Annotated in this window: 67 protein-coding genes and 2 pseudogenes (2 of these 69 cut by a window edge); 40 read left to right on the top strand and 29 right to left on the bottom strand. The window is 56.0% G+C overall.

Annotation, left to right across the window (positions count from 1 at the left end):
- The 5 genes from GVK32_RS15520 to GVK32_RS15500 form a co-directional block, all read right to left on the bottom strand.
- On the bottom strand, nucleotides 1–25 hold the 5' portion of the coding sequence (locus tag GVK32_RS15520; protein ID WP_159869453.1) for a gas vesicle protein. Its footprint begins 389 nt before the window's first position; the window shows 25 of its 414 coding nt (coding positions 1–25); its start codon is at nucleotides 23–25; the stop codon falls past the left edge of the window.
- A 92-nt stretch (nucleotides 26–117) separates the two neighbouring features.
- Nucleotides 118–402 carry a hypothetical protein gene (locus tag GVK32_RS15515; protein WP_159869450.1) on the bottom strand — a complete coding sequence of 95 codons (285 nt, stop codon included), beginning with the start codon at nucleotides 400–402 and terminating at the stop codon, nucleotides 118–120.
- Between the two features lie 63 nt (nucleotides 403–465).
- Complete coding sequence (locus tag GVK32_RS15510; RefSeq protein ID WP_255429360.1) at nucleotides 466–978, bottom strand: DUF2514 domain-containing protein; 513 nt, start codon at nucleotides 976–978, stop codon at nucleotides 466–468.
- On the bottom strand, nucleotides 975–1,514 hold the full coding sequence (locus GVK32_RS15505; RefSeq protein WP_159869447.1) for a lysozyme: 540 nt from the start codon (nucleotides 1,512–1,514) through the stop codon (nucleotides 975–977). The genes GVK32_RS15510 and GVK32_RS15505 overlap by 4 nt, the downstream gene beginning before the upstream one ends.
- Before the next feature lies 1 nt (nucleotide 1,515).
- Complete coding sequence (locus tag GVK32_RS15500) at nucleotides 1,516–1,764, bottom strand: phage holin (protein ID WP_159869445.1); 249 nt, start codon at nucleotides 1,762–1,764, stop codon at nucleotides 1,516–1,518.
- Between the two features lie 518 nt (nucleotides 1,765–2,282).
- Here GVK32_RS15500 and GVK32_RS15495 point away from each other — a divergent pair.
- A complete protein-coding gene (locus GVK32_RS15495) occupies nucleotides 2,283–2,420 on the top strand; it encodes a hypothetical protein (RefSeq protein ID WP_159869442.1) in 138 nt (45 codons plus the stop codon).
- Between the two features lie 20 nt (nucleotides 2,421–2,440).
- Here the strand turns inward: GVK32_RS15495 and GVK32_RS15490 are convergent, their stop codons facing one another.
- On the bottom strand, nucleotides 2,441–3,286 hold the full coding sequence (locus GVK32_RS15490) for a TAXI family TRAP transporter solute-binding subunit (protein ID WP_200842889.1): 846 nt from the start codon (nucleotides 3,284–3,286) through the stop codon (nucleotides 2,441–2,443).
- A gap of 854 nt (nucleotides 3,287–4,140) precedes the next feature.
- Here GVK32_RS15490 and GVK32_RS15485 point away from each other — a divergent pair.
- Together GVK32_RS15485 and GVK32_RS29195 are read left to right on the top strand one after the other, a co-directional pair.
- On the top strand, nucleotides 4,141–5,067 hold the full coding sequence (locus GVK32_RS15485; protein WP_159869439.1) for a hypothetical protein: 927 nt from the start codon (nucleotides 4,141–4,143) through the stop codon (nucleotides 5,065–5,067).
- Nucleotides 5,054–5,593 carry a hypothetical protein gene (locus GVK32_RS29195; protein WP_227697833.1) on the top strand — a complete coding sequence of 180 codons (540 nt, stop codon included), beginning with the start codon at nucleotides 5,054–5,056 and terminating at the stop codon, nucleotides 5,591–5,593. The genes GVK32_RS15485 and GVK32_RS29195 overlap by 14 nt, the downstream gene beginning before the upstream one ends.
- A 23-nt stretch (nucleotides 5,594–5,616) precedes the next feature.
- Here the strand turns inward: GVK32_RS29195 and GVK32_RS15480 are convergent, their stop codons facing one another.
- The 8 genes and pseudogenes from GVK32_RS15480 to GVK32_RS29185 form a co-directional block, all read right to left on the bottom strand.
- Nucleotides 5,617–5,961, bottom strand: a complete 345-nt coding sequence (locus tag GVK32_RS15480) for an antiterminator Q family protein (RefSeq protein WP_159869436.1) — start codon at nucleotides 5,959–5,961, stop codon at nucleotides 5,617–5,619.
- 4 nt (nucleotides 5,962–5,965) lie between these two features.
- Nucleotides 5,966–6,046: pseudogene (locus GVK32_RS29190) on the bottom strand (antitermination protein); the annotation flags it as partial.
- A complete protein-coding gene (locus GVK32_RS15475) occupies nucleotides 6,043–6,411 on the bottom strand; it encodes a RusA family crossover junction endodeoxyribonuclease (protein WP_159869433.1) in 369 nt (122 codons plus the stop codon). The gene GVK32_RS15475 and the pseudogene GVK32_RS29190, both read right to left, overlap by 4 nt.
- Nucleotides 6,398–7,777: a replicative DNA helicase gene (locus GVK32_RS15470; RefSeq protein ID WP_159869430.1), complete on the bottom strand. Its 1,380-nt coding sequence runs from the start codon at nucleotides 7,775–7,777 to the stop codon at nucleotides 6,398–6,400. Before GVK32_RS15470 ends, GVK32_RS15475 begins: the two co-directional genes overlap by 14 nt.
- Nucleotides 7,774–8,652, bottom strand: coding sequence for an ATP-binding protein (locus GVK32_RS15465; protein ID WP_159869427.1), 879 nt, complete (start codon nucleotides 8,650–8,652; stop codon nucleotides 7,774–7,776). Before GVK32_RS15465 ends, GVK32_RS15470 begins: the two co-directional genes overlap by 4 nt.
- 15 nt (nucleotides 8,653–8,667) lie before the next feature.
- Nucleotides 8,668–9,483, bottom strand: a complete 816-nt coding sequence (locus tag GVK32_RS15460; protein WP_159869424.1) for a helix-turn-helix domain-containing protein — start codon at nucleotides 9,481–9,483, stop codon at nucleotides 8,668–8,670.
- The gene (locus GVK32_RS15455) at nucleotides 9,480–9,668 is read right to left on the bottom strand and encodes a DUF4222 domain-containing protein (protein WP_159869421.1); all 189 of its coding nucleotides are present in this window, start codon (nucleotides 9,666–9,668) and stop codon (nucleotides 9,480–9,482) included. Before GVK32_RS15455 ends, GVK32_RS15460 begins: the two co-directional genes overlap by 4 nt.
- A 368-nt stretch (nucleotides 9,669–10,036) precedes the next feature.
- Nucleotides 10,037–10,246, bottom strand: a complete 210-nt coding sequence (locus tag GVK32_RS29185) for a hypothetical protein (protein ID WP_072060157.1) — start codon at nucleotides 10,244–10,246, stop codon at nucleotides 10,037–10,039.
- Nucleotides 10,247–10,350: 104 nt separating this feature from the next.
- Between GVK32_RS29185 and GVK32_RS15450 the strand changes: the two genes are divergently transcribed.
- The 16 genes and pseudogenes from GVK32_RS15450 to GVK32_RS15385 all read left to right on the top strand — a co-directional run bounded on the left by GVK32_RS15450 (nucleotide 10,351) and on the right by GVK32_RS15385 (nucleotide 16,136).
- Complete coding sequence (locus GVK32_RS15450) at nucleotides 10,351–11,052, top strand: LexA family transcriptional regulator (protein WP_047934972.1); 702 nt, start codon at nucleotides 10,351–10,353, stop codon at nucleotides 11,050–11,052.
- A 140-nt stretch (nucleotides 11,053–11,192) separates the two neighbouring features.
- The gene (locus GVK32_RS15445) at nucleotides 11,193–11,393 is read left to right on the top strand and encodes a hypothetical protein (protein WP_132731349.1); all 201 of its coding nucleotides are present in this window, start codon (nucleotides 11,193–11,195) and stop codon (nucleotides 11,391–11,393) included.
- Nucleotides 11,390–11,596, top strand: coding sequence for a hypothetical protein (locus GVK32_RS15440; RefSeq protein ID WP_159869418.1), 207 nt, complete (start codon nucleotides 11,390–11,392; stop codon nucleotides 11,594–11,596). Before GVK32_RS15445 ends, GVK32_RS15440 begins: the two co-directional genes overlap by 4 nt.
- Entirely contained in the window at nucleotides 11,593–11,946 is a 354-nt protein-coding gene (locus GVK32_RS28915) for a hypothetical protein (RefSeq protein WP_064385952.1), read from the top strand. The genes GVK32_RS15440 and GVK32_RS28915 overlap by 4 nt, the downstream gene beginning before the upstream one ends.
- A 242-nt stretch (nucleotides 11,947–12,188) precedes the next feature.
- Nucleotides 12,189–12,413: a hypothetical protein gene (locus tag GVK32_RS15430; RefSeq protein WP_227697832.1), complete on the top strand. Its 225-nt coding sequence runs from the start codon at nucleotides 12,189–12,191 to the stop codon at nucleotides 12,411–12,413.
- Nucleotides 12,370–12,750 (top strand): hypothetical protein, encoded by a 381-nt coding sequence (locus GVK32_RS15425; protein ID WP_159869415.1) that lies wholly within the window; start codon nucleotides 12,370–12,372, stop codon nucleotides 12,748–12,750. The genes GVK32_RS15430 and GVK32_RS15425 overlap by 44 nt, the downstream gene beginning before the upstream one ends.
- A 46-nt stretch (nucleotides 12,751–12,796) precedes the next feature.
- Nucleotides 12,797–12,961 carry a hypothetical protein gene (locus tag GVK32_RS28910; RefSeq protein WP_200842888.1) on the top strand — a complete coding sequence of 55 codons (165 nt, stop codon included), beginning with the start codon at nucleotides 12,797–12,799 and terminating at the stop codon, nucleotides 12,959–12,961.
- Complete coding sequence (locus tag GVK32_RS29180) at nucleotides 12,933–13,151, top strand: hypothetical protein (protein ID WP_144275003.1); 219 nt, start codon at nucleotides 12,933–12,935, stop codon at nucleotides 13,149–13,151. Before GVK32_RS28910 ends, GVK32_RS29180 begins: the two co-directional genes overlap by 29 nt.
- Entirely contained in the window at nucleotides 13,148–13,588 is a 441-nt protein-coding gene (locus tag GVK32_RS15415) for a hypothetical protein (RefSeq protein ID WP_159869412.1), read from the top strand. Before GVK32_RS29180 ends, GVK32_RS15415 begins: the two co-directional genes overlap by 4 nt.
- Before the next feature lie 43 nt (nucleotides 13,589–13,631).
- Nucleotides 13,632–14,149 (top strand): annotated as a pseudogene (locus GVK32_RS15410) (hypothetical protein).
- A gap of 12 nt (nucleotides 14,150–14,161) precedes the next feature.
- Nucleotides 14,162–14,398, top strand: coding sequence for a hypothetical protein (locus GVK32_RS15405; RefSeq protein WP_142305689.1), 237 nt, complete (start codon nucleotides 14,162–14,164; stop codon nucleotides 14,396–14,398).
- 2 nt (nucleotides 14,399–14,400) lie between these two features.
- The gene (locus tag GVK32_RS15400) at nucleotides 14,401–15,156 is read left to right on the top strand and encodes an ORF6N domain-containing protein (RefSeq protein ID WP_159869409.1); all 756 of its coding nucleotides are present in this window, start codon (nucleotides 14,401–14,403) and stop codon (nucleotides 15,154–15,156) included.
- Nucleotides 15,149–15,583: a hypothetical protein gene (locus GVK32_RS15395; RefSeq protein ID WP_159869406.1), complete on the top strand. Its 435-nt coding sequence runs from the start codon at nucleotides 15,149–15,151 to the stop codon at nucleotides 15,581–15,583. The genes GVK32_RS15400 and GVK32_RS15395 overlap by 8 nt, the downstream gene beginning before the upstream one ends.
- On the top strand, nucleotides 15,567–15,791 hold the full coding sequence (locus GVK32_RS15390) for a hypothetical protein (RefSeq protein ID WP_025714667.1): 225 nt from the start codon (nucleotides 15,567–15,569) through the stop codon (nucleotides 15,789–15,791). The genes GVK32_RS15395 and GVK32_RS15390 overlap by 17 nt, the downstream gene beginning before the upstream one ends.
- Nucleotides 15,788–15,934, top strand: coding sequence for a hypothetical protein (locus GVK32_RS28905; protein ID WP_162763176.1), 147 nt, complete (start codon nucleotides 15,788–15,790; stop codon nucleotides 15,932–15,934). Before GVK32_RS15390 ends, GVK32_RS28905 begins: the two co-directional genes overlap by 4 nt.
- Before the next feature lie 10 nt (nucleotides 15,935–15,944).
- Nucleotides 15,945–16,136, top strand: coding sequence for a hypothetical protein (locus GVK32_RS15385; RefSeq protein WP_004198241.1), 192 nt, complete (start codon nucleotides 15,945–15,947; stop codon nucleotides 16,134–16,136).
- Here GVK32_RS15385 and GVK32_RS15380 read toward each other — a convergent pair.
- Nucleotides 16,117–17,298 (bottom strand): site-specific integrase, encoded by a 1,182-nt coding sequence (locus tag GVK32_RS15380; protein ID WP_159869403.1) that lies wholly within the window; start codon nucleotides 17,296–17,298, stop codon nucleotides 16,117–16,119. The genes GVK32_RS15385 and GVK32_RS15380 overlap by 20 nt on opposite strands.
- 196 nt (nucleotides 17,299–17,494) lie before the next feature.
- Between GVK32_RS15380 and GVK32_RS15375 the strand changes: the two genes are divergently transcribed.
- Nucleotides 17,495–18,046, top strand: coding sequence for a DJ-1/PfpI family protein (locus GVK32_RS15375; protein ID WP_159869400.1), 552 nt, complete (start codon nucleotides 17,495–17,497; stop codon nucleotides 18,044–18,046).
- A gap of 93 nt (nucleotides 18,047–18,139) precedes the next feature.
- Here the strand turns inward: GVK32_RS15375 and GVK32_RS15370 are convergent, their stop codons facing one another.
- Nucleotides 18,140–19,759, bottom strand: a complete 1,620-nt coding sequence (locus tag GVK32_RS15370; RefSeq protein WP_159869397.1) for an ABC transporter substrate-binding protein — start codon at nucleotides 19,757–19,759, stop codon at nucleotides 18,140–18,142.
- A gap of 187 nt (nucleotides 19,760–19,946) precedes the next feature.
- Between GVK32_RS15370 and mpaA the strand changes: the two genes are divergently transcribed.
- Nucleotides 19,947–20,660: a murein tripeptide amidase MpaA gene (mpaA, locus tag GVK32_RS15365; RefSeq protein WP_123551344.1), complete on the top strand. Its 714-nt coding sequence runs from the start codon at nucleotides 19,947–19,949 to the stop codon at nucleotides 20,658–20,660.
- On the opposite strand, the gene ycjG is transcribed toward mpaA, so the two are convergent.
- Nucleotides 20,651–21,616, bottom strand: coding sequence for an L-Ala-D/L-Glu epimerase (ycjG, locus tag GVK32_RS15360; protein ID WP_041145225.1), 966 nt, complete (start codon nucleotides 21,614–21,616; stop codon nucleotides 20,651–20,653). The two genes, mpaA and ycjG, sit on opposite strands and share 10 nt — an antisense overlap.
- Before the next feature lie 103 nt (nucleotides 21,617–21,719).
- Between ycjG and tpx the strand changes: the two genes are divergently transcribed.
- Nucleotides 21,720–22,226, top strand: a complete 507-nt coding sequence (gene tpx, locus GVK32_RS15355; protein WP_159869394.1) for a thiol peroxidase — start codon at nucleotides 21,720–21,722, stop codon at nucleotides 22,224–22,226.
- A 55-nt stretch (nucleotides 22,227–22,281) separates the two neighbouring features.
- Here tpx and GVK32_RS15350 read toward each other — a convergent pair whose 3' ends face one another.
- The 8 genes from GVK32_RS15350 to pspA all read right to left on the bottom strand — a co-directional run bounded on the left by GVK32_RS15350 (nucleotide 22,282) and on the right by pspA (nucleotide 29,331).
- Nucleotides 22,282–23,352: an AbrB family transcriptional regulator gene (locus GVK32_RS15350; protein ID WP_200842887.1), complete on the bottom strand. Its 1,071-nt coding sequence runs from the start codon at nucleotides 23,350–23,352 to the stop codon at nucleotides 22,282–22,284.
- A 69-nt stretch (nucleotides 23,353–23,421) separates the two neighbouring features.
- Nucleotides 23,422–24,963 (bottom strand): transcriptional regulator TyrR, encoded by a 1,542-nt coding sequence (tyrR, locus tag GVK32_RS15345; protein ID WP_159869391.1) that lies wholly within the window; start codon nucleotides 24,961–24,963, stop codon nucleotides 23,422–23,424.
- Nucleotides 24,964–25,152: 189 nt separating this feature from the next.
- Nucleotides 25,153–26,214 (bottom strand): YcjF family protein, encoded by a 1,062-nt coding sequence (locus GVK32_RS15340; protein WP_128878355.1) that lies wholly within the window; start codon nucleotides 26,212–26,214, stop codon nucleotides 25,153–25,155.
- Nucleotides 26,211–27,608 (bottom strand): YcjX family protein, encoded by a 1,398-nt coding sequence (locus GVK32_RS15335; RefSeq protein WP_041147595.1) that lies wholly within the window; start codon nucleotides 27,606–27,608, stop codon nucleotides 26,211–26,213. Before GVK32_RS15335 ends, GVK32_RS15340 begins: the two co-directional genes overlap by 4 nt.
- 121 nt (nucleotides 27,609–27,729) lie before the next feature.
- Nucleotides 27,730–27,948: a phage shock protein PspD gene (gene pspD, locus GVK32_RS15330; RefSeq protein ID WP_041145220.1), complete on the bottom strand. Its 219-nt coding sequence runs from the start codon at nucleotides 27,946–27,948 to the stop codon at nucleotides 27,730–27,732.
- An 18-nt stretch (nucleotides 27,949–27,966) separates the two neighbouring features.
- Nucleotides 27,967–28,326, bottom strand: coding sequence for an envelope stress response membrane protein PspC (gene pspC, locus GVK32_RS15325; RefSeq protein WP_159869388.1), 360 nt, complete (start codon nucleotides 28,324–28,326; stop codon nucleotides 27,967–27,969).
- Nucleotides 28,326–28,550 carry an envelope stress response membrane protein PspB gene (pspB, locus tag GVK32_RS15320; protein WP_041145218.1) on the bottom strand — a complete coding sequence of 75 codons (225 nt, stop codon included), beginning with the start codon at nucleotides 28,548–28,550 and terminating at the stop codon, nucleotides 28,326–28,328. The genes pspC and pspB overlap by 1 nt, the downstream gene beginning before the upstream one ends.
- Nucleotides 28,551–28,665: 115 nt before the next feature.
- Nucleotides 28,666–29,331 (bottom strand): phage shock protein PspA, encoded by a 666-nt coding sequence (pspA, locus tag GVK32_RS15315; RefSeq protein ID WP_041147594.1) that lies wholly within the window; start codon nucleotides 29,329–29,331, stop codon nucleotides 28,666–28,668.
- A 152-nt stretch (nucleotides 29,332–29,483) separates the two neighbouring features.
- On the opposite strand from pspA, the gene pspF reads away from it, so the two are divergent.
- Nucleotides 29,484–30,473: a phage shock protein operon transcriptional activator gene (gene pspF / locus GVK32_RS15310; RefSeq protein WP_200842886.1), complete on the top strand. Its 990-nt coding sequence runs from the start codon at nucleotides 29,484–29,486 to the stop codon at nucleotides 30,471–30,473.
- Here pspF and GVK32_RS15305 read toward each other — a convergent pair.
- On the bottom strand, nucleotides 30,464–31,855 hold the full coding sequence (locus GVK32_RS15305) for an MFS transporter (RefSeq protein ID WP_159869382.1): 1,392 nt from the start codon (nucleotides 31,853–31,855) through the stop codon (nucleotides 30,464–30,466). The genes pspF and GVK32_RS15305 overlap by 10 nt on opposite strands.
- A gap of 25 nt (nucleotides 31,856–31,880) precedes the next feature.
- A complete protein-coding gene (locus tag GVK32_RS15300; protein ID WP_123707667.1) occupies nucleotides 31,881–33,050 on the bottom strand; it encodes a M20 aminoacylase family protein in 1,170 nt (389 codons plus the stop codon).
- Nucleotides 33,051–33,220: 170 nt separating this feature from the next.
- On the opposite strand from GVK32_RS15300, the gene GVK32_RS15295 reads away from it, so the two are divergent.
- Nucleotides 33,221–35,563 carry a helix-turn-helix domain-containing protein gene (locus tag GVK32_RS15295; RefSeq protein ID WP_159869379.1) on the top strand — a complete coding sequence of 781 codons (2,343 nt, stop codon included), beginning with the start codon at nucleotides 33,221–33,223 and terminating at the stop codon, nucleotides 35,561–35,563.
- Here the strand turns inward: GVK32_RS15295 and GVK32_RS15290 are convergent.
- Entirely contained in the window at nucleotides 35,529–36,371 is an 843-nt protein-coding gene (locus tag GVK32_RS15290) for a helix-turn-helix transcriptional regulator (protein ID WP_159869376.1), read from the bottom strand. The two genes, GVK32_RS15295 and GVK32_RS15290, sit on opposite strands and share 35 nt — an antisense overlap.
- A 97-nt stretch (nucleotides 36,372–36,468) precedes the next feature.
- Between GVK32_RS15290 and GVK32_RS15285 the strand changes: the two genes are divergently transcribed.
- The 10 genes from GVK32_RS15285 to sapF all read left to right on the top strand — a co-directional run bounded on the left by GVK32_RS15285 (nucleotide 36,469) and on the right by sapF (nucleotide 46,394).
- Complete coding sequence (locus GVK32_RS15285) at nucleotides 36,469–37,374, top strand: SDR family oxidoreductase (protein WP_159869373.1); 906 nt, start codon at nucleotides 36,469–36,471, stop codon at nucleotides 37,372–37,374.
- Nucleotides 37,375–37,550: 176 nt separating this feature from the next.
- Nucleotides 37,551–37,838 (top strand): hypothetical protein, encoded by a 288-nt coding sequence (locus GVK32_RS15280; protein WP_159869370.1) that lies wholly within the window; start codon nucleotides 37,551–37,553, stop codon nucleotides 37,836–37,838.
- A gap of 151 nt (nucleotides 37,839–37,989) precedes the next feature.
- The gene (locus GVK32_RS15275) at nucleotides 37,990–38,187 is read left to right on the top strand and encodes a hypothetical protein (RefSeq protein WP_041145211.1); all 198 of its coding nucleotides are present in this window, start codon (nucleotides 37,990–37,992) and stop codon (nucleotides 38,185–38,187) included.
- A gap of 153 nt (nucleotides 38,188–38,340) precedes the next feature.
- A complete protein-coding gene (locus GVK32_RS15270; RefSeq protein WP_041145210.1) occupies nucleotides 38,341–38,655 on the top strand; it encodes a PTS sugar transporter subunit IIB in 315 nt (104 codons plus the stop codon).
- Between the two features lie 305 nt (nucleotides 38,656–38,960).
- Complete coding sequence (locus GVK32_RS15265; protein WP_159869367.1) at nucleotides 38,961–40,529, top strand: EAL domain-containing protein; 1,569 nt, start codon at nucleotides 38,961–38,963, stop codon at nucleotides 40,527–40,529.
- A gap of 549 nt (nucleotides 40,530–41,078) precedes the next feature.
- Entirely contained in the window at nucleotides 41,079–42,752 is a 1,674-nt protein-coding gene (gene sapA / locus GVK32_RS15260; RefSeq protein ID WP_159869364.1) for an ABC transporter substrate-binding protein SapA, read from the top strand.
- Entirely contained in the window at nucleotides 42,749–43,714 is a 966-nt protein-coding gene (sapB, locus tag GVK32_RS15255; protein ID WP_041145208.1) for a putrescine export ABC transporter permease SapB, read from the top strand. The genes sapA and sapB overlap by 4 nt, the downstream gene beginning before the upstream one ends.
- On the top strand, nucleotides 43,701–44,591 hold the full coding sequence (gene sapC, locus GVK32_RS15250) for a putrescine export ABC transporter permease SapC (protein ID WP_045855078.1): 891 nt from the start codon (nucleotides 43,701–43,703) through the stop codon (nucleotides 44,589–44,591). Before sapB ends, sapC begins: the two co-directional genes overlap by 14 nt.
- On the top strand, nucleotides 44,591–45,583 hold the full coding sequence (sapD, locus tag GVK32_RS15245; protein ID WP_159869361.1) for a putrescine export ABC transporter ATP-binding protein SapD: 993 nt from the start codon (nucleotides 44,591–44,593) through the stop codon (nucleotides 45,581–45,583). The genes sapC and sapD overlap by 1 nt, the downstream gene beginning before the upstream one ends.
- A gap of 1 nt (nucleotide 45,584) precedes the next feature.
- On the top strand, nucleotides 45,585–46,394 hold the full coding sequence (gene sapF, locus GVK32_RS15240; protein WP_123707659.1) for a peptide ABC transporter ATP-binding protein SapF: 810 nt from the start codon (nucleotides 45,585–45,587) through the stop codon (nucleotides 46,392–46,394).
- A 71-nt stretch (nucleotides 46,395–46,465) separates the two neighbouring features.
- Here the strand turns inward: sapF and GVK32_RS15235 are convergent, their stop codons facing one another.
- Nucleotides 46,466–47,842, bottom strand: a complete 1,377-nt coding sequence (locus tag GVK32_RS15235) for a cytosine permease (RefSeq protein ID WP_200842897.1) — start codon at nucleotides 47,840–47,842, stop codon at nucleotides 46,466–46,468.
- A 310-nt stretch (nucleotides 47,843–48,152) separates the two neighbouring features.
- On the opposite strand from GVK32_RS15235, the gene GVK32_RS15230 reads away from it, so the two are divergent.
- The 6 genes from GVK32_RS15230 to GVK32_RS15205 all read left to right on the top strand — a co-directional run.
- A complete protein-coding gene (locus GVK32_RS15230; protein ID WP_159869576.1) occupies nucleotides 48,153–48,695 on the top strand; it encodes a HutD family protein in 543 nt (180 codons plus the stop codon).
- Between the two features lie 297 nt (nucleotides 48,696–48,992).
- A complete protein-coding gene (gene fabI / locus GVK32_RS15225; protein ID WP_041145198.1) occupies nucleotides 48,993–49,781 on the top strand; it encodes an enoyl-ACP reductase FabI in 789 nt (262 codons plus the stop codon).
- Between the two features lie 206 nt (nucleotides 49,782–49,987).
- Nucleotides 49,988–51,145 (top strand): carboxymuconolactone decarboxylase family protein, encoded by a 1,158-nt coding sequence (locus GVK32_RS15220; protein WP_159869355.1) that lies wholly within the window; start codon nucleotides 49,988–49,990, stop codon nucleotides 51,143–51,145.
- Between the two features lie 80 nt (nucleotides 51,146–51,225).
- Nucleotides 51,226–53,160 carry an exoribonuclease II gene (locus GVK32_RS15215; protein WP_159869352.1) on the top strand — a complete coding sequence of 645 codons (1,935 nt, stop codon included), beginning with the start codon at nucleotides 51,226–51,228 and terminating at the stop codon, nucleotides 53,158–53,160.
- Nucleotides 53,161–53,338: 178 nt separating this feature from the next.
- Nucleotides 53,339–53,521, top strand: coding sequence for a hypothetical protein (locus tag GVK32_RS15210; protein ID WP_159869349.1), 183 nt, complete (start codon nucleotides 53,339–53,341; stop codon nucleotides 53,519–53,521).
- 72 nt (nucleotides 53,522–53,593) lie between these two features.
- Nucleotides 53,594–53,690: the 5' end (the start) of a DNA-binding transcriptional regulator YciT gene (locus GVK32_RS15205; RefSeq protein ID WP_159869346.1), read on the top strand. 653 nt of this gene lie beyond the right edge of the window; 97 of the gene's 750 nt are visible here — the first part of the coding sequence; the start codon lies at nucleotides 53,594–53,596; the stop codon falls past the right edge of the window.

The following is a 53,690-nucleotide window of genomic DNA, read 5'->3' as shown; positions in this document are numbered from 1 at the left end:
CTTGCAATTCATCTTGTTCGCTCATCGGGCCTCCTTTGAATGAAATGTCAGGATACCCATAAAAGAGCTTGGTGAGTAGCATTATCGAAGCCCCTCAGGGAAGGACTTCTGTAATGCCTACTCTTCTACCGTCTCGCCTTCCGGGAGTTTGAGAGCAGCGAACACTGGCATACCCGGCGAACGGTCATCTTCAACCGCCGACAGCGTGGATTCACCAAACCATTCGCTCTTCGCGCATTTATCAGCAGCCTGATAATGGATGAAATACTGATTTTCACCGTTAGCGTGCTGAGAACGCGCCTTCACCTGCCCCCACTCTTCACTGATGCGGATGTTCACCAGCTGATCCAGCAAGAACTTAAATTCCTGGGCTGGTGCGCAAAATTCGAAGTGACCTTTCATTGTTCCTTCCTGTTTGAAGTAATTGATGCCTCGCGCTATACCCACCAGCGGATATAGGCTTTTTTATCTCTTTAAGGGGTTAGAAGACCTTACGGATTCGTAAATCCGCTCACAGGTCATTCCTGATGTGTAGCGTTCGTCAGCGATTGCAGCATAACGTCTAGCTTCTTCTGCAAGGTCTCCAAGCATGTCGGCGAGCATTCCGGCGGTGGCACCGGCTGTTTTGCTTCTGACGGTAGCGGCAAGATTTGCGGTGTGCTTTGCGGCGTCCAGGCGGGTTGCAAGGGTGTTTGCCTGCTGGCGCAGTTGCTTAACAGTACCAGTGAGATTATCGGCAGCAGCACGCGCTGCAGCTGTTTGGGATTGAGCATCTTTTACGGCCTCATCTCGGGCTATCAGGTGCCCGTGTTCAATCATCCTGGCGGCAGTTTGCGCATTTACTTCTTGAGCCGATTCGGCGCTATCACGTTCCGCCCACTGCTTTTCCCATGCACGACCGTTCCAGACATAGCCAGCAATAAAGGCTCCGACCAGCATCACAACCGCAATCACGGGTTTTATGTATTTTGCACTCACTGAGCTATCCCCCAGCACGTTAAAGCACTTTCCTGATCCCGGCGGTCAACCTGCCCGTAGCAGCCGTTGGCCTGCCCTTTCGTTAACCGGCAATCCCGGCCGCCGTCGAATACCCACCGGCGGATCTCCGCGCAGGCACCCTTGCGGTCGCCAGCATTCAGTTTTCGATAGAACGTCGAGGGGAAACATTTGGGAGGGCCGATGTTATACGGGCAGAAGCTCGCGATGCCGACCTTTTGCGGCGCCGTGAGAGGGACCTTGATATTCCGGTCAACCCACGCCAGCGCGTTGTCTCGCTCGATAGCGTTTACCTGGTCGCATTTGGCCTGCGTCAACTTCATGCCCTGTCTGACTGGCTTACCGTCAATACGGGTTGCACCGCGGCAAATCGTCCAGATACCAGAACCATCACGGTAAGCCGTCAGGCTGTTACCCTCTTTCTCATTCAGGAACTGATCCATGAGAACGGGAGCTGATGCGCCAGCGGCGATAAGTGCCAGCATGGCCGCGCTGAGTTTTGTTTTCAGATTGGCCATCTTAGTTATCCTGCGGAGGTTGGCCACCGTATCCGCGGTCAAGGGACTGCTGATACATCTTTGTCCAGCGACGCTTAAAGTAGAGGTTGGTCAGGTAAGTGGCGACGCCAATTATCACGCCGCTTGCCAGGGCAATAAAATTCCAGTCCAGCCCATGAAACCAATCGTAGGTTCGCGCCAAACCAGTACAGATAAGGCCGCCTGACGTGCAGTACGAGGCCGCCGAAAAGATTTTGTCAGGCATTTTCATAGTCTCCACCTCCGATTAGGGTTCGGGGTGCTGTGTGAAGTGGGGAATGGCCGCCAGATGGATTTACGACAACGCACTGAAGGATTGACGTTCTGACTGCCAAAAAAAAGCCCGCTCATTCGAGCAGGCCAAAAAGGTAGATAGTTCATGAAGGCAAAGTGTCGCAACAACTTCTGTCCGATCGCTTGAGCTACGTCATTACCAGGAGACTGATACGACACCCGCCATAACAAGATTATAGACATAAAAAAACCCGCTCAGAGAGGCGGGCCTGAAATCAGGGGAACTTCACTCAATGTGATATTCAGAGATGATGCCGGATTTCTCCGGAAAGCCGTTGGCTTGTCATACCGTGACCTGCGTAATTTTTTGCTCCGGGAAGGAGTGACAATTTCCGCCCTCTCCGCGAAAAGAGGTAACACCACGACCTGAGAATCACAAATTTTTAACATTAATAACAGCTACCACAAATGGTGGGTTTCACTCTGTCAAAGGCACCCGAGGATGCCTTTTGCACAGTGTCAGGACTTACTTTTGAATGGCCAGTAACGGCAAGCCACCAGCATAGCGACGATAACCGCCAGCAGCACTATATCCATCAGCATGCCCGCCAGCCGCCAGGCTACGAGCAGCAGAACAGCAAACAGCGCCCATAAACACAGCCTGCGCAGCATGATTACTTACCGTTGGTGCCGAGTATACGGCTTAGGTTTTTCAGCAGGACGGTTGAGGCGGTTTCGAGCATGTCATCACCGGCATCGGTATTGGCGACCACCAGCGTTTTGGTACAGGGCACTTTGACCTTTGAATCGCTCAGCCAGCCGGATTCGGTCACCGCCTTTTTCAGCTCGTACACCGGTTTCCCGTTCGGCAGCTTATCGTCAACATGCCAGCCGTTCATGTCGATCATCGTCAGGCCGCTACCTTCCTGATTAACCGCCTCCAGAAACTTATTCGACCGGTCCGGCGCTGATACCCAAAGGAAGGCGTCATACTCACCAGTGGTGACTTTCGCCAGCGAGCGCACGCCGCCTTTGGCGTAGGTCTCGACTTTGGCATAATCCTTTTCCAGCCCCTGCAGATATTGCCAGGATGCATACGATCCGCTGGTTGGCTCGCCGACTCCGATTTTCACACCAGCTTTTAAATCCCCTTCATCGCTGACCTTGCTGCCCTTCTTCACCGCGACAAAAACGCATTCATCAGCCAGTTCGCCGATAATGTCCACCTTCTGCGCTTCGTTACTGTGCCGGCTGCGCCAGAACTGGAAAGCATCAGCCTGGGTGAAACCGATCTGGGCGGTACCGTTGGCCACCTTATCGAGATTGTCCAGCGACCCTTTGCTGGGGATTACCGTCGAACTGTAGCCGTATTCACTCATTGCGCTGGCGAGGTTCACGCCGTACACCGCATTGTAGGTCAGTCCCTGCTGGCCGGTAGTGATGACGACATCCGCAGCTGCCACAACGTTACTCAGGCATAGCGAAGCGACCGCGATTGCGGCCATGATTAACTTTTTCATGTGACTATCCTTTTGAGGTGAGCCTTCGCCCGGAGTGGCCGCCCTGCAAAACAGTCACACGACCATTCCAAAGGCTCACCCCGAAAAGCTCTGCAGGTTTTATGCGCCGGGCGTGACGCGGACAAGAAAAAGCCCTACATGAGCAGGGCTTTAGTAACCGGTTAAGAGTTAACGTCTGGACTTTATATGCTTAATTATTTGACCCACATCACCTGATACAAACCAGACAGCAATAACTGCTAAGTCACTAATCAACCTTGGCCAGTTAAAAACCGTCAAACCAAGCGCTATGTAGACAAGGGAAACGAAAGCAAAAACAACGGCGAATCTAAATATGTACCGAAATACTGATAAGGCAATCCTCATGAGAACTTATCCATAAATATCAGGACATCATGAGGTTAACAGCCAAAAGTATGTGTAGATGTGATCGAGGTTTTAATCCTCAACCGAAAAGATATGTTCAAAAAATTATGGTCATTAGTTAATCACTTTTTCCGCTTTTCACATCTCAATATATTGTGACACCAGGCCGCTACACCTGCTTATTTCCTGCCGCTCAGTTTTGGTATTGACCGCCAGTAACTACGGCCCAGCCGATTCACAGGTCTTTGCATTGGCCTACGTTGCTGCTCGCTTGAGCACGTCACAAATAGAAAAGACCCGCAGATGCGAGCCCCAGAAAAGCAAAAACCCCGCCGGATGGCAGGGTTTCTATGATTAGGCTGTGTGTCGAAGTGACCACTCCTAACAGATTACGATAGTTTTTGCGTACGCGTTAGTGCAATCTACAATTTTCTACTTTAAAATCATGAGACCACACGATAATAAATGTTTTACCTTAGGGAAAGTAAATGAAAGTCAAAAGCTTAGGATTCTCCATTTCCAATACCAATCCCCATGTTAGTACCACTGATGCCATGCTGGCGTTGATTGCGTCGTCGAGCAGGGTTCACAATCGAACGGACTATTCGCGTCAGATCCTGATCTCTGATGATAATGATTTCTACAGTGGGCTGGTTGTTACATTTCGAAATCAGAAGAAGAATTGTAAATCTAATTTTAAAGATGGAAAATTTAAGTTAACAGTCGAAGATCTAACAGGTGGGGATAAACTTGCTAGCTTTAACTTTTTTTGTATAAGTAAAAAGTCGATGAATGGACTATATATGTATCATCATGGTTCATGTTCCTTGAATGGCCTGTTTACTCACTTGCAAACCGTAAGTAATGAGTTCATAAGGGGTTTATGTGATAAAGATATAAAAAACCTTGGCAACAAACCTTCCCAGCAGGATAAAGCTGAAGTAAATAAAAAATACAACAACCGTTTTTCTTTCAGTCTTATTACAAATAAAAAAGATATTGCTGATATTTTAAGAGAATTTAAAGAAATAAAACACGCATCCTTTAAGTTTGATTATCTTGATTTCAAAGGTGGCCCCATGACTGCTTTGGAAGCCTTTTCTAATTCTACTGATATTAATTTCAATATCGCCCCCTCAGATAGAAAAAAGACATCTGCTTTATCTCAAAGTCTTTCGGATGCTTACAAAAGTCTAACAGGTATAACCAAAGCTAAAGTAACAGCCGTTGACCATTTGGACAATGAAAAGATTGTTGATTTCATGGCCTGTCCCACGTTCTTTGAAACCTATGAATTTGATTATATAGCAGAAATGGTTGATGGTGTAACAAATGATAATTATACAAGCAGTAAGATTTTTGATATTATAAAGGAAGAGATTATAAACGGGAAAAACAAAAATGTTTTTATATGATTGGATTATAAGAAAAAGAATAGTAATTCAATATCTTATGCTGGTCATATTTTCTGTCCTGTGCCTGGCGGGCTTGTACCTCCTTTATCGGAACTCGCCAGATGTTAGCACTAAATTTTTTGAGTTTCATCACAAAAACCTAAGAGGTTACTTGTTTTCAGGATTTATTTCCGTTGGTTCGTTTCTGCTTAGTCTGCATACTTTTGTTATTGTTAACCTCAGGGATAAAGTTTTTTCCACTAAAGAATACAAAGAGTCTTATGCACTTGCTTCTGGAATCAATGAGACAGACATAAAAGAAAGCGAACTGTATAAACCATTGGATAATCTTTCATCCTTTATTAATACGTCAATAATTCTATCTTTAGTTACTGCAATCTCACAATTCACTTTAGGCTTGTCTACGAATCTTTATGCCTGCTTATTTTGTGTGTGGTTAGCTATTCTTACGGTATGCTTCCTCCTGCATTGTTTAATAATCATTCGAATCAACATAAGAATTTTTCTTAAACAAAAAATACGGTAGCGGGTATCCCACTACCAATGATTTTAAGATAGCATGCTAAGCACGCCCTCTACAAACCCCATCGCCGTCTGCAACTCCTTTCTGATAGTCCCATCAGAGCATTTTCGTTTCTTGGCTATGCTACGCAATGATATACCGATAACAAAATGAGCGATAATCAACTCATACTCTTCCGGCTTATATTTTCGCAATCGTGCAACACATCCGTCAATCATGATCCCTTCATCATCATCGCACTGAAGGCGCGACTTCTTGCCGTGTGGGAGCAGCCCTTTAAACCCAGCTGCAATTGGTTGCCAGTCAACACCGTTACCGTCAGCTGCAGCCCATGCGCCCCAGCGGTCTAAAACTTCGTACATGTCACGCATTGTTCTCTGCTCCTGTTATGTTCACGCTGTCGCTGATATGCATGCCTTGTGGGCTGAAGTGTTTTAAGGAGGCTTCCAGTTTCATGCGGCCACTTCTCCGATATCAGAAATTAAAATTTGTCCGGTCTCACCCCAGAGCTTTGTTACCCGAAAGTCCCAGATATGCGCGTCGTCAGCAAACAGTGCATCCATCAACGCTTTAATCATGTTGTCGGCATCTGGCTTTTGCTGATGAGCCTGACCATTCATTGCTACGCGTTTTTTCTGGCTCCAGCTCGCCGGCATCGGCAGGATGAAGGTAATGTGACTTCCCGCCTCTGGCATAACGACCTTCTTCAGCCTGACCTCATCACAGAACGCCCGGTAATGAAGCACTACTTCTCGTTGTTTCCATTTGTCAGCGCGGGTTTGTCGGGGTTTTCCCATTGGAGTAATGTTAAAAATCTGCATCTTTTGCCTGGCTCCCTCTGGTATATCGACGCGGTTGTGATTTTGGTTTTGGCGCTGAACGCTGGCGGGCTTCCTCCTGGTCGATCGGCAGGAAATGCCCGTTATAGAACCGGCGGTAGATGGTTCCCAGTTCGCCGTTGCGTTGTTTTGTCACGTTGATTTCAGCTACGCCCTTTGCGGCTGATTCCGGGTCGTAAACTTCATCGCGATACAGCATCAGGATTAGGTCAGCATCCGCCTCAATCTCCCCGGAGTTCTTCAGGTCAGAGTTCATCGGGCGCTTGTTGGGGCGAGATTCTACCCCGCGGGATAACTGACTCAGGGCGATAACTGGCGTTTTGTTGGTTTTGGCGAGACGTTTCAACCCCTTCGACAGCTCCCCCACAGCCAGGTCGTAGCGGGCCGTGCTCTGAATTTTGATCAGCGCCAGATAGTCGATGACCACCAGGGCAATTTCTGGATGCTCCAGCTTATAGCGGGTTGCGGTTTGTTCAATCTGGTCGATATTGAGGTTAGTTGCGTCGGTGATCCAAACGCTGCGGTTAACCAGTTGCTCCATGCCGTTAAAGAATCGCGCCCAGTCTTCATCCTCAAACTTTTCGACTGCCTTCAGTCTGGATACAGGCATACCGCCAGCGGCAGAAACCATGCGTTTGGCGATCTGCGTGTCGGACATCTCCATGCTGAAAAACAGAACACCATGCCCCTGTGCAGAGACCTTCTCGATAATATCCAGCGCCAGCTCTGTTTTGCCCATCGAGGGACGCGCCGCGATAAACACCAGATCCGTGGATTCAATGCCACCCGTCTTCTCGTCAAGCTCCTCAATGCCAGTAAGCAGGCTGCGGGTTTCCTCCCTCCCCTGGCTGCGGGACTCTACCTCGTCAGCCACGGCGGTGAGCAGATCGGAAATATGGACAGGCTGCACAGTATCTGCAGAAATATCGATGGCTGAAACCACCTGTTTTACGGACTCCAGGGCAGCCAGCGCAGCATCACCATTGCTGGCACTCTTAATCTGGTTTAGCACCTTTTCCAGTGCGGCCTCTGCATCACGGACACCGGCATTGCGACGCAGAACGTCGATGTAAGAGACCAAAGCCGATTTCGCCCAACTAACGCGGGTGGCCTCCAGAATGGTGGTCTGAAGCGCTGGCAGAGACTCACAGAGCAGCAGCGGATCAATAACTCCTCCACCGCGGGCTTGCCGACAGATGCCGGTATAGATTTCACGATACTGACGCACCGAGAACGTACTCGCCGGCAGCCGGGAAAGGATATCCAGTACCTCAGGATCAGCACCGCGCAAAAATAAGGCGCCGATAACCGCTCCTTCCAGATCTTCATTTTTCCAGACAGGTGTCATTCAGGCACCCCGTCGTTTCCACGGAAGCTTTCCCAGTTGAACGCCAGCCGATTGCGACCACCGTTGGTTACCCGGTCTACGATGCGCTCACCGATGGAGTCCTTAAGCTGCTCGAAGGTCAGATTGCTGATCAGGATGGTGGGTAACACGCTTTCATAACGGGCGTTAACGATCTCCTGCAGGATGGCCAGTTCAGAAGCGCTACCAAACTGCACCCCCACCTCGTCGATAATCAGCAGGTCCAGCGATGCATAGTGTTCCAGCACGCCGTCTTCTGTGGTTTCGGAATTATGGCGCCACGTGCTTTTCACGGCCCGCATAACGCGCATCACATCAGTAATTTCAACCCTGGCGAGATGGTTACGGATGATGGCTTTCGCTGTCGAGATGGCCAGGTGGTTTTTCCCTGTACCGCAGTTGCCGGTCATCACAAGCCCCTTTCCGGTCGCAAATACCTGCGGCCAGTTTTCGGCATAATGGCGGCAGCCGGCCAGATTTTTGCTAGCCCCCTGATTCACCGGGCGATAGTTTTCGAATTCGCATTCTTCAAAACGGCGGGCGATGCCTGCGTTGTCCATCAGGTCAGCGACGCGTAACGCACGCAGCTCCGCGTCAATCTCTGCCAGTTGAGCACGGAGGCATGCAGGACATTGCGAATGTTTGAAATTCTCACCGCCGCGAAAAGCCTTTCCCACCAGCGTGAATCGCTCAAAATCTCCATGCTTTTCACAGGAGGTAATCTCGGCGTTTCCTGAGTTCCAGCCGCTGTATCCCCACGGGAGTTTGTGCTCCAGCGCAAAATTTAATTCTTCTGCAAGGCGCTCCCGATCGGCTTTCATGTCGTGGCGCGCTTTTTGTTGGTTTAAATTTAACATGTCATTTCCCCTGAATTACCAGTCCCAACTTGATTCGCCATAGTTCTGCTCACTGAAGCCAGATACCGGCAGCACGCCAGGGCGCCCACCGCCGGGAGCGGGTGGCGATTGCCAGGATTCTTCGAAGTGGCGATCGGGACCGAAGAACGTGGCAGCTTGCTTAACGAACTGGGTTCCGACGCTGCCGGTTGCGCGGGCATAGGCTGCATAGCGCTTAACACCTGCCAGCATGACTTCAGGGTTAACCTCGTCTTTCAGGCGGGCTTTCCACGCTTTCCAGGCTGCCGCCTTGGAATTACCACCAGCGCGTTTTGGGTAGGCCTGCCAGGCTGTTTCGAATTCAGGAGAATAATCCTGTTTTGCAGAGCGAGCCGGTGCAGAGGCATCAGCCGATGCGCCAGTATGTTTTATAGGTTCATTGACTGATTCATTGACTGATTCAAAAGAGTGACTGATTCTGGGTGCAGCTCCTGCACTACCCCCTGGTGAATCTCCTGCACTACCTGGTGAATCTGCTGCACCAGGTAGTGAACGATTTACACTACCCCCTGGTGAATCTCCTGCACCACGTAAAGTGAGCTGATAGACGTTGCTGGAATTACCCTTCGGCCCAGTGCGGAGCTCTTTTTTAATCAGCCCTCCCTCGCAAAGCACCTCGATGTGATTCATCACTGATCGCTTACTGATTTCGCACTGGTCAGCAATGTGTTGATAGCTCGGCCAGCACTCTCCCAAATCACTGGCGTTGTCGGCCAGCTTGAGAAGGACAAGTTTGCGTAAGGGGTTTCCGACCTTAATTTTCATGGCCTGAACCATGAGATCCATACTCATATTGAAACCCTCGTGAAATACTGTTGAAACTTCCAGACGGGTTGCATGCACTCATACGGGTAACCCTGCCTAGTGAAATAAACCTGCTGCTTTTCCCGGCTCCACCCGGTGACATGCACGACAACACCCCGTGGATCGAGATATTCACGGTCGAGAACCTCTATCTGCGTATCGTCAGTGTGCATACAACCTCGCCTTCACTGAAAAAAACCTTGAGGCGGTCCTGGGTGCCTGTTATGTTTTTCATGAATCTGCCCGCCAGGTAGATTTAAGTCGCATAGCAAAGTCAGAACAGGCCGGGTTGAGTGCCACCACCTCTTCCCGGCTTTTTCTTTGCTGCTTTCCGTTCTGCGGTAGTTGTCTGCTCGAGAGCCCACTGACGGGCTCGAAAAAGGCAATCCGCAAAACAACTCCCCTTTTTGGTTGACTGCGACATGCAGCGGTAATGTTCCAGACCTTTGGCTACCCCCCCCCCTGAACCACCGACGGCGCGAAGCCTTCTACGGTCAGCGCCGCCGTAATGTGCTTGCGAATGAAGTCTTCGGGTGACATGTCACACCTCATTGGAACCGTTGCTAATTCCTGGGTGGGTGTATGGGATTTTTGAATCCAAATGACATAAGATCGCAACATCCTCTGGAACTCCACGCATCTCCCACTTCCCTACGGCCTGACTACTTCTCGGTTTGCCTTTGCGTGGGAATCTTTTCCCGATAGCGGTATTTGTCTTAAATTGCTGCTTAAGGATTTCAAACAGAGTCATTTTCATCTCTCGGTGTCGAAACTATTGTATCAATCGATAGTAGCAAATAGAATCCAAAGTATCAAAACGAAATGTTACTTTAGTTTCTTTTAGGGGGATGACTCATGAGTTCGTTAGCAGACCGGTTGATAAGCCGACGCGAATTGTTAGGATTCACGCAAGAGGCTCTTGCCAAAAAAGCAGGTGTCACGCGGGTAGCTATCAGTAAAGCGGAGCTTGGACTAACAAAAAACTTTAACAGCAATACTCTTTTTAAGATCTCATCCGCACTTGGATGCGAACCTGAGTGGCTGCAGACTGGTAAGGGAACGCAGGAAAAACTGCCACAAACCCAACCACAAAAGAAACCTATCAGTGATACAGCTTGGGTTAATAACGTAACCGAGACCGTGCAACCACAGCGCAGATACAGCTACCCGAAGTTAAACTGGGTTCAAGCTGGTCAATTTGCGCAATGTGGCGATAACTATAATATGTATGATATTGAAAACTGGATTGATTCTGTAAAGTACGCTGGCGAAAGAGGTTTTTGGCTTGAGGTAAAAGGCGATTCTATGACTTCGCATGCAGGGGTAACCTTTCCTGAAGGTATGTCCATACTTATTGATCCAGAAAAAGAACCTTACTCAAACTGCTATGTTATCGCGCAAAAGAGAAGTAGCAGGGATGTTACTTTTAAAAAGTATGTAACTGACATGGGGGCTGGGTATCTGAAACCCCTCAATCCTCAATATCCTATGATCCCCCTAGATGATGAGTGCGAAATAATCGGTGTGGTTGTTGATGCCAGGTGGGACATATTTTAATTATATATCAATCAGATGCCGGCTATGCCGGCTTTTTTTTGGATAAGTAGCGAAAATAAAGTATCAAAACCACTTGCACCAAAATGATACTTTAGTTACCTTTAATTCACCGAGTAATCACTCTCATGGTGAATATGAAGATGATAACAGAAACCGAAAAAGTTAATTTCTGCTCCGATAGTTTGACTAAGCTTGGTCATTTTTTGTCGATGCTGTGTCAGGCTGTAAAAGATAACAACTGTGAACCTGATGATATTGAGGGGTGCCTTGGCATTGCTTGGGACATGGTTAACTCAATGCAGAAAACTATTAACAGCGCAAATAAAGAGGTGGAAGAATGAAAACCAACACCACCAACCACCCAAATCTCATCGGAGCGATGGAATTCACAAACAATGTATGTTCCCTGCTTATAGCTCTTGAATTAAGTGTTGATCAGCTTGATGCGGATACCATTAAAGAAGCATCCAGCGGCATTCGTTACCTGGCTTCGCGAGCATATGAAGAACTCGAACGCGTACATAATTTTGAGGCAAACAAATGAATACTCCCGTTCAGATGCTTGAAACTATTTCTGCTGATATTATCGAGAATACTGTGCTTCTTGAAACCATCTACAAAAATAGCAGCGAAGACCACGAAACAGATTGCGCTATAGCTTGCCTGATTCGTTCAATGAAAAAGACGCTCGACACTGCGAATGAATATATCAACACGCTCAGCGATGTATCAGCCCCCCCCCCAAACGGGACGAGAGCGGCGCTGATATTGTTGATGATGTTTTTCACGCGACCATTACGGCAAGAAAACTCGAAGAGCTTGCGCATATTTATAATGAGGCTTACTTCACAGATGAAGATAATGGCAAACCAGCCATGTATATGGCATCAGTAATCTTCGATTATGCGATAAAAGTTTGCAGTGAATTGAAAAACATCGAAGCAAAATTGAATTAACCAAAACAGTTTTAATTAACACCTTAACCGGTGGGGAATCCTTCACTCTAAATTTAGCAAGGGGGTTATTGTGAGTTTCATTGTTGACCATGCCGCGTACAGAACAGCCCTGCTCTATAGGGCTGAAGGTCACGAATTAATTGCACTGCTTTTTCTCCGCAAAGCCTACGGGAGGTCAGCATGAACGCCCATTCAAACAGAATAAGCACCGTGACATTACAGGAAGCAAGTATTGCCACAGAAAGATTAATGCATCTGATTCAGACCATCGCGGAGAACTATTACGAAATGGAGGACGGGCAGCGCTGGAGTCTTTTGCAAATTGCTTACGATATGTCCGCAGATATTGACGGACAAATGAATGTCCTGGAGGAAAGAAACGGTGGAAAGACAAAGCGCAATTGATATTTATCGCCGTCGTATTGCCAATGCGACCCTGCACAGACTGAAACGTAAAACAGGCGGCTATTGTCTCTCTGTGAATATGCCGGATAACAATATTCAGGTTATCGAAATTAACGAAGAGTCAATGCAAAAGCTTCTGCAACGATTCGAAAAGCAGGTTCGCGCAGAATTTGGCTCAGAAGCAGAAAGCTTTCTACGTAAAGCGTATATGAACAGTCTGGATATTAACGGGCATACCGAATATTTGACCGAAACCGGTAAAGCGATTGTTGACGATATTTTCTCGGAATTAATCGCTCATGCAAAAGAGAAATATGTCAGCGGAGGAATTAACTGATGACTAAATTACCCCCCCTATTTCACACGAAAAAGTGCAGGTCGTTATGACGATTGAAAACGGGCAGGTAATTGATACCCGCCAAGTCCGCGACAACGAACTTATCGCGACGATGGACACCTTTTTCTGGATGGCAAAGAAAGCCGGGTATCAGGTAATCGCCCCTAATCAGGAGGAAGCCTGTGTCACTAACAGCAATACGAATTCCTGAACGCGTACACCTGCAGGCGATGCAGGTCCTGCTGCGGTACCGCCGGAAGCGCATTTATGCACGGCGTACGCACCGCACGGGATATCTCAGCTTGAAGGTCAACCCACGCTGGCGGCTGCTATCGAAAGACGACGGCCGGAACTGGGAAGTAATGAGCCATGAACGTTACTCGGGAGAAATCAAACGATGATCGACAACCGCACCGCCAGCGCTATTGACCTGGCATTACAGAAGCACCACACGCCAGTCGGCGACCTGTTCGCCGCTATCCGCCACGGCCGCATGAAGCGCTGCTTTAGCCGCGGTACCGCCATTATCTGGCTGGCGCACTTTCTGACATCGCATGCATTTGCACGTTCAGGATTCCGCCAGCGCTATCCGGATGTTCAGGTGATCAGCGCCACTAACCCAGATTCGAACCACTGGGAACGAGGCGCGGTGAGTTTCGAGTATACCGAAGCCCACAAGCGTACCGTTCGCCGGCTGCGTCGCATCCTTGCCCGCAAACGTGAAATGCAGAAATGGTGCGACAAGTGGGATGCCATGCACGACCGCTACGTGAAAGAGCGTGAAGAACTCAGGGCCAGCAAACCAGCAGAGGTACGCAATGGATCACACAGCATTTAACCCGGAACCGACGTCAACCGGCATCCGGTTGTCTGAAAGCCGGATTATTGGTTACTCCGCCGCTATTCGAGATCTGGATAACGGCCGCTATGACAAACGCCTTGCCGACGGCATGAATATTCTGGCCTGCATCATGGAAGCGGTAGAAAACAGCTGGCTCACGCTCACTATCGAGCAGCAAATCATCGTCTGGCGCTGGTTGCTCGCCGCGGTATTCATTACCGAGGAGCTGGAGAAGAACGGAACTGTCGATGTTCCGAACGACGAAGGTGGCGTTGATATAGCGTTATCTATTCCGGCGAACACGGCGCAATCAGCGTCTACCCAGGACCGGAACGCTTTGCGCTCGCTAACCACGTTGAGGCCGGCGCCATTGAGAAATACGGGAGAGAAGAAGGGTTGCCGCTGGCGCTGCGTATGTATCAGGACATGGTCGTTTGTGACGACGAATACGGGTTCCGGCTGTCAGCTATGGGCCGGGAGGGCTTCAACATGCTGCACGACGGCTTTATCGAGCAAATCCACACCGAAGGCATGCCAGACATGCCGGTTATGCACTGAGGGGAAATAGGAATGGCAAAGAAAGCACGCAGAAACAGCACATCGCAAGGATACGCAGGAATGACGATGGCGCAGTTTTTCCACAGCCACATCCGGCCAGACAACAGCAATGCCAGTGATTATGCGAGTCTTCGGCATAGCCTCCACGATGCTGTAACACCAGCCCCTGAAGGCATGGTCCGCATGCAGCTGACTCGCAATCAACGCCGCCTTGCGAAAAAACTCGGCATCGCACTGAAGGAGGAATAATCATGAACACAGTAACTATCAATAATAAACAACTCCCGGCCGTCGATTATCGGGGGCAGCGCGTGGTAACGCTGGCGATGATCGATGAGGTTCACCAGCGCCCAGAAGGCACTGCGCGGGCGACATTTAACCGCAACCGTGAGCACTTTATCGCGGGCGTAGATTACGAAGAACTAGGTTCGGACGTAATACGTACGGACCTCCCTGAAGGTACTTTCTCCAAATTTGCCCCATCAGGGATTGTACTTTTTGAATCAGGCTACCTGATGCTGACAAAGCCATTCAACGATGATCTTGCATGGAAAGTACAGCGCGAGCTGGTTAACTGTTACTTCCGCATTCAGCGCCCAAAATCACAGGCAGGGCTGATCGCCGAAATGGCCCTGCTGAATGTTGAGCAGGAGCGCCGTCTCTACCAGGTCGAAGAGCAGGTAGAAACGGTAGCGGAAGCGGTCGAGAACATTAAGCGCGGTACCATGCGGGCCGGTTACGTTGGTTATCGCCAGGTAGTCGCTAAAAGCGGTATGACTGATGCGAAATGCCGAAACCTGGTTAACGCGTACCGCATCCCGACCGATACGCACGAATTCATGACACCCGACGGCCTGCTTTCCCGCCGGGCTATCGTGGAGTTTGATCCGTTCATGAAAGCATTCCGCCAGATGATGTCTGAGGCAGAGCCCCGCGGCACCCGCTGGCATCACCCGAAGATGGGCCTGTTTCAGGCTATTGGGTGGGAGGGTGGCCACGGTGAATAACGTTATCTGGCTGCCGGCCAGTTCTATCGAGGTGGCCCACCAGCGGGCCTTAACATGGGTGTGCGATGCGTACCTGTTCTATCTGGTCAGCCTGCACCGTCGCCCGGTGTATCGCCACCAGTACGGCGATATTTCGCTTAACCAGCCAGCGCTGCAGGGCTTCATTGACTCCTACCTCAAAGATAAAGGGTGGGACATAGAGCGGCGCCATGCGCATTACATCGACATTCTGGACCTCATCAAATATTTGCACCGCAGCAATTCGGGATTTATCGACTGGGGAACAGTGCCGGCGCTTACGCCTCGGGGGATCCGCTGGATGAACGCCTGCCTCTCTCGCCTGGGTGAAATGGTTAACAGCTATGGCGGATGGAAAGGATATATCGCAGCAGTTGAGGAGGATCAGAAAGATGAAAATCGACTTTAAAGATTATGGCGCTGTGGCCGCGGTGACTATTACCAGCACCATTTTCGAGTTTCGCAAACATAACCGGGTTGTTGATGCCACCCTGCTCTGCACCCCGGGCGTCATCAGCGAACGGCGCGGCAGCTTCTTCATGAAGACGCATATTTCAGGCAAAACCAGGGATGCGCTGCGGGCCTATAAAACCGCGCTGCGCGAGATGAAACGATGAACAGAGAATTTGAAATATGGGTCCGGCTGCGTTACGGCGGCCGGTACGATCTGACGCGAGACGGTCACGGCTATTACTGCCGGGAAGTGGTTAAGCGGATGTATGAGGTCTGGTGCCACTGTCGTGGCCTGAAAGTGGTGTGAGGTGAGTAACATGGTAGACATTGAAATGATTGACGAGGAAGAGGCGATGCGGATGATCCGAGTATCTTCACGCGTGACCATCCGGAAATACACCGAGCGCTATAATTTCCCCAAACCGGTCCGGACCTACCCTAAACAGTATCTGCGCTCTGCTATTGTGGAGTGGATCTTAAACGGGGGCGTCAACCAGAAATCTTCCTGATATGCCAGAATATCTTTTCAGCATACAGATCATAGGCGTCTTTCTGTTCGGCAATCCAGTCATGCTTGTTATAAACAGAAAGCACGCCGCCAAGCTCATGCCCCAGCATTTTTTCGATGACGTGCGGGGCTACCCCCTCTTCAGAGAGCCGGGTTGCCAAGGTGCGTCGGAAATCATGTGAAGTAAACTCACCAAACCCCAACGAGTCCTTGATTCTTCTAAGAAACTTATTTGCACCAGAAATGGTTATAGGGCTCTTCAGGTCCTCGCCAGGGAAAAGTATATTGCCATACGTCATTTCAGCTTTTTTCAGCAAATCATCTGCCGCGGAGAAAATGGGGCGCCTGATAATTTTGTTGGTTTTGCTTTTCTCTGCCGGCACAATCCATAACCCCTCTTCTCGGTCAAAATCCCCCCTTATAGCCAGCCGAAGCTCGCTATTCCTGGCGCCGTACAGCATCAGCAGTTGATGAAGCAACCGGTTAGAAGTTGACCCACGACTTCTTTCTATAGCCATCCAGATTTTGGCAAGCTGGTTATAGCTGAGCGTAGTCTCCCCAATCACCGGTTTAACACCGATGTCTTTCGGCCGCAAAAGCATGAGCTCGGTTGTACTAATGAACTGTCGGCGCGTACACCAACCAATGGCGGACCTGAGCTGTATCAATAAATGCCGGGCGCGGCGAGGATTGATTTTCTCCTCTTCGGTAAATCTCTCAACCCACAAGCGGACAGGAATATCCTCAACCGGAATGCCGGAAAAAGCGTCGCGCATATGCTTTATAACCGTTGATTTATAAAGAGCTATCGTCTTAGCTCTTAGCGTTACGTCGACGTAATTTTCCTTCCAGTAATCCAGACAATCCTTTACCGTTGGCTTACTTTTGGATTTGTTGCCACCAGCCAGCGTGCGGGGATCAATTCCTTTATCTGCCGATTCCCTGAGGTCTGCAACGATATTACGGGCATCGCGCAGCGTCAGCGCTGGGTAGCGCCCGAGCCCCATTCGGTTCTGCTTCCCTTCCCATCGGAACCTAAACTGAAAGCTGATCACGCCTTTGGGGGTTATGCGAATTCCAAGTCCGTCAGAATCCGTAATTTCAGCCGGCCCGGAATATGGTTTACCATAGATAGAGCGGAGTTTTGTGTCACTGATCGCCATATTAGTTTTTTGTACTCATCTGATTCGTATTTTATGTACTAATTATGTACTCAATATCGCATGTACGAACATAAACAACAATATCAAATCATGTACAACCATGTGCGACATTTGACAACAAAACTAAAATAATGGTTATAAATCATATGCATAAATAGATAACCGTGTTCATCCTTGACCGCACAATATCAACTATGTGCAAAGCCCACACCTTGCCGAAGATTACGAAACGATGGTGCCGTTTCAGGCATTGCAGATGATTGGTCATCAGGTTGACGCGGTGTGCCCCGATAAAACCAAAGGTGACTACATCATGACGGCGATCCACGATTTTGACGGTGCCCAGACCTATAGCGAAAAACCCGGCCACCGCTTTGTTCTTAATGCCGACTTTTCCGCAGTGAAAGAACAAGATTACGACGCGCTGCTGATCCCCGGCGGACGGGCGCCTGAATATCTGCGCCTGAATGAGGAGGTGCTCAAGCTGGTGCAGGCGTTTGACCGCGCGGGTAAGCCAATTGCCGCCGTTTGCCACGGCCCACAGCTGCTGGCCGCGGCCGGCGTGCTAAAAGGACGTACCTGCAGCGCCTATCCGGCCTGTGCTCCGGAAGTCCGGCTCAGCGGCGGAGACTATGCCGACATCGGCATCGATCAGGCGCACGTTGACGGTAACCTGGTCACCGCTCCCGCCTGGCCCGCGCACCCGCAGTGGCTGGCGAAATTTGCCGAAGTGCTGCAGCAGCAATAGGTTGAACCGACACGTCAAAGCGGGCGAAGGCCGCTGGCAGGCGGTAATGGCGTGGAGAACCGCGCCATTACCGAATCACGATGAGATAACGAACTACGGGTGCTTGACGATATACATTGTCCGGCTATAGGCGACATCTTCCGGGTTGGTAATCGGATAGCCCTTCAGCCACGGCTTAATCAAACGTCCGTTGGTGTACTGATAAATTGGCGCAATGGGCGCTTTGGCCATGATTATCTTTTCCGCCGCGTTGTAATCATCGTTGCGCACATTATCCGACGTCTCCTGCGCCGCCTGGGCTAAGATCTTGTCATAGGTCGGATCGTTAAAGCGGGAAATATTACCGCTATGGGTCGAGGTCAGCAGCGACAGGAAGGTCGAAGGCTCGTTGTAATCCCCCACCCACGAAGCGCGAATCACGTCGAAATTACCGGTGTTTCGGCTATCGATATACGTTTTCCACTCCTGATTCTGTAGCTTGACGTCGACGCCGAGATTTTTCTTCCACATTGACGCCACCGCGATGGCAATCTTCTGGTGGTTTTCCGAGGTGTTATACAGCAGCGTCAGCTGCAGCGGACGGCCAGGGCCATAGCCCGCCGCCTGCAGCAGCGCCTTGGCCTGCTCGTTCAGCTCGGCCTGGCTCATGCTCTCCGCCTGCGAAGGCTGCGGCGTAAACCCCGCCGTCACGTCCGGGGTGAAGTGCCAGGCTGGCTTTTCGCCGGTTCCCAACACTTTTTCCGCCATCAGGCGGCGGTCGATGGTCATGCTCAACGCCAGGCGCACGCGCTCGTCGGCGGTCGGCCCCTTCTGCGTGTTAAAGGCGTAGTAGTAGGTCCCCAGCTGCGGCGGGGTGTACACCTGCCCTGGAATATCTTTCAGCAATTTTTGGTACAGGTTTTTCGGGAAGGACTCGGTGATATCGATATCCCCGGCCAGGTAGCGCTTGGTCGCCGACGACTCCTGGTTAATCGGCACAAAGGTCACCTGCTGGATAACCGTTTTGCCATTATCCCAATAGTGGCCGTTAGGCACGACAACCAGCTTTTCGTTAACCACCCGGTCTTTTAACACGTAGGCCCCGTTGCCGATAAGGTTGCCCGGACGCGTCCAGTTAGCGCCGCTCTCGACGTTCGCTTTCTGTACCGGATAAAACGCAAAGCTGGCCGTCAGATTGCTGAACCACGGCAGCGGCTTATCCAGCTGCACCCGCAGCGTGCGCGCATCTACGGCGGTAACCCCCAGCGTATCGACCGCGGCCTTACCGTCGATAATATTTTGCGCATTCGTTATGCCCGCCAGCGCGGCGAACCAGGCAAAGGGGGACGTCGTTTTCGGATCGACCAGGCGCTGCCAGCTGTAGACGAAGTCCTGCGCCGTAACCGGCGTACCGTCCGACCAGCGGGCATCATCGCGCAGGGTAAAGGTCCAGACCCGGTTATCGTTGCTCTGCCAGCGGGTCGCCACGCCGGGAATAAGGTTGCCCTTAGCGTCCTGATTGACTAAACCTTCGAAAAGATCGCGGATCACCTGAATTTCCGGCAAGCCCACGGCTTTAGCGGGATCTAATGAGGCCGGCTCATCTTTAATATGCCGTACCAGTACCTGTTTCTCGGCTAAAACGGTACCCGGAGGGACATCCGCCGCCCAGGCCAGAGATGAAACACTGGCTAACCACAGCGCGCCGCATGTCAATGTGACAGGATACTTCATAAGATCCCCTTTAAAATAAAAAAACAGAGCTGGCAGATGGGTGATTATTTGTTTCATCACCTGAAATTGCAAACGGCTTGTGATAGAAAATTGACGCGTATTCTGATTTCATCGTCCAGGGAAACTATTTGATTCCGGGACGGTTTTACACAACACTGCTGAAAATAACCTGCTAACAGGATGCCCTATGCCCGTTTCTCGTCCTCGTACCCAGCGCGGCGCCTTTCCGCCCGGCACCCAACGCTACGGCCAGTCACATCTTGGCGCACCGCTGCTGTGGTTCCCCGCGCCGCTGGCCGATAGCCGCAGCGGCCTGATCCTTGCCGGCACTCACGGCGATGAAAACTCGTCGGTGGTCACCCTCTCCTGCGCGCTTCGGACCCTGAAGCCCGAACTGCGTCGCCATCACGTCGTGCTGGCGGTCAACCCCGACGGCTGCCAGCTCGGGCTGCGCGCCAACGCGCGCGGTATCGATCTCAATCGTAATTTTCCCGCGGCAAACTGGAAAGAAGGGGAAACGGTCTATCGCTGGAACAGCGCGGCCGAGCAGCGCGACGTCGTGCTGCTGACCGGGGAAAAGCCCGGCTCGGAGCCGGAAACCCAGGCCCTGTGCCAGCTGATCCACCAGATCCACCCGGCGTGGGTGGTCTCGTTTCACGATCCGCTGGCCTGCATTGAGGATCCTGGCCACAGCGAGCTCGGCCGGTGGCTGGCCGACGCGTTCGCCCTGCCGCTGGTCGGCAGCGTCGGGTACGAAACGCCCGGCTCTTTCGGCAGCTGGTGCGCCGATATCGGCCTGCCGTGCATTACCGCAGAATTCCCGCCGATATCCGCCGACGAGGCCACGGAAACGTACCTGCCGGCGATGATCGACCTGCTACACTGGCACTCTCAAAGATGAAGAACGCCGGTGCTGAAATGCAGCGCCGGCTCCACGTCAACCGCCAGCCAGGTCGGGCCATCGAGATCGGCGAAACGCGCCAGCGGGGCCAGCGGCAGCGCCGCTGAAATCGCCCGCGAGGTGCAGAGCATACAGCCGAGCATGCGCTCAAAGCCCTGCTGCTCCGCCTCCTGCGCGAGGAACAGCGCTTCGGTCAGGCCACCGGTTTTATCGAGCTTGATGTTCACCATCTCATAGCGCCCGCGCAGCCGCGGCAGGCTGTCGCGAGTGTGGCAGCTCTCGTCGGCGCAGACGGGCAGCGGATGAATAAAATTCTCCAGCGCCTCATCGGCGTCCGCCGGCAGCGGCTGCTCAAGCATCGCCACGCCGATATCGGCCAGCAGCTGGCAGCGCGCCGCCAGGCCATCGCTGTGCCAGGATTCATTGGCGTCAACAATCAGCGTGGCTTCCGGCACCGCGCTGCGAATGGCGATCAGTCGTTCGCTGATAAGGCGATCGTCAAGCTTGACCTTCAGCAGGCGCGCGCCCTTTTCCCACAGCGCCGCGGCGCTGGCCGCCATCTGCTCCGGGGTGCCGATCACCACCGTCTGCGCCGTCACCACCCGGTTCGGCAACGCAACCCCCAGCAGCTGCGGAATGCTTTTGCCCACGCTACGCGCCTGCAGATCCCACAATGCGCAGTCGACGGCGTTGCGCGCTGCGCCCGCCGGCAGCAGATGCTGAAGCTGTTCGCGGGTCGCGCCGCTTTCCAGCTGCTCGCCAATCGTCAGAATTTGCGCCATAACCGAGGCAATGCTCTCCCCATAGCGAGGGTACGGCGTGCACTCCCCGACGCCCTTAACGCCATTCTCCTCCACCTCTACCACCACTACCTTCGCCTCGCTGCGGCTGCCGCGGGCAATCACAAACGGGGTATGTAGCGGCCAGGCTTCTTCGTACACTCGCAGGTTTCGCATTCCCAGGTTCCTCCAGGGGAAACGTTAAATAGGATTTGCCGTGCTGATAACGGATGTCATACACTACCCATGACGTTAACTATATGTAAACAGGAAGATAAACATGTCACAAACCGTGCATTTCCAGGGCAACCCCGTTGCCGTTCAGGGCACCATTCCGCAGGCAGGCGCTAGCGCGCAGCCGTTTACGCTGGTCGCCAAAGATCTCTCCGACGTCGCGCTGAGCCAATTCGCCGGCAAACGTAAAGTACTGAATATTTTCCCAAGCATCGATACCGGCGTGTGCGCGGCATCGGTTCGTAAATTTAACCAACTGGCATCCGAGCTGAACAACACCGTTGTGCTGTGCATCTCCGCCGATCTGCCGTTCGCTCAGTCCCGCTTCTGCGGCGCTGAAGGCCTGAACGACGTCGTCACCCTGTCCACCCTGCGCGCACCGCAGTTCCTGGCTGATTACGGCGTTGCCATTGCTGCTGGCCCGCTGGCCGGCCTGGCCGCTCGCGCAGTGGTCGTTGTTGATGAGAATGACCAGGTTGTTTACAGCCAGCTGGTGAATGAAATCACCGAAGAGCCGGACTACGATGCGGCCCTGGCTGCGCTGAAAGCGTAATCAGGCTTTGCCCCGGACCGCGCTTACGCCCGGCCCGCATGTTTTAAGCCCTCGTTTATCGGGGGCTTTTTTCTTTTCGCGGCGCATAGCGGGAGATAAACCGCGCAATCGCCGGGCCGGTCAATAAGATGGTGAACAGGCGCAGGGTCTGCATCGCCATGATAAACGACATGTCGGCGCGCGTTCCCGCCGCAATAATCGCCACCGTATCCAGGCCGCCGGGGCTGGTCGCCAGATAGGCGGTCATAAAATCGAGCGGCAGCACCTGCGTCAGGCCAAACGCCATCAGCGCGCAGAGCAAAATCAGGCCGATGATGGAGGCGAGAATCTGCGGCAGGGTCTTCAGCGCCAGCAGAAAAATCGCCCGATTAAATTTTAAACCAACGCTCCAGCCAACGGCGGCATAAGCCAGCGCCAGCAGCCATTCCGGCAGCTCCAGCATCAGCCAGCCCTCTCCCTGCACCAGCGCCCCCGCCAGCATCGGCAGCAGCATCACGCCGGAAGGAAAGCGCATGCGCAGGCCCAGCCAGCCCGCGACGGCGGTCAGCAGCAGCGTCAACGGCAGCTGCCCGCTGATGGCGGGAAACCAGACGATCTGCTGGTTCATCTCCTGCGCCTCGCCGCCAGGAGCAAAGCGCACCACCAGTGCCGCCGCGCCGGCGACGAACAGCACCCGCAGATACTGCATTAAGGCCACCAGCCGCACGTCGGCGCCGTAATCCTGCGCCATGACCACCATCGCCGAAGCGCCTCCCGGCGAGCTGCCCCACGCGCCGGTTGCCCCGGGTAGCGAGCTGTAGCGCACCAGCAGCCACCCGGCCAGCGCGCTGAAGGCCAGCGTAGCGAACAGAATAAACAGCACCAGCGGCCAGTGGCCGAGCAGCACGCTAAAAATTGAGGGAGTGAGGGTTTGGGCAATCATGCAGCCAATAATGGCCTGAGCGGCGATAAAAAAGGGTCGAGGTACGCTGATAGTCGCACCGCGTAGGCTGAAGGTGATGCCGGCGATCATCGGGCCGAGCAGCAGCGCCGCGGGCAGATGCAGCCAGAACAGCACAAACGACAGCGCGGCGGAGAGGGTCAGGAGTTTCAGCCACGACAGCAGCGGGCCAGGCGACATTACCATCTCAATTCCTGGAAAATAAGTTTGCAACACGTTGGCCGACGGTCGATGCCGCCGGCCAACGATGCGACGCTATTCTTCACCCTTCTTCTGGCTGAGGCCGTACTCGCGCAGCTTATTGGCAATCGCGGTATGGGAAACCCCCAGACGCTTCGCCAGCTTACGGGTGCTCGGGAAGCTGCGGTAAAGCTGGGTCAGAACGGAACGCTCGAAGCGACGAGTAATATCGTCCAGCGAACCTTCCATCGCCTCTTCGCCTACCGGCAGCGAAGCGACGTCGCTATCCGGCAGCAGGATATCCTGAGGCCGCATTTCGTAGCCATCAAGCTGCGTCAGCGCACGATAAACCGCGTTCTTCAGCTGGCGAACGTTGCCAGGCCAGCTATAGCGGGTCAGCACCGTACTGAGATCGGCGGAAAGCTTTGGCCGCGGGATCCCCTGCTCGTCGGCAAAACGGGCGACGAACAGCTCGGTCAGCGGAATGATATCCTGCGGGCAGTCGCGCAGCGGCGGTAAATGCAGGGTCAGGACGTTGAGGCGGTAGTAAAGATCTTCGCGGAACAGCCCCTTCTGCACCATCTCCACGAGGTTTTTCTGGGTGGCGCAAATCACCCGTACGTCAACGTGAACCTCGTGATCTTCCCCCACCCGGCGGAAGGTACCGTCGTTGAGGAAACGCAGCAGCTTCGTTTGCATGCGCGGCGACATTTCGCCGATCTCATCCAGCAGCACCGAGCCGCCGTTAGCCTGCTCAAAGAAGCCTTTTTTACCCTGAATGGCATCGCCAAACAGCTCGCTTTCCACCGCGTCTTCCGGGATAGAACCGCAGTTCAGCGCCAGATAGGGCTTGCTCGCCCGCGGGCTGGCGAGGTGGCAGGCGTGCGCCAGCAGATCTTTCCCGGTACCGGTATCGCCGACGATCAGCAGCGGCGCGCTGAGCATCGCCAGCTTGCGGGCCTGCTCAACCACGTGGCGCATTTTCGGGCCGACGGCGAGAATTTGGCTAAACGCGCTGGTATCCTGGGTCGTCATGGTCTGCAGTTGACGCCCCATACGCACGGTGGAACGCAGCATTGCCACCGCCCCGGTAAGCACGCGTTCGCCGTACTCGCCTTCGAGATAGACCGGCGTAATCTCCAGCACAAAGTTCTGTCCGCCAATCACCACATGCTCGCTGTGCGACTCCAGCGGGCTGCTTTCCAGCCAGCGCTGGATGTTAAAATCGGTAATCAGCTGGGCCACCGGATGATTGCGTAGCCGCTCCTGGCTTTGCGCAAACAGCTGGCAGCTGGCCGGGTTTGCCAGTTCAACTTTTCCTTTGGTGTCCAGCGAGAGCACCGGTTCCGGCATCGCCACCAGCAGCGCCGACAGCGCAAGATGCTCACGCTCAGAGGGCATCCACGGCACGGTACGCACGTCGGTAACCCCGGCGATACGGCGGATTTCCGCCATCAGGCTGCTAAAGTTAGCGAACTCCAGCTCGGCAAAATTGAGGTAGATCCGGCCAATAGGGTCGATGTCGATACCGCGGAGGTCGATCCCTCGCAGCACCAGCAAATCGAGCAATTCACGGGTCAGACCAAGACGGTCCTCACAAAAGACTTCAAGACGCATAGGAGTTTTCACCCTAAAAAGGCCAATGACGGATGAATAATAGGACAGTTATTTGCTGGCGTGAAGATAGCTGTCAACAAATATTGACAGTATGGCGGAAAAATGGCCGCTGTGGCGTAAAGGCGAGCGAAGAAAAGCGAGAATGCGCCGCTGGCCGCCGGGGAGCGACGGCCAGATCGGCTAAGAAGGTTATTCCGGGCGGGCTTTGCTTTTTTGCAGCGTCTCTTTCAGCTGGCCGATCAGCTCGCGGCGGAAATCCCCCAGTCGCGGCTTATCGTCAGCGATCCACGGCAGCGGGCGACACAGCTCCATCGCTTTGATTCCCAGCCGCGCGGTGAGCAGCCCGGCGCCAATGCCCTGCGCCGCGCGGGCCGATAGCCTGGCCGCCAGATCCTGCGACATCCAGTCCATTCCGACCTCCCGCACCAGCTCGCTGGCGCCGGCGAAGGCGATATTCAGCAGCACCAGACGGAACAGACGCAGGCGGCTGTAGTAGCCCAGCTCGATGCCGTACAGCGTGGCAATCCGGTTAATCAGGCGTAAATTACGCCAGGCGATAAACGCCATATCCACCAGCGCCAGCGGGCTGACGGCGATCATCAGCGTCGATTCCGCCGCCGAGCGGCTGATTTCGCGCCGTGCCTGGGCATCCAGCACCGGCTGAACCAGCTGGGCATACAGGCTTACGACTTCACGATCGCTTTGCGTTTCGTGGATCGCGGCATACCAGCGCTGGAGAGCCGGGTGCGCCTGATCGAGCCCCGCCTGCTGCGCAAGCTTTTCGCAAAACGCCCGCCCTTTTCCTACCGCATGGCTGTGCATCAGATCGCGGGCCTCGTCGCGCTCGTGGGCGCGCTGGCGCAGCCGCCACAGGCGCCGCCATTCAGTGGCAACGGAACCGACGCCCGCCCCAACGATCAGCGCCCCGGCCGCGCAGCCGCCGAGCGCAATCCAGTCCTGCGTCTGCCATGCGGTCATCGTCCACTGCACGCCCTGCGCCACCACGCTGACGCCAAATATCGCCAGCCCGGCGCTGACCATTCGCCGCCACAGGCTGCGCTTCGGCCGCAGAACCGACTCTACCACCGCTTCCGCCGTGCCCTCTTCGTCTTCTGTCAGCAGGTCAACCCGCGCCGGGGCGAACTTTTCTGCGTCAGCGCCGGCAAAGGCGCGGGCAGACTTTAGCGCCTCGCCAGGCTCCGCCTGCAGCGGTCCGTTGAAATCAACGCGCGGTTTTAACGGTTCGCTCATCGCAATTTATCTCCAATCAAAAACTCAAGCGCCGCGTCCAGGCGAATATGCGGCAGCGGCTTATCGACATCCATTACCCGCGGGCGGAAATTCTCAAACTGAAAGCCCTGCTGCTGCCAAAACGCCTGGCCCGGCAGGCGCGACGGCACTTCGCCGGGATAGATGGTCAGCGGCTGGCCATCGCTCAGCCGATCGCCGCGCAGCGCGGGAATGTTCTCACCGTTGACCGCAATCAGCCCGCCCTGGGTGGCCTGAATCGACGCCAGCCCCAGGCAGTCCATGCTAATCCCTTCGAAGGCCGCATTTTGCCACGCGTCCTGAATCAGCTGCTGCAGCAGCGACACCATGTTGGCATGCTGATCGACGGTCACGTGATCGGCCTTGGTCGCCGCAAACAGCAGCTTATCAATCACCGGGGAGAACAGGCGGCGGAACAGCGTCCGCTGGCCGTAGTGAAAGCTTTGCATCAGCTGGGTCAGCGCGAGGCGCATATCGTTGAAGGCCTGCGGCCCGCTATTCAGCGGCTGCAGGCAGTCCACCAGCACAATCTGGCGGTCAAAGCGCAGAAAATGGTCCTTGTAGAAGCCCTTAACCACCTTCTCGCAGTAATATCTGAAGCGCTCGCGCAGCATCCCGGCGTTAGTGTGCTTGTCCGCCTGAGCCAGCCGGGCTTCGCCGACGGCGTCCACGTCCGGCCAGGGGAAGAACTGCAGCGCCGGCGCGCCGGCCATATCGCCGGGCAGCACGAAGCGCCCCGGCTGAATAAAGTGCAGCCCTTCGCGCTTACAGGCGTGCAGATAGTCGGTCCAGGCGGCGGCAATCTCCGCCAGCCGGTTTTCATCGGCCGGTGCCAGCGGATCCAACCCTTCGCACAGCTGGCGCCAGCGCGCCGACCACTCCGCGCGCTGGCCCTGCAGCAGCCCGGTCATTTGCCGCGACCAGCCGAGGTAGTCCTGCGCCAGCATGGGTAAATCCAGCAGCCATTCGCCGGGATAATCGACGATTTCCAGATACAGCGTGGAGGTGTCCTTGAAGTGGCGCAGCAGCGATTCGCCGGAGCGGTAGCGCAGCGCCAGGCGGATCTCGCTGACGCCGCGGGTCGGCGTCGGCCACATCGGTGGCGAGCCGTAGAGCTGAGCCAGCCCTTCATCATAGGTAAAACGCGGAATGCCGAAGTCGCGCTGCGGGACGCGCTTGACGCCCAGCAGGCGCTCTTCCCTGACCGCGCTGAGCAGCGGCAGGCGCGCGCCGGAGTGGATATTCAGCAGCTGGTTGACCAGCGCGGTGATAAATGCGGTCTTGCCGCTGCGGCTAAGGCCGGTAACGGCCAGACGCAGGTGCCGGTCAACGCCACGGTTGACCAGCGCATTGAATTCAGTTTTAAGTCGCTTCATTGCCATCCCATGCTATCCGTAATATTTCAGGCTAGTGCTTTGAAGAAAGTGCTTTAATCATAAGCCATTAGGTGGGGATAAGCCGAGAAGTTATAACGTGCGGCACTACGATCCCCGCCCACTACTTCATGTTGCGAGTTAAGCGATTTGCCAGGCGGCTGAGCAGCGGCTCGAGAGCAACCGCCAGCAGCATTTTCACCGGCCGACGCGCAACCGACTTGATTGCCCAGCCGGCAACGCCCGCCGGGCCATAGCGCAACGCGGTCAGCAGCACCAGTCGGCCGGCGATTTTCAGCCCGGGTTTCATTTTTTGTCCTGCCTGCTGCCATTTGATGTTCATAGGTGACCTCAGTTTAAGCTACAGCTGACGAAAGCGGCTGCGCAGGGTAAAGGTGTCGGAGGTGACGTAGCGCTCCATTTCCCGCAGGCGCCGTTCGCTGGCCGCCAGCTCGCGATCCGCCTCGGCGAGCAGCTCGCCGCTGGCCGGCACTTTCTCGCCGTTCAGCTCGTTTTCCGGTATCGGATCGAGGGCGAACGTCAGGATAACGTATGCCACCACCACAAAGAAAAAGAGACCAAAAATCATCGCCAGAACGGTTATCAAACGCACCAGCTTCACCGGCACATCAAGGTAGTGCGCGATCCCGGCGCAAACGCCCTTCACCATACCGCGCTGGGGAATTCGCCACAGTTTTTTACTCAAATCGAGTCCGGCCATTATTTGTCCCTCCAGTTTGGATGCTCGGCATCAAGAATGTCTTCCAGCGTCTGAATCCGTTCGCGCATGCGTTTCGCATCATCGGTCAGCTGCAGCAGGCGCTGCTGTTCATTCTGTGACAGGCTGCCGCTGGCAGAGCGATTGTTGTAGTGCAGCCAGAGCCACACCGGCAAAACGAACAGCACAAATAACGTCAGGGGTATGGCAATAAAAAGCGTACTCATGTGTACTCCTTACAGTGAGTGAGCGGCGGCGCGACGCTTGATCCTTCAGGCTGGCGGCATCGCCTGCCCCGGTCTTTCGACTGGCAGCGCGGCCTGAAGGATTTTGCGAATGTCATCAGTTATTTTGATTCATTTTGCTTTTCAACGCCGCCAGCTGTTCGCTGATTTCGTCGTCGGCCTTCAGGTCAGCAAACTGCTGGTCCAGCGATTTCTGCTTGCCGAAGCCGTGGCTTTCCGCTTCCGCTTCCATCTGATCGATGCGGCGTTCGAAGGATTCAAAACGCGCCATCGCTTCATCAATTTTACCGCTGTCCAACTGACGACGCACGTCGCGGGACGAGCTGGCCGCCTGGTGACGTAGGGTCAGAGCCTGCTGACGAGCGCGCGTTTCGCTGAGCTTGTTCTCCAGCTCGCCGATCTCTTTTTTCATCCGCGCCAGGGTTTCATCAACCAGCTGCGCCTCATTTTCCAGGCTGCCGATAAGGTCGGTGAGCTTCTGTTTTTCCATCAGCGCGGCGCGGGCGAGATCGTCTTTATCTTTGCGCAACGCCAGCTCGGCTTTTTCCTGCCATTCGGCCTGCTGCGCGAGCGCCTGCTCAATGCGGCGACTCAGCTGTTTCTTTTCAGCCAGCGCGCGTGCCGAAGTCGAGCGGACTTCAACCAGCGTATCCTCCATCTCCTGGATCATCAGGCGAACCAGCTTCTGCGGGTCCTCCGCTTTCTCCAGCAGAGAGTTAATGTTGGCGTTCACGATGTCGGCAAAACGAGAAAAAATACCCATAATTTCAATCCTCATAGTTCTGTTATCAGGCAACGGCCTGTGCAGAGACTAATACAAATAGCGTGCCAGTTTTTTATCTTGTTGATTTTAAAAGGCATGGTTGTGATATGCGCAACGGGTTGCTAAAGTAACGTGGTGAATCACACGACTAAATGGCGAATTTCATCATGGCGGAATACAAGGACAACCTGCTCGGCGAAGCCAACAGCTTTCTTGAGGTGCTGGAGCAGGTCTCACGGCTGGCGCCGCTGGATAAGCCGGTGCTGGTGATTGGCGAACGCGGGACGGGTAAAGAGCTTATCGCTAACCGTCTGCACTTTCTCTCATCCCGCTGGCAGGGGCCGTTTATCTCCCTCAACTGCGCCGCGCTGAATGAGAACCTGCTGGATTCCGAGCTATTTGGCCACGAAGCCGGCGCCTTTACCGGCGCCAGCAAGCGCCATCCGGGACGCTTTGAACGCGCCGACGGCGGGACCCTCTTTCTTGATGAGCTGGCAACCGCCCCGATGCTGGTACAGGAAAAGCTGCTGCGGGTAATTGAGTACGGGGAGCTGGAGCGCGTGGGCGGCAGCCAGCCGCTGCAGGTCAACGTGCGGTTAGTGTGCGCCACCAACGCCGATCTGCCGCAGATGGTGGAAAGCGGCCACTTCCGCGCCGATCTCCTCGACCGCCTGGCCTTCGACGTGGTGCAGCTGCCGCCGCTGCGCCAAAGGCAGAGCGACATTATGCTGCTGGCAAACCAGTTCGCCATTCAGATGTGCCGCGAGCTGGGGCTGCCGCTGTTCCCCGGCTTTAGCGAGCGGGCAACCGCAACGCTGCTGGGCTACCGCTGGCCGGGCAATATCCGCGAGCTGAAAAACGTGGTGGAGCGCTCGGTTTATCGCCACGGCACCAGCGACAGCGAGCTGGATAACATTATTATCAATCCCTTTCAGCCGCAGCAGCCTCTGCCAGCCGTCGCGGAGCAAACCCCGGACGGCCCCGCGCTGCCGCTGGATCTGCGCGCTTTTCAGCAGGAGCAGGAGAAAAGCCTGCTGCAGTCCAGCCTGCTGCAGGCAAAGTACAATCAGAAGCAGGCGGCGGATCTGCTAGGACTCACCTACCACCAGCTGCGGGCGCTGCTCAAAAAACATCAGCTCTGAAGCGTTCGCGGCAGCATCAGCGCGCTGACCGCCGTCGACCCCAGGCACAGCGCCGCATTGAACCACAGCGCGTACTGCGCGGCGCTGGCCATGCCGAGGGGCAGAAACAGCGCGAAAAGTGACGCCGTCACGGCTATACCCATCGCGCCGCCCAGCGAGCTGCCCATTTTGTAAATACCGGAGGCCACCCCGACTTTGTTCTCCGGCGCATTAACCACCGCGGTGTCCGTCGACGGCGTCGCGTAGCAGCCCAGCCCGAGGCCAAACAGCACGTTGCTAAAAAAGACGGTCACGATATAGAGCGATTTATCGAGAAAGGTGCAGGAGATAAGCAGGATCCCAACGGCGGTGAAAATGGGGCCGGTCATCATCGGCAGCCGCGCACCGTAGCGCTGCAGCAGCTTCTCCCCGACGCGAATCATCACCAGCACGGTAACCAGATAGCCCAGCGTCATCATTCCGGTCTCCAGCGGGGTCATGTTGTGGCCCTTCTGGAGCCAGATGCTGGTAATCATCATGGTGCCGATAGCGCCGTTGAGCATAAAGTTCGACAGCACCGCCGCCCCGTAGGCCCGATTGCGAAACAGCGCAAAATCGATCAGCGCCGCGTCGCCCTTACGCCGTCCGCTGAGGATAAAATAGCCACCCGAGAGCAGCGAACCGGCCAGCAGCGCCAGCGACAGCCCGCTGCTCCAGCCCCAGCTATGCCCTTTGCTGATAAACAAATTCAGCAGCACCAGCGAGACAATCAGCGTCAACAGGCCGCTGACATCCAGCTTCTGCCGCTCCGCGCTTTGGCTGCGGCTTTCCGGCGTACCGCGGAGCAGCAGCAGAGCCGCCAGCGCCACGACGATGGAAAAGACGAAAATCCAGCGCCAGCCAAGACCGGTGGCAATCGCGCCGCCCACGAATGAACACAGGCCGCTGCCGCCCCAGGAGCCAATCACCCAGAAGCTCACCGCCCGCTGGCGCGCCTTACCTTCGTACCAGGTTTTAATCAACGCCAGGGTCGCCGGCATGATGCAGGCCGCCGATAGCCCCTGCAGCACGCGGCCCGTCAGAAACAGCCCCGGCCCCTGAGCCACCACCAGCAGCGCGCTGCCGACAATACTCAGCCCCAGCCCCAGATGGGTCATGCGCATCCGGCCAAATTTATCCGCCAGCCCGCCGCTGGCCACCACAAAACAGCCGCTGAACAGCGCGCTGAGGCTGACCGCCAGAGTCAGAGTTTCGAGGGAAATGTCGAGACTGCTTTTCATCGCCGGAACGACGTTAATCACCGACTGGGCAAACAGCCAGAACGTCAGCACGCTGAGTACGATACCCGCCAGCAGGCGATCGGTACCGACGAACGACGTGGCGCTCAAAGATACGGAACTCATAATTGGGATCTCCCGTCGCAGGTGATTAACGCAGATACTCTTCCGTCAGGCCGCACCACAGCGCCGCGCCCGGGAGAAGGATCTCGTCGTTGAAGTCGTAGCCGGGGTTATGCACCATGCAGCGTTCCGCCTCATCCCCGGCGCCGATGGTGAAGTAGCAGCCGTGCGGATTGTGCTCGAGCATAAAGGCAAAATCCTCGCTGCCCATAAACGGCTTCACCTCCCCGACCAGCCCGGCGCCGAACAGCGACGTCGCCACCGCCCGAACTCTCTCATTAGCGGCAGGATCGTTTCTGAGCACCGGACTGCCGTTGACGTGGGTCAGCGTGGCGGTAGCATTGAAGCTTTCCGCCTGCGCGACGGCAATATCGTGGATCCGCTGCAGCACGGTTTCACGCACCTCTTCATTCAGCGTGCGTACCGTCAGCTTCATCAGCACCTTGTCGTTGATAATATTCGGCGCATGCCCGGCCTGAATGCTGCCGACGGTCACCACCGCCGGCTCAAACGGCGTGACGTTGCGCGACACGATGGACTGCAGCGCCAGCGTGATGTGGCAGGCCACCAGCGTCGCATCGACGGTATGCTCCGGCACCGCGCCGTGGCCGCCAACGCCTTTTACCTCAATATGCAGCGTGTCAGAAGAGGCCATCATCGCGCCGTCGCGCAGGCCGATTTTCCCCAACGTCTGCCCCGGCATGTTGTGCAGGCCAAAAATGGTGTCGCAGGGAAACTTATCGAACAGCCCGTCCTCAACCATGACCCGACCGCCGTACAGCAGCTCCTCCGCCGGCTGGAAAATCAGGTGCAGCGTGCCGTTGAACCGACGGGTGCGCGCCAGATACTCGGCGGCGTAGAGTAAGGTGGTGGTGTGCCCGTCATGCCCGCAGCCATGAAAGCGGCCGTCGACCTGGCTGGCCCACGCTTTCCCGCTGGCCTCCTGCATCGGCAGCGCGTCCATATCCGCCCGCAGGCCAAGGCGGCGCTCGCCGTTGCCGACTTTTAGCGTACCGACCACGCCGGTCCCGGCCAGGCCGCGGTGCACCTCATAGCCCCACTGGCCAAGCAGCCGGGCGACCTCATCGCTGGTTTTATGCTCTTCAAAACCGATTTCCGGCTGCTGATGAAAGCGACGACGGAGGGCAATAAACTGCGCTTCATTAACCTGTAGTGCTTCAATAAGGGGATGTGTCATTTTTATTATTCCTGTTGTGTTTGCGCGACACTTTCGAGTTTATGCTGCCGGACCGGCTTTAATACGCCGTTTTTTGTTTTATATTGACGGGATATTGAGAAGTGTTTTTCATATAAATCGGTTATGACAAAAAATAACACGCTGTTTTTTGTCTTTGCCAGGAGACGACGGTGGAACATCATTCAGGCGACTTTAGCGTCGCGGTTCGCGATATTCGTCAGCTCAGCCAGCCGGAGGGCGACGCGCTGACGCTGCTGTGGACGCTGCAGGGCAGCGTCAGCCTGCATGACGGCGAGGGGCATCAACGGCTGGATGCCGATCGGCTGAAAATAGTGAACCGCAACCGCCCCTGGAGTCTGAGCAGCCGGGAGCCCAACGCGGTGATGGTTCTGACGCTCTCCGGCAGCTGGCTGACGCGCCTCGACGGTGATTTTTTTACCTTCGACTATCAAACTTCCCTCGATACCCGCGATGCCGACGATAGCCTGCGCCGCCTGATGCGCCAGCTGCTGGTGATCGAGCTGGTGAACCACCAGCCCCGCTATCGCCTTGAGGCCAACCGCTGGCTGAGCGAAATCGTCCTGCTGCTGGCCACCCGCTTTACGCAGCCGATCGCCGCCGGCACGAGGCGCGGGACGGAAAACTGGAGCCGGCGGATTGCCAGGGTCGTCGCGCGCATAGAGGCCAGCTACCGGCACCGGCTATCGCTGCACGAGGTCGCCGCCGCCGAGTTTGTCTCCGAAGCCTGGCTGTCACGTCTGTTTCACAAAGAGGTCGGCATGAGCTTTGTGCAGTACATCACCGCGCTGCGCCTGAACAAAGCCGCCGAGCAGCTTATCAATACCCGTAAAACGGTGCAGCAGGTCGCTCAGGAGCACGGTTTTGCCAGCACCCGTATGATGAGCGATCTGTTTAAACGCCAGCACGGCCTGACGCCGCGGCAGTATCGCCAGCAGCGCCCGCAGCCGACGGCGGATACAGCCCGCCCGCGCCCCGGAGCCGGCGACGACTGGCAGCCGGTGGCCGTCGAGCGGCTCTACGCCCGGTTAAATGAGCCGGAGATAAAAGGCTGGGACAGCCCGCCGCTGCTGCTCAATCCCCAGCAGACGCGCCAGATTGATATCCGCCAGTTTCCCGAGCGCACGGCGCCGCTGCGCCATACGCGGATGGTCGTCACCGTTCGCGAGCTCGACGATTTACTGCGCGAAGACGTGCGCCGCGAGCTCGAGCAGCTGCACGGCAGCCTGCCGATTTACGCCATCGATATTAACGACCCTTTTCTCAGCAGCCGGCTGTTCGGCACCGGCTGGGACGACCCGCAGATGGCGGGCTACGCCTGCTGGTATAATCTGCAGCGAATTTTCAACTGGCTGGCCAAAATGGGCTGGGGAGTGATTTTACATACCGGGCTGACCACCCGCTGCGACCTGCTCCAGCGCTTCTTACGCCTCGCCGCTAACCATTTCTCTCCCGCCACGCTCGCCAGCTGGCGCTTTGTCTGGCACTGGTCGCCCCAGGCCAGCGAAGAGGCGCGCCTGCACGCCTGGCGTCAGCAGCGTGAAACGCTACAGGCTTTACTGCCGCAGCCACAGCTGGGCGTCTGGCACCGCTTTAGCGAAGAGGCGATGAGCGACGATCCTTTTCTTGCTTCGCCGATCCTCGCCGAAGCCGATTTTCTCGCCTGCCAGGCTGACGCCAACGAGCTGCTGGATCTGGCGCAGCTGGATAGCAGCAGGCTGGCCTCCAGCGAGAGCTATCCGGTGCATAAGCTGCGGCAGATCCAGGCCGCCCTGCGCCAGCGCCAGCTCGCGCTTCCCCTGTGGCTGCTGTCGTGGAATACACTAACCGGCAACACCCGCGACACCAACGGCCGCTTCTTTCGCGGCGCGCTGCTGATGGATAATCTGCTGGGGCTGGCCGATCGGGTGTGGCTGGCGGGATTCTGGCTCAATTCAGGCCTACAGGGCGAGGCGCGCGCTAACGGCAGGCTGGACACCTCCAGCCTGGCTCTGCACTACCTTCACGGTCTGCCGCGTCCGGTGTACTGGGTTCTCTGGCTGTGGCGGCGCCTGCGCGGCGAAGTGCTGGTTACGGATAAAAACCTGCTGCTGCTGCGCCATAACGGGCACTATCAGCTGCTGCTGCGCAATACGGTCGTGTTCAACCCCTGGCTCTCCAGCGAGGAGACCTTTACCCAGCGCTTCAGCCAGCCCTACAGCATTCAGCTGCTTGGCCTGACCGGGCGCTGGCGGATTAAACAACATCTGTTCGACCAGCATCACGGGGCGCTGTTTCCGCTGTTTGAAGCATTTCGCAGCCGCAGCGGGCCGGATGACGAAGACTACGGCTGGCTGATGCACCAGGCGCGCCCGGCGCTGAGCGTCGCCGAGGAGAGCCCGCAGTCGGGCTGGCATCGCGTTGATTCTCTGCAAAGCAACGCGCTGGTGCTGTATGAATTCTCGCCGCTGAATGAAGAGCCTATCGGGTTTCCGCCTGCGGCTTCTGTTCCCTGATCCGGGCGGCGATTTTAATCCGGCTCTCTTCGCTGGCCGGATTGAAAACCATCATGTTCAGATCCGCGCGCCCCTCGACGCTAAAAGTCGAGAATTCCAGCTCAATCATCCCTATCTGCGGGTGGTGCATGCGCTTAAACCCTTCCCCGTGCCCGGCGACATCGTTACTCCGCCAGTAGGCGTCAAACTCCGGGCTTTGGCGGGAAAGTTCGGCAATTAGCCGATCGGTGTCTGGCGAAGCGCCCACCCGTGCGACGTCGGCGCGAAAGGCGCTGACGATAAGCCGGGCGACGGCATGCCACTCCTCCAGCGCGCCGCGGGCCTGAGGGTTGGTGAACAGCCGGCGCAGAATGTTACGCTCGGCCAGCGGCAGCTGCCCGTAGTCGGTCAGAATGCAGGCCGCAGCGTGGTTCCACGCAATAACGTCCCAGGTTGCCGTTTTGATAATCGCCGGCACCTGGAGGACATCAAGCACGCGCTGCAGGCGCGGAGTGATATCGTCGCTGACGGTTAGTCGGGACTCCGGCAAATGCCCGAACGCCAGGATAAACAGATGGTCGCGCTCCGGCGTCGTCAGCCTTAGCCCGCCGGCAATGCGGCTAAGCACCTCCCGGGAGGGCGCGCCTCCGCGCCCCTGCTCCAGCCAGGTGTACCAGGTCGGGCTGATACTGGCGAGCTGGGCAACCTCTTCCCGCCGCAGTCCGGGCGTGCGCCGTCTGCCGGCCTGAAAGCCAAACGCGGTCGGATCGAGGCGTAAACGTCGCGCCCGCAAAAATTCACCAAGAGCATGGGTTGAGGAGTCGGTCATCGTTAGCCTGTTAGTTCTTATACCCTAATAATGTCTCTACTTTTATAGTATCGCGTTAAGACTACCATAGCCTGGATACTCATTCTGGAGGTAGATCATGCGCATTTTTCTCACCGGCGCGACCGGTTTTATCGGCTCGCGTATTCTCACGGAACTACAGGCCGCCGGACATCAGGTCATCGGCCTCGCGCGCTCTGACGCCAGCACCGCTGCCCTGAAGGCCGCCGGCGCTGAGGTGCAGCCCGGCACGCTGGACAGTCCAGAAACGCTGCTGGCGGCGGTTAGCGCTGCCGATGCGGTGATCCACACCGCCTTCGATCATGATTTCAGCCGCTTTGTCGCCAACTGCGAAAAAGACCGTCGGGTCATTCTCGCCATCGGTAACGCGCTGGCGGGCCGGCGTTGCCCCCTGATTATCACTTCAGGCACCGCCATGGGCGACGCTGACGACGGAGAGCCGGCGAGCGAGACCAACTTCAATCCCGGGCACCCAAACCCGCGCGTGGCCTCAGAACTCGCCGGCAACCAGCTGCTGGACGCCGGCGTGGACGTGCGGGTGGTGCGCCTGCCGCAGGTTCATGACACTGTCCGCCAGGGGCTGCTGACGTACTATATTCAGCAGGCCGCCGAAAAAGGGGTCGCGGCGATCGTCGGCGAGGGCAATAACTGCTGGTCGGCCGGGCATATCACCGATGCGGCCCGGCTGTATCTGCGGGTGCTGGAACGAGGTGAGAAAGGTCGGCGCTATCATGCCGTTGACGAGGAAGCGGTGCCCTCAAGGCTGATTGCCGACGTGGTGGCAGAAAAGCTGGGCATTCCGCTTAAATCGTTAAGCGCCGAACAATCTGTGGCGCATTTCGGCTGGTTTGCCACCTTTGCCAATATGGATTTACGCGCCACTTCCGCCCTGACCCGCCAGCAGCTCGGCTGGCAGCCTCAAGGCCCAACGCTGCTCGACGATCTGAATAATATGGACTACCGAGGCGTGACAACGTCACGATAAGCTCAGGCGAGCTGCCGTCGCCGTCCCGCTTTACCGCGCTCCGAGGCCCCTCCCGGCCACCGGAGCGCGCTCGCTCCCGGAGAGTTAAGCAGCACGGTTAAAGATTTGTAACTGGTAAGATGTGCTAATGTGAATTATCATCTGCGCCATCATCTTTCAATGGACTGAAAACACACATGATTCCGGTTAATATTCATACTCTTAGTCGCTATGCGGCGCATGTCAGCTTGACCCATACGATGAAAAGCCATCGCTCGCCGGCGCTCTCCGTGATGATGATTTTTTCGGATCTGTGTATTCGCTCAACCCGCGACGCCTATCACCAGCAGGGCTGGGAAATTACCGAGAAAAGAAGCGGACTGGTGCTGCGCACCTTTGTCGCCGTACATCACAACGGCGCCGAGTTAGAAATCACCCCTAAAGACTATATCGGACGCTATAATCGGCTGCTGCCGCTGGACTGACCCCGTCCTTTTAACCGCCATCTGACCTCGCGCCTGCCGGCGAAAATCTCCTAAAAAAAAGACAAATAAAAAAGGCGATTGTCGTATGTTTGTAAGCTTAAGGGTGTATAACTGGGCTCGGACGCCACCAAAGCTAAGACGAGGTGCAGTTGTGGGAATCATTAAAGCCAGCAGTTTAGAGCAAGCAGAAGCGCTCCTGAAGTCCGGTGAACCCATTAAGATCGAGCTTGATTTTGAGCTCGACTCTGATGCGTTTTTTAACTTTGCTATGGAATATTGCACCAACGGAACCAAACTCACCCGCAACGACGATCGTTTCGTGGTTTCACGTAAGAAAGTCGCTTCCTGAATGAGCTAACCTGCGCCATTTTTAGCCTCCGTGCGGCGCGACCTGCGGGATCCAGAAAAGAGAGTAAGCGTTAGCCAAAAAATTGATGGCTAACGCATTTTCACCGCCAACAGCGTAATAAGGTAAACACGGGACTTCATAGAGGGTTAAACCGTGAAAAAGTTACTGATATGTTGCTTGTTTGGTGAAACCGCCGGTATTTTAGCGAAAAGAATGCAAAAAATAGCCGATGCGCAGGATCTGGATCTGTTAATTAGCGCCGTGGGTATTGAGAACTACCCGAGCGTGGCCCCCGCCTATGACTGCGTGCTGGTCGCGCCTCACATTCAATATAAAATAAATGAATTCACCCACGCGCTGAACCATCATCAGGAGATTGCCGTTATCGAGAGCTTACCTTATGCATCTTTCGATGGCGAAAAGGTGCTGAAGTTTGCCATCGCCCATATGCCACAATCGCTTTTCTAATATTGCCGTAGCCTTATGTACGCGACGCCGTGCGGATTGACAGTGGATATGCGATCCGCACCGATTTAGTACCACATCACGCTTTGTGCGTTCGGCATAACCTCGCGTCTTCCCTGCTCGCCAGCCTTATCTGGCTCAGGACCTCGTTCGTCACCTGCCCTATACAACCCGACAGCGCAGCGCCACTTCCACCCGCCGTGTGCCTCTGATAAAAAGGGAGGTGCCTTTCGCCGCTATTGGCAATTATACTCATAGTGCCTGCCGCATATTTCAGGGAACCTGGCACAACATCCCACGGTGGAAAAATGAGCATAAAAGAAAAAAAGATCGCCATTATGTGCATTGTCTCTTGTTTATTTATTGGCTATCTTTGCATGAAAATGGCGCTTTATACTTTTGATAAAAATAAAACCGAACAATATTCTAAAACAATATTAACCAGAACTATTTTAGTCATAAAACAAATCGATGAAGTTTATGCTGACGCGGATCGAATATCGCCAAGCCGGCCCTGCTCAGCAGATTATCTAAGCAGCATCCGGGCGCTTTTATGGTCTAAATCGCTGCTGAAAGATATTGCCTATATCGACGGCAAAAGCATGCGCTGTTCGGCGCTGTGGGGAACCTTCTCGCCGGCAGAGAATATTACCAACACGCCTGCCGATATTATCTATCGCGGCGGAAGGTGGTATCTCGATAAAGCGATAAATCAGGAATTCAAAGCCAGCATTTATGCCAAAGGCAATCTTGCTATCACCGTTTCTCCGTTCATCTTCAATCGCTTCACCTCTGACCCGGAAAACAAAAGCGTCAGCGCCATCGTGGGTAACTACGATCACAGCCAGCACATCTTTTTTATCGGCAACGAGACCGCAGCGGTGTATGACACCGAGCACGGCGGCGAGCGTTATAAAAAATACGCCTTATCCAGATCCTGCAGCAGAGAGTACGACCTTTGCGTGGTCTCCGGCATGTCCCTGCACGGTATCAACGATATCCCATGGGCCATACGGGCCGCCGCGCTCATACTCTCGACGCTGATTGGCGTCCTGCTCTCGATCAGCATCAACCTCTACATCCGTAAAAAAAGCGCGATCCTCACCCGGCTCCAGTACGCGCTGCGTAACGATCGGTTCAGCATCGTCTATCAGCCGATCGTCTCGCTGGATCGCGGAGAAACGGTGGGCGTTGAAGCGCTAATACGCTGGAAAGATAATGAGCTGGGCGTTATTCCCCCGGACGTGTTTATTCCCCTGGCGGAGAAGCTCGGGATGATTAACCAAATCAGCCACTACGTTGTCAAAAAATCAATTAATGAGCTGCATGACATTATAAATAACCACAAAATATACCTGAGTATTAACGTCAATTCCTCCGACCTGTTCTCTAAAGCCTTTAAAGACCATCTCGATACCGTCAGCAACAAGTTTAATATTCCGCCGCAGCTGATCGCCCTGGAGTTAACCGAGAGGCAGACGGCAAACCTTGCCAGCCTCGGTGAGAAAATTGCCCGCTTCCGCGCTGCAGGCTATCAGATTGCGCTTGACGACTTTGGCACCGGTTATTCCAACCTCGACTGGTTATCAAAACTGGCGGTGGATAAAATAAAAGTCGATCGTACCATTACGGAGTCAATTGGTACGGACTCAATTAATTCCGCCTTGCTCAATAACATCATCACGCTGCTTAGCAATATGCACAATCAGGTTATCTTTGAGGGCGTAGAGAAAGAGCATCAGAAACGCTTTCTTGAACAGCGAATACCGCAGGCCAACGTTCAGGGATGGTATTACGCCAAACCCATGAGCGCCGGCGAGCTGAAGAAATATCTCTTAGCTGCCAGCAATCCGGCTGCCAACGGTCCGCCGCCATAACATCCCGCCGACGGCCGGTCATCAAAGCCCTAAGTCGTTGCTAACTGGAGAAGTTAGCCAGAAAAAGATACCATGTCTCACCAGACAAGGCTGCGCCCGGCGCACCCAAACTCAAGCGCCTTATATTTTGCGGCATTTGCCGCTGGCGCAGCCAGAGCGGATGACCCGCCATGCCGTGCATGAAAATTTAAAGAATCTGAATGTGTCCAAAAATACGTCAGCCCTCTGCCTTTTGACCCGTAGCTGGCCCGCAACAGAGCGAAAGATGAATCCGATCGCCTTATCTGGCCAGGCGCACGTCCGTCTGTCGGGCGCTTTGCTGCTGATGCTGAACCCTTTTTTATCGTCGTCCTGCCCCGGAGTGAGAATGCCTGGGTGGTTTACGGGATATACTCAAGGTGGAACCCGGCGCGGTCAGGATCGGGCCAGAGCGTTGAGCGGTTCACCACCAGGCACCGCGGCTAACGACGTCTCAGGACGATAAAGGTGATGAGAAATGTCATTGAATATTAATAATACAGAGCGTTGCTCTGGAATCATAAAACCACTATGCGCCTGAAACTATGCTCTCTACTGGCAGCCGTATCGATGCTGTGCGGGCAGGCCGTTGCCGCCCCCGCGCTGCCTGCTCACGCCGATATTCGCGATAGCGGTTTTGTCTACTGCGTTAGCGGCCAGGTTAATACCTTTAACCCGCAGAAAGTCAGCAGCGGCCTGATTGTCGATACCCTGGCCGCCCAGCTCTACGATCGTCTGCTCGACGTTGACCCTTATACCTACCGTCTGGTGCCCGAGCTGGCCGAAAGCTGGGAGGTGCTGGACAACGGCGCCACCTACCGCTTCCATCTGCGCAGCCACGTGCCTTTCCAGACGACGTCGTGGTTTAAGCCCAGTCGCGCCTTTAATGCCGATGACGTCATTTTCACCTTTAGCCGTATCTTTAATCGCGACCATCCGTGGCACAACGTTAACGGTAGCAGCTTCCCCTATTTCGACAGCCTGCAGTTCGCCGACAGCGTGGAGAGCTTACGCAAGCTCGATAACCGGACCGTCGAATTCCGCCTGAAGCGCCCGGACGCCTCGTTCCTCTGGCACCTGGCGACCCACTACGCATCCGTTATGTCCGCAGAGTATGCAGACCAGTTAACCAAAAGCGATCGTCAGGAGCAGCTCGACCGCCAGCCGGTGGGCACCGGCCCGTTCCAGCTGGAAGAGTATCGCTCGGGCCAGTACGTTCGCCTGCAGCGTCACCCCGGCTACTGGCGCGGCAAACCGCTGATGCCGCAGGTGGTGGTCGATCTGGGCTCCGGCGGCACCGGCCGCCTGTCGAAGCTGCTGACCGGCGAGTGCGACGTGCTGGCCTGGCCCGCCGCCAGCCAGCTGACTATTTTGCGCGACGACCCGCGCCTGCGCCTGACCCTGCGTCCTGGGATGAATATTGCCTGGCTGGCGTTCAATACCGCCAAGCCGCCGCTGGATAATCCGCAGGTTCGCCACGCCCTGGCGCTGGCAATCAATAACCAGCGTCTGATGCAATCTATCTATTACGGCACCGCGGAAACCGCCGCGTCGATGCTGCCCCGCGCCTCCTGGGCCTACGATAACGAAGCGAAGATAACCGAGTACAACCCGACCGCCGCCCGCACCCAGCTCAAAGCGCTGGGGCAGGAAAACCTCACGCTGCGGCTGTGGGTGCCTACCAGCTCGCAGGCCTGGAACCCCAGCCCGCTGAAAACCGCCGAGCTGATTCAGGCCGATATGGCGCAGATTGGCGTGAAGGTGATCATTGTACCGGTTGAGGGACGTTTTCAGGAGGCAAGGCTGATGGATATGAACCACGACCTGACCCTTTCCGGCTGGGCTACGGACAGTAACGACCCGGACAGCTTTTTCCGCCCGCTGCTGAGCTGCGCGGCCATTGCCTCGCAGACCAACTTCGCCCATTGGTGCAACCGCGAGTTCGACGAGGTGCTGCAAAAGGCATTAACCTCGCAGCAGCTGGCTTCGCGCATTGAGGCCTATAAGGAGGCGCAGCATATTCTCGCCCGCGAACTGCCGGTGCTGCCGCTCGCCTCGTCGCTGCGTTTACAGGCCTACCGCTATGATATGAAAGGTTTGATCCTGAGCCCGTTTGGTAACGCCTCCTTTGCCGGCGTTTCGCGGGAGAAAAAAGACGATGTGCAAAAAGACGACGTCAAAAAAGATGAGGTGAAAAAACCATGATCATTTTTACCCTGCGACGCCTGCTGTTACTGCTGGTCACGCTCTTTTTTCTGACCTTCGTCGGCTTCAGCCTGAGCTACTTTACGCCGCACGCTCCGCTACAAGGCGCGTCGCTGTGGAACGCCTGGCAGTTCTGGTTCACCGGGCTGCTGCACTGGGATTTCGGGGTCTCCAGCATCAACGGCCAGCTGATTTCACAGCAGCTAAAAGAGGTCTTCCCGGCCACCATGGAGCTATGCATTCTCGCCTTTGGCTTTGCGCTGCTGGTGGGGATTCCCGTCGGAATGCTGGCCGGCATTATGCGTAACAAATGGCCCGACACCCTGATTAGCGCCCTGGCGCTGCTCGGCTTTTCGATTCCCGTTTTCTGGCTGGCGCTGCTGCTGACGCTGTTCTTCTCCCTGACGCTGGGCTGGTTCCCGGTCTCCGGGCGTTTCGATCTGCTCTACGAGGTCAAAACGGTGACCGGGTTTGCGCTGATCGACGCCTGGCTGTCCGATTCGCCGTGGCGTCATGAAATGATCGTCAGCGCCGCACGCCATATGGTGCTGCCGGTTCTGACCCTTGCCGTAGCGCCAACCACCGAAGTGATTCGCCTGATGCGCATCAGCACCAGCGAAGTGTACGACACCAACTACGTAAAGGCCGCCGCCACCCGCGGCGTGTCGCGGCGAACGATTCTACACCGTCACGTGCTGCATAATGCCCTGCCGCCGGTTATTCCGCGTCTGGGGCTGCAATTTGCCACCATGCTGACGCTGGCGATGATCACCGAAATGGTCTTCAGTTGGCCGGGGCTGGGCCGCTGGCTGATCAACGCTATTCGTCAGCAGGATTACGCCGCCATCTCGGCGGGCGTGATGGTCATCGGCGCGCTGGTCATTACCGTGAACGTGCTATCTGATATTCTGGGAGCTATGGCTAACCCTCTGAAACATAAGGAATGGTATGCCTTACGATAGCGTGTACCTGGAGAAGCGCCCCCCGGGAGCGCTGCGCACCGTGTGGCGCAAATTCTACGGCGACACCAGCGCCATGATCGGCCTGTATGGCTGTGCCGGGCTGATTCTGCTGTGCGTTTTTGGCGGCTGGTTTGCCCCTTACGGCATCGATCAGCAGTTCCTCGGCTACCAGCTGCTGCCGCCCTCATGGTCGCGCTACGGCGAGGTTTCGTTCTTCCTCGGCACCGACGATCTCGGACGCGACGTCCTGAGCCGTCTGCTGAGCGGCGCGGCGCCCACCGTCGGCGGCGCGTTCGTCGTCACCTTCGGTGCCTCGCTGTTTGGCCTGGTGCTCGGCGTGATTGCCGGTTCGACCCACGGCCTGCTGTCGGCGATGTTGAACCACGTCCTCGATACCCTGCTGTCGATTCCGTCGCTGCTGCTGGCGATTATCGTCGTCGCCTTTGCCGGACCGCATCTGAGTCACGCCATGTTCGCCGTCTGGCTGGCGCTGCTGCCGCGCATCGTGCGTTCGGTCTATAGCATGGTGCACGATGAGCTGGAAAAAGAGTACGTTATTGCCGCCCGGCTCGACGGCGCCTCAACGCTGAATATTCTCTGGTTCGCGGTCCTGCCCAATATCACTTCCGGGCTGGTGACCGAGATTACCCGCGCACTGTCGATGGCGATCCTCGATATTGCCGCGCTGGGCTTCCTCGACCTCGGCGCGCAGCTTCCTTCTCCGGAATGGGGGGCGATGCTCGGCGACGCGCTGGAGCTGATTTACGTGGCTCCGTGGACGGTGATGCTGCCGGGCGCCGCCATTATGATTAGCGTCCTGCTGGTTAACCTGCTGGGCGACGGCATCCGCCGCGCAATTATCGCCGGGGTGGAATAATGCCGTTACTCGATATTCGCAATTTAACCATCGAATTCAAAACCAACGAAGGCTGGGTCAAAGCCGTCGATCGCGTCAGCCTGACCCTGACCGAGGGCGAAATTCGCGGGCTGGTCGGCGAATCAGGTTCCGGTAAGAGCCTGATTGCCAAAGCGATATGCGGCGTAACCAAAGACAACTGGCGAGTCACCGCCGACCGCATGCGCTTCGACGATATCGACCTGCTGCGGCTCTCCAGCCGCGAACGCCGCAAGCTGATTGGCCACAACGTGTCGATGATCTTCCAGGAGCCGCAGTCCTGTCTCGACCCCTCCGAACGGATCGGCCAGCAGCTGATGCAGAACATTCCCGGCTGGACCTTTAAGGGCCGCTGGTGGCAGCGTCTCGGCTGGCGTAAACGTCGGGCGATAGAGCTCCTGCACCGCGTGGGTATCAAGGATCATAAAGACGCGATGCGCAGTTTCCCCTACGAGTTAACCGACGGGGAGTGTCAGAAGGTGATGATCGCCATCGCCCTTGCCAACCAGCCGCGTCTGCTGATCGCCGATGAGCCGACTAACGCGATGGAACCCACCACCCAGGCGCAAATTATCCGCCTGCTGACGCGGCTGAATCAGAACAACAGCACCACTATTTTGCTGATCAGCCACGACCTGCAGATGCTGAGCAAATGGGCGAACAGAATCAATGTCATGTACTGCGGGCAAACCGTGGAATCAGCGCCGAGCGAAGAGCTGGTCACCACGCCCCATCACCCCTACACCCAGGCGTTAATCCGCGCGATCCCCGATTTTGGCAGCGCGCTGCCGCACAAAAGCCGCCTGAATACCATGCCCGGAGCCATTCCGCTACTGGAGCAGCTGCCGATCGGCTGCCGCCTTGGGCCGCGCTGTCCGTACGCCCAGCGCAAGTGTATCGAAACGCCGCGCCTGACCGGCGCCAGAACGCATCTGTACGCCTGTCATTTCCCGCTGAACATGGAGAAAGAGTGAAATGGTCGAAACGTTGCTCGAAGTCCGCAATCTGAGTAAGACCTTTCGCTACCGTACCGGCTGGTTTCGTCGTCAGACGGTGGAAGCCGTCAAGCCGCTGAGCTTTACGCTGCGCGAGCGCCAGACTCTGGCGATCATCGGCGAGAACGGCTCGGGGAAATCCACGCTAGCGAAAATGCTGGCCGGCATGATTGAGCCGACGTCCGGCGACCTGCTAATTGACGATCACCCGCTGGCATTCGGCGACTACTCGTTCCGCAGCCAGCGTATCCGCATGATTTTCCAGGATCCGTCAACCTCGCTAAACCCGCGCCAGCGCATTTCGCAGATCCTCGACTTTCCGCTGCGCCTGAATACCGAGCTTGAGCCGGAGGCGCGGCAAAAGCAGATTATTGAGACGCTGCGGATGGTCGGTCTGCTGCCGGACCACGTCAGCTACTACCCGCATATGCTGGCGCCGGGGCAAAAGCAGCGTCTTGGCCTTGCGCGCGCGCTGATCCTGCGGCCTAAGGTCATTGTCTGCGATGAGGCGCTGGCGTCGCTGGATATGTCGATGCGTTCACAGCTGATCAACCTGATGCTGGAGCTGCAGGATAAACAAGGTATTTCATATATCTACGTTACCCAGCATTTAGGCATGATGAAGCATATTAGCGATCAGGTTCTGGTGATGCATCAGGGGGAAGTGGTGGAGCGCGGCAGCACCGCTGACGTGCTGGCTTCGCCGCTGCACGATCTGACCAAGCGGCTAATCGCCGGCCACTTTGGCGAAGCGCTGACCGCCGACGCGTGGCGCAAAGACGGTAAATAGTCCCTCAATCACCCGGGTAAGGCCGGCGCCTTACCCGGGCCTGTTACTTATCGGTTCCCGCAGGCGCGTTCTCAGCCCGGAAGTATGGTTTGCGCCGGCAGCTCCCGCCGGTCAAAGCGATGCAGCGAGTAGTACAGCAGTCCGGTGGCGAACCAGCCGATAATCCACGACACGTCGTTACCGGCGAATATCCACGTCAAAGAGCCGTGGAACAGCGGGTTCTCGATAAACGGCAGCTGGATAAGCACCCCCACCACGTAGATGGTTATGGCGTAAATATTCCAGTAGCCGTAGCGTTTTTTCGGGTCAGACAGCGCGGGAATATCCACGGTGCCGGCAGAGATAAGATAGTAATCGGTGAGGCTAATGGCGCTCCACGGAACGAAGAACGCCAGCAGGAACAGCAGGAAATGGGTGAAGTTCTTCAGAAACGCCGGCTCGCTCAGCAGGGCGATAATGCACGATATTGACACCATCAGAACCACGAAGATGAGACGCGATCTCTGCGATAGCGACGTCTGGCTGCGAAAGCCGGAAACGATGGTACTCAGCGACATAAAGCTGCCGTAGGCATTGAGCGTCGTGAAGGTGATTTTGCCGAAGCAGATCGCAAAGTAGATAACTATCGCCATCACCTGGCTTTTACCTAATCCCACGATAAAGCTCACTTCATGCCCGGGGAAAGCGCTGCCGGCAATGGCCGCCGTCAGCACGCCCAGCGTCATTGACGCCTGGGTGCCAAGCACCGTACCGCTAAAGACGCAGAAAAAGGTTTTCGCACCCGATACGTTGCTCGGCAAATAGCGCGAGTAGTCGGAAACGTACGGGCAGAAGGCTATCTGCCACGACGAGGAGAGCGACACGGCCAGCAGGAACATCGGCAGGGAGAAATGGCTATTCTGCGCGATGGCCGTCAGGTCTGCGGAGAGCAACAGCGTAACAAACAGATAGGCAAACGCCAGCACACCAACGATGCTCGCCACTTTGCCCAGCTTATGGATCACCCGATAGCCCAGCACGGCAATGACGATGATAATCGCGCTAAACAGGAGCATGCCGGTGACGTTTGAGACCGACAGCAGCCTTGCCATCGCCTGCCCGGCAAGGACGGTGCCGCTGGCGGAAAAGCCAACGTACATAATGCAGACCAGCACCAGCGGAACCACCGCGCCAAAAACACCAAACTGCGCGCGGCTGATGATCATCTGCGGCAGCCCCAGGCGCGGGCCCTGCAGGGCGTGCAGCGACATCACCGCGGCCCCCAGAACCTGCCCCAGCAGCAGGCCAATCAGCGACCACACCACGTCACCGCCCAGCACCACGGCCAGCGCGCCGGTGACGATAGCGGTAATCTGCAGATTGCCGCCAAACCACAGCGTAAACTGGCTGAAAGGATGTCCATGTCTCTCGCCTTCAGGGATAAAATCGATCGAGCGCGTTTCCGTTATGCGCTGTTCACTGCCTTTTGACTGCCCATCTGTTGAAGAAAAAGAAGACATAGTTTCCTCGCTATAATCGGTTTCCAACCGCCAGGGACCCTGGTTTCTTGCATCTACGCGCATTGCCGTAGGGCCCGCGCATATAACAGCTCATGTATATACAAGCATTGACAACCATACGCACCGTGCACATGATAAATTTGTGATGAAGATGTAAGTATTTTGTGTGATTAAAATAAACAAAAACGCAACATCTCATCGCAGCCCAACGAGTGCTATGCGCGCCCCTAACCGCCAGCCAGCAGAGGTCTCAACTCCGATGATCGTCTCTTTTCAGCTATCCTCCCTGCCCGTCACGCCGTGGAAAAACGGCGGCGGCGAAACCCGAGAAATCGTCAGCGTGCCGTCGCCTGATGCGCCGTTTCTCTGGCGGGCCAGCATCGCCACTTTACAAAGCGACGGACCGTTTTCGCCTTTTCCGGGCGTAGATCGGGTGATAATGCTGATAGACGGCAGTTCGCTGTGGCTGCGCGGCGGAGATATCGCCCATCACCTGCACCTGTGGGAGCCGTGGGCCTTTGCCGGCGAATGGCCGCTGGCCAGCGAGGGGATTTCGCAGCCGGGGCTGGACTTCAACATCATGACCCAGCGTAGCCGGGCCACGGCGCAGGTGAGCGTGGTATCCACCGCGCGGCGGCCCGGCGCGGCGGGAGTCGCCTGGGTGCTGCAAGGACGCTGGCAGTTGGGGGAGCAGCTGCACGCTGCCGGGAGCGGCATCTGGTGGCAGGATACGCCGCCGGGGGAGCTTCTCCCGCACTCCGCCGACGCCAGGCTGCTGCTGGCGAGCCTGAGCGTACGTTAGCCGCATTTCGCCCGGAGAACGGCGCCGAACGCCCGCGATATCCGGTGATATACTGGAGAGTACGCGATGGCAGGGATACGATAAGCCGCCTGCGCTAACCGTGAAGGTTGACGCCCATGAACGCAGCGGCAGCGCCGATGTCGCCCGCTGGATGTCGGCTATTGCTGAAAAATAGCGTGACACAGGGGGTCGTCAGTGGGATATAATTCTCGGCTAAATTTGAGTTATTTTGAAATAACAACACTAACCACATGATTGTTAAAGTAAAAATAAGCAATAACGATAAGGATTAAAGCTATGGGTTTTCTTTCCGGTAAGCGCATTCTGGTGACTGGCGTTGCCAGCAAACTGTCCATCGCCTACGGTATTGCACAAGCAATGCACCGTGAAGGGGCTGAACTGGCGTTCACCTATCAGAACGACAAACTGAAAGGTCGTGTGGAAGAATTTGCTGCGGCACTGGGTTCCAACATCGTACTGCCGTGCGACGTGGCTGAAGATGAGAGCATTGAGTCTCTGTTCACCGAACTGACTAAAGTATGGCCGAAATTCGACGGTTTCGTTCACTCAATCGGTTTCGCACCGGCCGATCAGCTGGACGGCGACTACGTTAACGCGGTAACCCGTGAAGGTTTCAAAATCGCTCACGACATCAGCGCCTACAGCTTTGTGGCGATGGCGAAAGCCTGCCGCGAGATGCTGAACCCGGGCTCCGCCCTGCTGACGCTCTCCTACCTGGGCGCAGAGCGCGCAATCCCTAACTACAACGTGATGGGTCTGGCTAAGGCGTCTCTGGAAGCGAACGTACGCTATATGGCGAACGCGATGGGTCCGGAAGGCGTTCGCGTCAACGCCATCTCTGCCGGTCCGATCCGTACTCTGGCAGCATCCGGGATTAAAGATTTCCGTAAAATGCTGGCCCACTGCGAAGCCGTCACCCCGATTCGTCGTACCGTGACCATCGAAGATGTCGGCAACAGCGCAGCGTTCCTGTGCTCTAACCTCTCTGCGGGCATCTCCGGTGAAGTGGTTCACGTTGACGGCGGCTTCAGCATTGCCGCTATGAACGAGCTGGAACTGAAATAAGTTCTTTACCCTCCTCACGCCCGTGAGGAGGGTTTTACTCTGCTGCTGCTGACGACCTTTCGCGCCATCTCTCCCGCTCTGTTATTCCAATCAGCTATTTGTTAGCACGTATCAATATTTTCTCCTGCTCCAGGGTTACGCCAGGATAGTTATGCATAGATGGCCCACAGAAGTGCGGCCGGACACATATCGATCAAGGAACGCCCATGGAGCAACGCCGCGTGTATGGCAAAAACCACTGGTATCACGAGACCCAGTCAACAATCTGCCCGGTGGATGTATTACCGCTCGTCCCTGAAGCCGCGTATGTCGAAGACCGTTTTTTACTCGACCTGACGTTGCCCGCAGAGCTGCTCCACGCGCATGCGGGCTGGCTGGCGCCGGCACGATGTTTGGCCGACGCGCTCTTTCCGACCTCCGTGACGGCGAATCGTCTGCAAACTTTTAGCGCCTACGATCGTCTGAGCACGGCGCTAACCGTCGCGCAGGTCTATGGCGTGCAGCGGCTGTGTAACCACTATGCGGCGCGCCTGGCGCCGCTGCCGGGCCCGGACTCGTCCCGCGAGAGCAATCGTCGTCTGGCGCAGATCACGCAGTATGCGCGCCAGCTGGCCAGTTCGCCCTCGGTCATTACCGCCCTCTCTCGCAGCCAGCTGGACGAAGTGGGATTAACCAGCCGCGATATTATCCTGATTAACCAGATTATCGGTTTTGTCGGCTTCCAGGCCCGCGCGATCGCCACCTTCCAGGCGACGCTGGGCTTTCCGGTGCGCTGGATGCCGGGAATGCCGCAGCAGGAGGATGCGCCGGCAGAAGACTTTGCCGCCGCCGACGTCGACTGGCTGGCCGACGTCAACGACAGCGACCTGCGCTACGCTAACGACGAGAGGCAGGCACGGCTGGTCTGCTGGCAGCAACATCCCGGCCTCGCCGAGCTGGCGCCGCTGCTGGCGGTCCACGATGCTATCCTCAGCGCGCAGGATGAGCTGCTTACCCGACTGAGTGAAAATCAGCCGTTTGCGCCGCTGGTCGCGCTGATTGCGGCACGGATCAACGGCAGCGTTAGCTGCTTTAACGCCTGGGAGCGAGAATGGTCCGGCTCGCCGGCGTTTCCTGAGGCGCTCCGCCACGACGATCGTGCGCTTCAGGCGTGGGGCGAAAGGCATCCATCCGAGCGCGCAATCTATCTGGCGGTGCAGCTGTTAACCCGCTCCCCCGACCGCTTCAGCGCCGCTCAGCTAACGCCCCTCACTGAATACGGGCTTTCCCGAACTCAGGTTATCGATATTCTGGCCTGGTGCGGGCTATGCGGCTGGATCAACCGGCTGAAAATCGCCCTCGGCAATGTTGGTCAACGGACGTAAAATGCCAAACAGCGCTTGCTGCAACAGGCATAATCGCGTAAAAATGACAGCCGCTCTTTTAGCCACGAAAATACCAAATTATGTTTCAGGACAACCCGCTGCTAGCGCAGCTTAAACAGCAACTGCATTCTCAGACTCCTCGCGTTGAAGGGGTCGTTAAGGGTACGGAAAAAGGCTTTGGCTTCCTCGAAGTTGACTCGCAGAAAAGCTATTTCATTCCGCCGCCGCAAATGAAAAAAGTGATGCATGGCGATCGTATTACCGCCGTGGTCCATACTGAAAAAGAACGTGAAAGCGCGGAGCCGGAAGAGTTGATCGAGCCTTTCCTGACGCGTTTCGTTGGTAAAGTGCATAAGAAAGACGATCGCCTGTCTATCGTTCCCGATCATCCGCTGCTGAAAGATGCCATTCCGTGCCGCGCCGATCGCAGCGTCAGCCACGATTTCAGCGAAGGTGACTGGGCGGTTGCCGAAATGCGCCGTCATCCGCTGAAAGGCGATCGCGGTTTCTATGCCGAATTAACCCAGTTCATCACCTTCAGCGACGACCACTTCGTGCCGTGGTGGGTCACCCTGGCGCGCCATAATCTGGAAAAAGAAGCGCCAGACGGCGTGGCTACCGAGATGCTGGACGAAGGGCTGGAGCGACGCGACCTGACGGCGCTGGCGTTCGTGACCATCGATAGCGCCAGCACCCAGGATATGGACGATGCGCTGTATGTGGAAGCCGCCGCTGACGGCAAGCTGCAGCTGACCGTCGCGATCGCCGACCCGACCGCCTGGATCGCAGAAGGCAGCAAGCTGGACGACGCGGCAAAAATTCGCGCCTTCACCAACTACCTGCCGGGCTTTAACATCCCGATGCTGCCGCGCGAGCTTTCCGACGACCTGTGCTCGCTGCGGGCCGACGAAATGCGCCCGGTGCTGGCCTGCCGCATGATCCTCTCGGCCGACGGTACGATTGAAGACGATATTGAATTCTTCGCCGCCACCATTGAGTCGAAAGCGAAGCTGGCCTACGACAACGTCTCCGACTGGCTGGAGAATAGCGGCAGCTGGCAGCCCGAAAGCGAAGCCATCGCGCAGCAGATTACCCTGCTGCAGGACCTGTGCCTGCGCCGCAGCGAATGGCGTAAAACCCATGCGCTGGTGTTTAAGGACCGTCCGGACTACCGCTTCGTGCTGGGTGAGAAAGGTGAAGTACTGGATATCGTTGCCGAGCCGCGCCGTATCGCCAACCGCATCGTTGAAGAGTCGATGATTGCCGCCAACATCTGCGCCGCTCGCGTGCTGCGCGACCGCCTGGGCTTTGGCGTTTACAACGTGCATACCGGCTTCGATCCGGCCAATACCGAACAGCTGGCCGCGCTGCTGAAGACCCACGACGTGCACGTCGATCCGCAGGAAGTGCTGACCCTTAACGGTTTCTGCAAGCTGCGCCGCGAACTGGACGCACAGCCGTCCGGCTTCCTCGATAGCCGCATCCGTCGCTTCCAGTCCTACGCCGAAATCAGCACCGAGCCGGGCCCGCACTTCGGCCTTGGCCTCGAAGCCTACGCCACCTGGACCTCACCGATTCGTAAGTACGGCGATATGATTAACCATCGCCTGCTGAAAGCCATCATTAAAGGTGACACCATCGCGCGCCCTAATGATGACGTAGCGGTGCAGATGGCAGAACGCCGTCGACTGAACCGGATGGCCGAACGCGATGTTGGCGACTGGCTGTACGCGCGCTACCTGAGCCCGAACGCCGGCACCGATACGCGCTTTGCGGCGGAAATTATCGATATCAGCCGCGGCGGCATGCGCGTGCGCCTGGTTGATAACGGCGCGGTCGCCTTTATCCCGGCACCGTTCCTGCACGCCGTTCGCGATGAGCTGGTCTGCAGCCAGGAAAACGGCACCGTGCAGATTAAAGGTGAAACCGTCTACAAGGTGACCGACGTTATCGACGTGAAGATTGCCGAAGTCAGAATGGAAACGCGCAGCGTGATTGCCCGGCCGTTCGCCTGATATTGCACCTCAGCGGCTCCCAACTCAGGGAGCCGTTCTTTTTAGCCCATCCCCGTTCCCCGCCCGCGCCTGCGCTAAAAACCTCCAGATGAGATAGGTTGTGCGATCTTTTCACTTCTCTTTTGCATCCGTTTTTTGCATCATTGATTTCATTCGCTTTTGTACCCAGGATAATACTATGTCTGATCTGAATGCCCGCCTGCTCGCCCAACGTATCGATACCGTGCTGGATATTCTGGTTGCCGGGGACTATCACTCCGCGATTCACAATCTGGAGATCCTCAAGGCGGAGCTGCAGGCTCTTGTTAACGATGAGCCGGAAAGCAAGCCCGGTCAGCCGAAAGCCCCCTGGGAAATCTGACAGCCCCTCGCGCCGCAGCCGACCGTACAGCGTCGCTTGCCCGTAAAATAGCCCTCTAACTGTGATGTTGCTATGAACGCCCGACAACAAAGTATTTTGCAAATGGTCATCGATAAAGGCCGCATGAGCGTGGCCGATCTCGCGAAAATGACCGGTGTCTCTGAAGTGA

It is taken from the genome of Klebsiella sp. 18074 (assembly GCF_902705905.1).
GTDB lineage: Bacteria > Pseudomonadota > Gammaproteobacteria > Enterobacterales > Enterobacteriaceae > Klebsiella > Klebsiella terrigena.
Note: the sequence above shows the minus strand (reverse complement) of the source record. Positions and strands in the feature narration are given on the sequence as shown.

Excerpts from the sequence above, each read along its gene's own strand:
- tpx (WP_159869394.1), top strand. The coding sequence starts at position 21,720 with ATGTCACAAACCGTGCATTTCCAGGGCAACCCCGTTGCCGTTCAGGGC.
- sapA (WP_159869364.1), top strand. The coding sequence starts at position 41,079 with ATGCGCCTGAAACTATGCTCTCTACTGGCAGCCGTATCGATGCTGTGC.
- GVK32_RS28910 (WP_200842888.1), top strand. The coding sequence starts at position 12,797 with ATGACGATTGAAAACGGGCAGGTAATTGATACCCGCCAAGTCCGCGAC.
- GVK32_RS15215 (WP_159869352.1), top strand. The coding sequence starts at position 51,226 with ATGTTTCAGGACAACCCGCTGCTAGCGCAGCTTAAACAGCAACTGCAT.
- GVK32_RS15300 (WP_123707667.1), bottom strand. The coding sequence starts at position 33,050 with ATGACACATCCCCTTATTGAAGCACTACAGGTTAATGAAGCGCAGTTT.
- GVK32_RS15475 (WP_159869433.1), bottom strand. The coding sequence starts at position 6,411 with ATGCAGATTTTTAACATTACTCCAATGGGAAAACCCCGACAAACCCGC.
- GVK32_RS28915 (WP_064385952.1), top strand. The coding sequence starts at position 11,593 with ATGAATACTCCCGTTCAGATGCTTGAAACTATTTCTGCTGATATTATC.
- GVK32_RS15460 (WP_159869424.1), bottom strand. The coding sequence starts at position 9,483 with ATGAGTATGGATCTCATGGTTCAGGCCATGAAAATTAAGGTCGGAAAC.
- GVK32_RS15485 (WP_159869439.1), top strand. The coding sequence starts at position 4,141 with ATGAAAGTCAAAAGCTTAGGATTCTCCATTTCCAATACCAATCCCCAT.
- pspA (WP_041147594.1), bottom strand. The coding sequence starts at position 29,331 with ATGGGTATTTTTTCTCGTTTTGCCGACATCGTGAACGCCAACATTAAC.
- GVK32_RS15500 (WP_159869445.1), bottom strand. The coding sequence starts at position 1,764 with ATGAAAATGCCTGACAAAATCTTTTCGGCGGCCTCGTACTGCACGTCA.
- GVK32_RS15440 (WP_159869418.1), top strand. The coding sequence starts at position 11,390 with ATGAAAACCAACACCACCAACCACCCAAATCTCATCGGAGCGATGGAA.
- GVK32_RS15455 (WP_159869421.1), bottom strand. The coding sequence starts at position 9,668 with ATGCACACTGACGATACGCAGATAGAGGTTCTCGACCGTGAATATCTC.
- tyrR (WP_159869391.1), bottom strand. The coding sequence starts at position 24,963 with ATGCGTCTTGAAGTCTTTTGTGAGGACCGTCTTGGTCTGACCCGTGAA.
- fabI (WP_041145198.1), top strand. The coding sequence starts at position 48,993 with ATGGGTTTTCTTTCCGGTAAGCGCATTCTGGTGACTGGCGTTGCCAGC.
- ycjG (WP_041145225.1), bottom strand. The coding sequence starts at position 21,616 with ATGCGAAACCTGCGAGTGTACGAAGAAGCCTGGCCGCTACATACCCCG.
- sapF (WP_123707659.1), top strand. The coding sequence starts at position 45,585 with ATGGTCGAAACGTTGCTCGAAGTCCGCAATCTGAGTAAGACCTTTCGC.
- GVK32_RS15340 (WP_128878355.1), bottom strand. The coding sequence starts at position 26,214 with ATGAGCGAACCGTTAAAACCGCGCGTTGATTTCAACGGACCGCTGCAG.
- GVK32_RS15450 (WP_047934972.1), top strand. The coding sequence starts at position 10,351 with ATGAGTTCGTTAGCAGACCGGTTGATAAGCCGACGCGAATTGTTAGGA.
- sapB (WP_041145208.1), top strand. The coding sequence starts at position 42,749 with ATGATCATTTTTACCCTGCGACGCCTGCTGTTACTGCTGGTCACGCTC.
- GVK32_RS15335 (WP_041147595.1), bottom strand. The coding sequence starts at position 27,608 with ATGAAGCGACTTAAAACTGAATTCAATGCGCTGGTCAACCGTGGCGTT.
- GVK32_RS15290 (WP_159869376.1), bottom strand. The coding sequence starts at position 36,371 with ATGACCGACTCCTCAACCCATGCTCTTGGTGAATTTTTGCGGGCGCGA.
- GVK32_RS29185 (WP_072060157.1), bottom strand. The coding sequence starts at position 10,246 with ATGACTCTGTTTGAAATCCTTAAGCAGCAATTTAAGACAAATACCGCT.
- GVK32_RS15400 (WP_159869409.1), top strand. The coding sequence starts at position 14,401 with ATGAACACAGTAACTATCAATAATAAACAACTCCCGGCCGTCGATTAT.
- GVK32_RS15490 (WP_200842889.1), bottom strand. The coding sequence starts at position 3,286 with ATGAAAAAGTTAATCATGGCCGCAATCGCGGTCGCTTCGCTATGCCTG.
- mpaA (WP_123551344.1), top strand. The coding sequence starts at position 19,947 with ATGCCCGTTTCTCGTCCTCGTACCCAGCGCGGCGCCTTTCCGCCCGGC.
- pspB (WP_041145218.1), bottom strand. The coding sequence starts at position 28,550 with ATGAGTACGCTTTTTATTGCCATACCCCTGACGTTATTTGTGCTGTTC.
- GVK32_RS15370 (WP_159869397.1), bottom strand. The coding sequence starts at position 19,759 with ATGAAGTATCCTGTCACATTGACATGCGGCGCGCTGTGGTTAGCCAGT.
- GVK32_RS15390 (WP_025714667.1), top strand. The coding sequence starts at position 15,567 with ATGAAAATCGACTTTAAAGATTATGGCGCTGTGGCCGCGGTGACTATT.
- pspD (WP_041145220.1), bottom strand. The coding sequence starts at position 27,948 with ATGAACATCAAATGGCAGCAGGCAGGACAAAAAATGAAACCCGGGCTG.
- GVK32_RS15515 (WP_159869450.1), bottom strand. The coding sequence starts at position 402 with ATGAAAGGTCACTTCGAATTTTGCGCACCAGCCCAGGAATTTAAGTTC.
- GVK32_RS15465 (WP_159869427.1), bottom strand. The coding sequence starts at position 8,652 with ATGTTAAATTTAAACCAACAAAAAGCGCGCCACGACATGAAAGCCGAT.
- GVK32_RS15470 (WP_159869430.1), bottom strand. The coding sequence starts at position 7,777 with ATGACACCTGTCTGGAAAAATGAAGATCTGGAAGGAGCGGTTATCGGC.
- sapC (WP_045855078.1), top strand. The coding sequence starts at position 43,701 with ATGCCTTACGATAGCGTGTACCTGGAGAAGCGCCCCCCGGGAGCGCTG.
- GVK32_RS29195 (WP_227697833.1), top strand. The coding sequence starts at position 5,054 with ATGTTTTTATATGATTGGATTATAAGAAAAAGAATAGTAATTCAATAT.
- GVK32_RS15415 (WP_159869412.1), top strand. The coding sequence starts at position 13,148 with ATGATCGACAACCGCACCGCCAGCGCTATTGACCTGGCATTACAGAAG.
- GVK32_RS15210 (WP_159869349.1), top strand. The coding sequence starts at position 53,339 with ATGTCTGATCTGAATGCCCGCCTGCTCGCCCAACGTATCGATACCGTG.
- GVK32_RS15385 (WP_004198241.1), top strand. The coding sequence starts at position 15,945 with ATGGTAGACATTGAAATGATTGACGAGGAAGAGGCGATGCGGATGATC.
- GVK32_RS15350 (WP_200842887.1), bottom strand. The coding sequence starts at position 23,352 with ATGGTAATGTCGCCTGGCCCGCTGCTGTCGTGGCTGAAACTCCTGACC.
- GVK32_RS15285 (WP_159869373.1), top strand. The coding sequence starts at position 36,469 with ATGCGCATTTTTCTCACCGGCGCGACCGGTTTTATCGGCTCGCGTATT.
- GVK32_RS15380 (WP_159869403.1), bottom strand. The coding sequence starts at position 17,298 with ATGGCGATCAGTGACACAAAACTCCGCTCTATCTATGGTAAACCATAT.
- GVK32_RS15480 (WP_159869436.1), bottom strand. The coding sequence starts at position 5,961 with ATGCGTGACATGTACGAAGTTTTAGACCGCTGGGGCGCATGGGCTGCA.
- GVK32_RS15265 (WP_159869367.1), top strand. The coding sequence starts at position 38,961 with ATGAGCATAAAAGAAAAAAAGATCGCCATTATGTGCATTGTCTCTTGT.
- GVK32_RS15280 (WP_159869370.1), top strand. The coding sequence starts at position 37,551 with ATGATTCCGGTTAATATTCATACTCTTAGTCGCTATGCGGCGCATGTC.
- pspF (WP_200842886.1), top strand. The coding sequence starts at position 29,484 with ATGGCGAATTTCATCATGGCGGAATACAAGGACAACCTGCTCGGCGAA.
- sapD (WP_159869361.1), top strand. The coding sequence starts at position 44,591 with ATGCCGTTACTCGATATTCGCAATTTAACCATCGAATTCAAAACCAAC.
- GVK32_RS28905 (WP_162763176.1), top strand. The coding sequence starts at position 15,788 with ATGAACAGAGAATTTGAAATATGGGTCCGGCTGCGTTACGGCGGCCGG.
- pspC (WP_159869388.1), bottom strand. The coding sequence starts at position 28,326 with ATGGCCGGACTCGATTTGAGTAAAAAACTGTGGCGAATTCCCCAGCGC.
- GVK32_RS15405 (WP_142305689.1), top strand. The coding sequence starts at position 14,162 with ATGGCAAAGAAAGCACGCAGAAACAGCACATCGCAAGGATACGCAGGA.
- GVK32_RS15230 (WP_159869576.1), top strand. The coding sequence starts at position 48,153 with ATGATCGTCTCTTTTCAGCTATCCTCCCTGCCCGTCACGCCGTGGAAA.
- GVK32_RS15430 (WP_227697832.1), top strand. The coding sequence starts at position 12,189 with ATGAACGCCCATTCAAACAGAATAAGCACCGTGACATTACAGGAAGCA.
- GVK32_RS15425 (WP_159869415.1), top strand. The coding sequence starts at position 12,370 with ATGTCCTGGAGGAAAGAAACGGTGGAAAGACAAAGCGCAATTGATATT.
- GVK32_RS15220 (WP_159869355.1), top strand. The coding sequence starts at position 49,988 with ATGGAGCAACGCCGCGTGTATGGCAAAAACCACTGGTATCACGAGACC.
- GVK32_RS15305 (WP_159869382.1), bottom strand. The coding sequence starts at position 31,855 with ATGAGTTCCGTATCTTTGAGCGCCACGTCGTTCGTCGGTACCGATCGC.
- GVK32_RS15445 (WP_132731349.1), top strand. The coding sequence starts at position 11,193 with ATGATAACAGAAACCGAAAAAGTTAATTTCTGCTCCGATAGTTTGACT.
- GVK32_RS15505 (WP_159869447.1), bottom strand. The coding sequence starts at position 1,514 with ATGGCCAATCTGAAAACAAAACTCAGCGCGGCCATGCTGGCACTTATC.